This window comes from Brevundimonas sp., from assembly GCF_035627475.1.
Classification (GTDB): domain Bacteria; phylum Pseudomonadota; class Alphaproteobacteria; order Caulobacterales; family Caulobacteraceae; genus Brevundimonas.
In genome coordinates, this window is record NZ_DASPLR010000013.1 from 1 (window position 1) to 45,618 (window position 45,618).

Genomic DNA, 45,618 nt, shown 5'->3' on the forward strand with positions numbered 1-45,618 from the left:
CCCCCGCCATCGCGAGGCCATCTGACCGCACCCAAGGCGCACGGCGAGCAAGCGGAGGCCATCCATCGACCTCCTCGAGGACCCCCGGACTCTCCATCGTCCGGGCTTCATCGCTCGACCACAGCCCGCCGTCGTCGAGGAGCGTGGATCCGACGCCCTCCCCACCGACGGGATGGGAACAGTATGCGGGAGGTTTCTACCAGGGCGCGTTCGTGACGCTGGCGCGGGGAGGATGTTGAGGGAAAGCAGCTGGTTGGCTGTTCGAAGTATGGAGACAGGGGCCGGATTTGCAGCGCAGCAGTTCCCGCTTTCGTCATCCCGGGGGCGCGAAGCGAACCCCGGGACAGGGCGGCGCCGAAGGCGACCTGTTCAGGCAGGCTGTTCAGCAGAGGCGCTCCCGACAGCCTGGCTGCTACGCGCCGCCCTTTGGGTCGCGCTCGCGCGCGCCGCCTTGTCCCGGGGTCGGCGCGGCTGCGCCGCTTGCCCCGGGATGACGAAAGGGAGGGCGGGACAGCCGGCGGACGAAGGGGGCGGCGCGGGCGGGTGTATATGGTATTTTAATACCGCGCACGATTTGTAGTGCTAAATCAACGCGATATGCGTGACGGAGGGCGCGCATCCGCATTGACCTTCCCGCCCGCTTCCTCTATCAGCGCGCCTTCCGCTCTTCCCGGTCACGGGACGGGCACCCCGTTCGTCCTCCCAGGAACCCTCGTCATGCTGAAGAGCACCACGGCTTCGCTGAAGCCGGCCGAGGTCGAGAAGAAGTGGATCCACATCGACGCCGAAGGCGTCGTGGTGGGCCGTCTCGCGACCTTCATCGCCAACCGTCTGCGCGGCAAGCACCGCGGCGACTACACCCCGCACGTCGACTGCGGCGACTACGTCGTCGTCACCAACGTCGACAAGGTGGTGTTCACCGGCAAGAAGAACACCGACAAGATCTACTACCGCCACACGGGCCACCCGGGCGGCGTCAAGCAGACGACCCCGGAGAAGGTGCTGAACGGCCGCTTCCCCGAGCGCGTGCTGGAGAAGGCCGTCGAGCGCATGCTGCCCAAGGAAAGCCCGCTGGCCCGCAAGCAGATGACGCACCTGCGCCTGTTCGCCGGCCCGGCCCACACCCACGAAGCCCAGTCGCCCGAGACGATCGACTTCAAGTCGGCTTCTCCCAAGAACACCCGGAGCGTCTGAGCATGACCGACGTCACCAACGAAACCGCCGCCCCGCAGAACGACGCGCCCGCCGCCACCGGCTTCGACGCGCTGAAGAGCCTGCAGACCCCCGGCGCGGGCGAAGAGCACCCGGTCTATGTCCAGAAGCTGGACGCCCAGGGCCGCGCCTATTCGACCGGCAAGCGCAAGAACGCCATCGCCCGCGTGTGGATCAAGCCGGGCACCGGCAAGATCACCATCAACGGCAAGGATCAGATGCAGTATTTCGCCCGCGAAATCCTGCGCATGATGATCGCCCAGCCGCTGGAAGTGACCGGCCGCACGACCCAGTTCGACGTGGTCTGCACGGTCGAGGGCTCGGGCCTGTCAGGCCAGGCCGGCGCCATCCGCCACGGCCTGTCGCACGCCCTGACCCACTATGAGCCGGCGCTGCGCCCGGTCCTGAAGCCGCACGGCTTCCTGACCCGCGACGCCCGCGTCGTCGAGCGCAAGAAGTACGGCCGCGCCAAGGCCCGCAAGTCCTTCCAGTTCTCGAAGCGCTAGGCGGATCGCGAAAGCGGTTATGGATGGGGGCGCTTCGGGAAACCGGAGCGCCCTTTTTCTTTGGCTGGGGAGGTTCGTTTGGAAAAGCTGACAACCGTCACTGAGACCTTCCAGATCAGTGGTTGGGGGCTGGTGGTCGTGCCGTCGCCATTCGTCGGGAGCTATAGCGGACCGGACGAGCGCAGCGTTGTGCTTAGAAGGCCGGATGGCTCCTCGAAGGAAGCGATCGTCCATGTGCAGTACGTGTTTCCAAAGCCGACACCGAAAGTACCGACTTGGGAGTTGATGTTCAGAGACCTCGCAAAAGAGGACGTGCCGATTGGCACCGAGATTTGGGGTTGAGGCATGCCCGTCCGATGGCGAGGCCACATTCCTGTCCTTCTCCCGATGGGAGAAGGTGGCGCGCAGCGCCGGATGAGGGTCGGCTGGCGGCCGTCGGCGTAAGCCGTGGCCCGGTCGGGGCGGCGGCTGACGCCGAAGGATAGAGACGACCCTCACCCTTTCGCGCAAGGACGACGCCATCGGCGTCGTGCGCTCAAGCCCTCTCCCAGTGGGAGAGGGATCGGAGTTGAAGATGGCTTTCACGGTTTTCATCGACGGCGAGGCCGGGACCACGGGGCTGGAGATTCGCGAGCGGCTGGAGGCGCGCGGGGATCTGGAGCTGATCCTGCTCGGCGACCGGCGGCGTGATGTCGAGGCGCGGCGGGAGGCGTTGAACGCGGCGGATGCGGTGATCCTGTGCCTGCCGGACGAGGCGGCGAAGGAAGCGGTGGCGATGATCGACAACCCGGCGGTGCGGGTGATCGACGCCTCGACGGCCTATCGGGTCGATCCGGACTGGACCTATGGCTTCGCCGAGATGGCGGCCGGACAGCGGGAGAAGATCGCAGGGGCGACGCGGGTGTCGAACCCGGGCTGTTATCCGACGGGCTTCATTGGGCTGGCAAGACCGCTGGTGAGCGCCGGGATCGTGCCGGCGGGCTGGCCGGTGACGGTCAATGCGGTGTCGGGCTACTCGGGCGGCGGCAAGGCGATGATCGCGGAGTTCGAGGCGGGGGCGGAGCCGTATCGGGCCTATGGGCTGACGCTGAAGCACAAGCATGTGCCCGAGATGACGAAACACAGCGGGCTGGAGCGGCCGGTGCTGTTTGCGCCGGCGGTGGGGGCGTACCGGCAGGGGATGCTGGTCGAGGTCCCGCTGCACCTGGGGGCTTTGCCCGGGTCGCCGTCGGTGGAGGTGGTGCACGGGGCCCTGGCCGAGGCCTATGCGGGGGCGCGCTTCGTCGAGGTGGCCGAACTGGAGGCGACCGAGGCCATGACCGGGATCGATCCGGAGGGGCTGAACGGGACCAACCGGATGCGGCTGCATGTGTTCGGGGACCGCGGCGGAGAGCAGGTCCGGCTGGTGGCGCTGCTGGACAATCTCGGCAAGGGGGCGTCGGGGGCCGCGGTGCAGAACCTGAACCTGATGCTGGGGCTGGCGGAAGATACCGGGCTCAACTGACCCTTCTCTCCACCGGGGGAGAAGGTGGGCCGCGGAGCGGCCCGGATGAGGGGGATGTTTGAGGCGAACCGGCCCTCAGCCAGTCCATTGCTGACGTACCCCTCATCCGCCCCTCCGGGGCACCTTCTCCCCCAAGGGGAGAAGGGATTGAAAACCGGCTGTCCGCCTACGACGTATCACCGTCATGACCCACCTCTCCCGCCGCCATCTGCTGCTGACCGCCGGCGCGGTTGCGCTGTCGGGCTGTTCGCCGGGCAAGGCCGACGCGTCCGAGGCGCAGTATGCGAACTCGCCGTTCCGCCGGCTGACCGACGCCCAGTGGCGGGCGCGGCTGCCGGCGGCGAGCTATCAGACGCTGCGGCGCGCGGCGACGGAGAGGCCGGGGACGAGTCCGCTGAACAACGAGCACCGGCGCGGAACCTTCGTGTGCCGGGGCTGCGACCTGCCGCTGTTCCGATCGCAGTGGAAATACGACAGCGGCACCGGCTGGCCGAGCTTCTACGATGTGATCGCGGCCAACATCGGCACGAAGACTGACTTCGAGATCGGCATTCCGCGTACGGAGTATCACTGCGCCCGCTGCCTGGGGCATCAGGGGCACATCTTCGACGACGGGCCGCGGCCGACCGGCAAGCGCTATTGCAACAATGGCGTGGCGCTGAGGTTCACGCCCGCCTGACCGGTCAGCGCGAGGCCTTGATGGCCGATTCGAGGGTGACGCCGAACCAGACGGCGGCGATGATGATCAGCAGGCCGTAGTCGTGGCCGGGCCAGAAGATCGGCACGGCGGCGGCGAGAATGACGAACATCGGGAACAGGCCGGCCCAGGCCGCCGTGCCGGGGCTGTCGCGGTGGATCATCGGCGGGCGCGGCTTGAGGCGCATCATCTTCATCAGCGGCGGATTGAGCAGGACGAAGCCGATCGAACAGGCCGCGGCGAGCACCAGGTTGCGCGGGAGCAGGACCGCGGAGCCGTAGAAGCTGGTGGTGATCACCACGAGGATGAGCGCCAGACCCGTCGACAGGGCCAGCAGCAGATTGGGTTCGAACCGCTTCACGATTTCACCTTCACATAGGAGCCGGGGGCCGGTTCGATGGCCGGAAGCGGGCCCGTCCTGGGATCGCGCGCCGGGACCCAGCCGCCGGAGCGGGCGTGGAGCCAGTCGGCCCAGTGGTTCCACCAGCTGCCGGGATGCTCCTGCGCCCCCGCCTGCCATTCGGCGAGGGTGTCGGGCAGGGCGGGGTTGGTCCAGTGCTGGTATTTGTTCGCCGACGGCGGATTGACCACCCCGGCGATGTGGCCTGAACCGGCGAGGGTGAGGGTGACGTCGGCGTTCCGGAAGGCGCGGGCCGAGCGGTAGACCGAGTTCATCGGGGCGATGTGATCCTCGCGGCTGGCCTGGAAGTAGAGGGGGATGCGGACCTTCGACAGGTCGGCCCTGATGCCGCCGATCTCGAACTCGCCCTGGCTGAGGGCGTTCTTGCCGTACATGGAGCGCAGATAGTCGAGGTGCAGCTTCTTCGGCATGCGGGTCTGGTCGGCGTTCCAGAACAGCAGGTCGAAGGCGGGCGGGTCCTTGCCCATCAGGTAGTTGGACACGAAGAAGGACCAGATCAGGTCGTTGGCGCGCAGCGCGTTGAAGGTGTCGGCCATGGCCGCGCCGGGCAGAACGCCGCCGGCCGCGTCCATCTGCTGTTCGATCTCGTTGAGCCAGTGGTCGTCGGTGAACAGCAGCAGGTCGCCGGCCTCGGCGAAGTCGTGCTGGGCGGCGAAGAAGGTGTTGGCGGTGACGCGATCGTCGCCGTGCTCGGCCATGTGAGCCAGGGCCGCGCCCATGAGCGTGCCGCCGATGCAGTAGCCGACGGTGTTGATGTGCTCGGACCGCGACTGTTCGAGCGCCTTCTCGATGGCGCGGTAGATGCCCTTCTGGAGGTAGTCGTCGAAGCCGTAGTCGGCCTTGTCGACGTCCGGATTGACCCAGGAACAGACGAAGACGGTGAAGCCCTGGCTGGACAGCCAGCGGATCATCGAGTTTTCGGGCTGGAGGTCGAGGATGTAGAATTTGTTGATCCACGGCGGGAAGATCAGCAGCGGGATCTCGCGCTGCGTCTCCGTGGCCGGGTCATACTGGATCAGCTCGAACAGTTCGTCGCGCCAGACGACCTGGCCGGGCGCGGTGGCGACGTTCTTCCCGACCTCGAAGCGGCCGTAGTCCGCCTGGCTGATCTTCAGCTTGCCGTGGCCGCGCTCCAGGTCGGCGGCGAAATTCTGCATCCCCCTGACCAGCGATTCGCCGTTGGTTTCGGCCAGGGCCTTGAGGGCGGCGGGGTTGGAGGCGAGGAAGTTGGAGGGGGAGAAGGCGTCGGTCAGGAGTCTGGTGAAGAATTCGGCGCGGCGCTTGGTGCGCGGGTCGATGTCCTCGACGCTGGAGACCAGACCGTTCATCCAGTCGGCGGTGACCAGGTAGGACTGGCGCATGACGTCGAACATCGGGTTCTCGGTCCAGGCGGGATCCTTGAAGCGCTTGTCCTTGCCGGGCGCGGCGGGGGCCTCTTCGCCGGCGGCGCGGCGGGTCGTGGCGGCCCACAGGTCCATGTAGCGGTTGAACAGGTCGGCCTGGGCGGCGAACAGCTTGTCGGGGCGCGAGGCGAGGCCGCTCATCACCTGGGTCATGGCCGGGCCGACGTTGAACGGGTCCGGAGACAGGGCGGCGGGACGGTCCGCCTGGCTGAGCGCCGCCTCGGCGATGGCGGCCTGGGCGGTCATGGCGGCGCGGGCGAGGTTGAGCGACAGGGTCTCGATCATCTGCCGCTGCTCCTCGCCGGGAAGGGCGAAGGCGGGGGCGGGGGCGGGGGCGGGCGCTTCCGGGGCGGCGGCGGCGGGCGACGGCGCGGGCGCAGCGGCGGGCGCGGGCCGGTCCTTCGCCGGGGGCCTGGCGCGGGGGCGCGGGGGTTTGGCCGAGGTGGGGCGGCCGGACTTGCGGGCCGGGCGCGGAGCCGCGTCGCCGGGGGCCGAAGGCGGGGGGGTCGGACGCTTGGCCATGCGTGAGAGGCTCCGGGAGACGTCAGGATCGGTCGCAGGGGCGGCTGTCGCCCTTCCGCCCGCCGCCATCATGGCATATGACCGCCCCTGACATGAACGCGCCGATCCGGAAATTCGCAGCGGTCCTGACCGCCGCCGCCGCCACGGCCGGTCTGACGGCCTGCGTCGGGGCGTTCAATCCGGAAACGGACCCGACATCGCCCGTGGCGCCGCGGGTCCAGGCCCTGGTCGACGCGAATCGGGACTATCCCCGCTGGGCCGACTTCCCGAGATCGCTGGAGCCGGAACCGGCGCCGGCCGCGATCGCCGAGCGGGTCGCCGCGCTGGAGACCACGGGCGGGGACCTGGCCGAGGCGGCGGCGCGGATCGAATGGCTGTCGGCCGGGGACGCGGTCGCCTTCGCGGAGTCGGTGCGGGACCGGGTCGCGGCGGTGCAGGTCGCGCCGGTGACGCAGGAAACCGCCGCCGAGATCGAGGCCTTCGCCCGGCAGGCCAGGGAGCGCGGCCGGGCTCCGCCGCCGGTCGACCGCCGCTAACCCACTCTAACGGTCGCCGGGACGACAGAATCCCGGGATCATCGTCTCAGGAGAACGCCCATGGCCGGATCGGCCCCCTACGCTTCCACGCTGGCCGCTGACGCGGCGCGGGTCACCGAACTGGCGGCCATCGCCAGCTACGCCCAGATCGGCCGCGGCGACGAGAAGCAGGCCGACCAGCTGGCCGTCGACGCCATGCGCACGGCGCTGAACGCGCTCGACATCGACGGCAAGATCGTCATCGGCGAGGGCGAACGCGACGAGGCGCCGATGCTGTACATCGGCGAGAAGGTCGGCACCGGGAAGGGCCCGGCCATCGACATCGCGCTGGACCCGCTGGAAGGCACGACCCTGACGGCCAAGGCGATGGCCAACGCCCTGTGCGTGCTGTCGATGTCGGCGAGCGGCGGCATGCTGCACGCGCCCGACACCTATATGGACAAGATCGCCATCGGGCCGGGCTATGCGCCGGGCACGGTCGACCTGGACATGAAGCCGCAGGAGAATGTGCGCTCGCTGGCCTCGGCCAAGGGCGTCGATCCGCGCGACATCACCGTCTGCGTCATGGACCGGCCGCGCCACGCCGAGCTGATCGCCGCCCTGCGCGAGGTCGGCGCCAAGGTGGTGCTGATCACCGACGGCGACGTGGCGGGGGTGATCCACACCGCCGAGCCGGAGACCGGCATCGACCTGTACCTCGGCTCGGGCGGGGCGCCGGAGGGGGTGCTGGCGGCGTCTGCGCTGAAATGCGTCGGCGGCCATTTCCAGGGCCGGCTGATCTTCCGCAACGACGACGAGCGGGCCCGCGCCCAGCGCACCGGCGTGACCGATTTCGACCGCAAGTACGACCTGCACGAACTGGTGTCGAAGGACGCGGTGTTCGCGGCGACGGGCGTGACCAAGGGGGCGATGCTGGACGGCGTGCAGGTGCGCGAAGGCTTCGTCACGACGCACACGCTGGTGATGGATTCCTCGACCCGGACCATCCAGCGCATCCACACGCGACGGCCTCTCTGATGGCGGACGGGGGAAGCCTGCCTGGCTCGCATTGCGCGTTTCTGGGGGTTTCCCGCTCGCTGACCGGCCGCGCCTGGCGGCAGAGGCCGGCCGAGGCGGCGCTGATCCGCGCCCATATGCAGGCGCTGAACCTGGAGGAGCCGCTGGCGCGGGCTCTGGCGGCGCGGGGGGTTCGGGCCGATCAGGGCGCGGACTTCCTGCAGCCCACCCTGAAGGCGCTGTTCCCCGATCCGTCCAGCTTCATGGACATGGACGCGGCGGCGGAAGCGATCCTCGACGCCCTGCAGGCCGGCGCCTCGATCCACGTCTTCGCCGACTACGATGTGGACGGCGCGTCGAGCGCGGCCCTGCTGGTGCGCTGGTTCCGGGCCATGGGGGCGGACCTGCCCATCTATGTGCCCGACCGGATGACCGAGGGCTACGGACCCAGCCCGAAGGCCTTCGACACGCTGAAGGCGTCGGGCGCCGACCTGGTCATAACCGTCGACTGCGGCGCGGCGGCCAATGAGGCGGTGGCCCATGCGGCGGCGATCGGGCTGAAGGTCGTGGTCATCGACCACCACATGATGCGCGAGCATCCGCCGGTCTGCGCCGCCGTGGTCAATCCGAACCGGCCGGGCTGCAACTCGGGGCAGGGCAATCTGGCCGCCGCGGGGGTGGTGTTCGTGCTGCTGGCGGCGCTGAACCGGGAGGCGCGGCGGCGCGGGATGTTCACGCCAGAATCGGGGAGCCGGGAGCAGCCGGACATCCGGCAATGGCTGGATCTGGCGGCCATGGGGGCGATCTGCGACGTCACCGGCCTGACCGGCTTCAACCGGGCCCTGACCAGCCTGGGGCTGCGAGTCATGTCGGAGTGGAGGAATCCGGGGCTGCGGGCGCTGCTGGCCGCCGCGGGGAGCGAGCCGGGGCCGGCCAAATGCAATCACGCCGGCTTCATCCTGGGACCGCGCATCAATGCGGGCGGGCGGATCGGCAAGTCGGACCTGGGGGCGCGGCTGCTGTCGACCGACGACGCGGACGAGGCCATGGCCCTGGCGCAGGAGCTGGACGCCCTGAACATCGCCCGGCGCGAGGTCGAGCGGCAGGTGACGGAGCAGGCGACGCGGATGGTCGAGGCGACCGGCGTCCATGCCGACGGCTCGGCCGTGGTGGTCGTCGAGGGAGCCGAGTGGCACCCGGGCGTGGTCGGCATCGTCGCCGGGCGGCTGCGCGAGCGCTGGCGCAAGCCCGTGGTGGTCATCGGCGTCGACGCGGTCAACGGGGTCGGCAAGGGCTCGGGCCGGTCGCAGCCGGGGATGAACCTTGGCCGGGCGGTCCAGGCGGCCTGGGAGGCCGGGGTGCTGATGGCCGGCGGCGGCCACGCCATGGCGGCGGGACTGACGGTCCGGGCCGACGACATCGGGCGGCTGCGCGACTTTCTCAACGAGCGGATGGCCGGCGAACAGGCGGCCGCCGAAGCGCTGGACGGGGTCGAGATCGACGCCCTGATCGATCCCGGCGCGGCGACGCGGGCCCTGTTCGAGCAGTTCGAGCAGCTGGCCCCGTTCGGGCCGGCCAATCCCGAGCCGCTGTTCGCGCTGGAGCATGTCGCGGTGCGCGAGCCCGTCGCCATGAACGGCGGCCATGTGCGCTGCCGGCTGGTGGGAGCCGACGGGGCGTCGGTGAGGGCGATCGCGTGGCGCTGCGCAGACCTGCCATCGGGCAAGGCGCTGCTGGCCGGGCAGGGCGGTCTCAGCGTGGCCGGACGGCTGAAGGCGGATGACTGGAACGGCCGGCGCGGCGTGCAGTTCGAGATCGAGGACGTGGCCGATCCGCGTATGGCCTGAGGGCGAACGCGGTTCGCGCTTTTCTACGGCAAAGCCGCTTGCACGCCGCGGAATCGGCGGCTATATCGCCGCTTCCCCGCGCCGCGGTCCCTTCGTCTATCGGTTAGGACGTCAGGTTTTCAACCTGAAAAGAGGGGTTCGACTCCCCTAGGGACTGCCACGCGGGGCCTTTCCCCACATCGCCAGGATCGTCCGGCGGCCGCACCATCGGCCGTGGGCCCGCGCGCGCGCATGGCGGCACGATCCCACCCCTGCGGCGGCCATCCGCCGCCCGTGGCCCCGTCTTCGGCGGCGGTTTCAGGCGTCAGTTGAAAAAAATGTTCAGCTTGCGGCTGAAACTGGCGTTTTTGCCTTTTCCGGGCTTCGCAGAACCGTGTTAAACAAGGCGCGTTCGCACCGCGCGCGAACAGGGGGAAGGCTGTGTCCGACTACGAGGGCGTTGAGACGGTCGAGACGGTGCGCATCGCCGGCCGGGTTAAGTGGTTCGATCCCGGCAAGGGATACGGCTTCATCGTGCCTGATGATCCGTCGCTGACCGACATGAAGGATGTGCTGCTGCATGTCTCCAGCCTGCGCGACAGCGGCCGGGACACGGCCCCGGAGGGCGCGCCCATCACCTGCGACTGCGCGCGCCGCCCCAAGGGCTGGCAGGTGACCGAGGTTCACGACCTGGGCGAGGGCGATCCCGAGGCCGTGAGCGCGCCGCGCCGGGGCTATGACAGCCTGCGCCGGGAAGGCCGGCCGCCGCTGGCGCTGGACGGCGGCGGCGGCGTAATGGAAACGGCCGTGGTCAAATGGTTCAACCGCACCAAGGGCTACGGCTTCGTGGTGCGCGACGGCCAGCCCGGCGACATCTTCGTCCATGTCGAGACGCTGCGGCGTTGCGGACTGGACGACCTGCTGCCCGGCGAGGCCGTGGTCGTGCGTTTCGCCGAGGGCCCGAAGGGGCTGGTGGTCGCCGAAATCCGCCCGACCGCCTGATCGATCTCCCCGGCGGCGCGTTCCGGCGATAGACTGGAGCGCGGGCCGGGCTTGCCGCCCGCGGGCGGATGGGCGCAAATCCGCGGCGGAAGATTTCTGAGGGTGGAATGATGATGGTTCGTCGTGGCTTTCTGGCCGGCCTGGCCGGTCTGGTTCTGCTGGCGGGATGCGCGGGGGCGGGTTCGGCCCAGGGTCCGAACGGGGAGCCGCTGGAGCGGCTGACGGTGACCACCTCGACCGGGGAGCACCAGTTCATGGTCGAGATCGCCGACGACGACGCCGAGCGCCAGCGCGGGCTGATGCACCGCGAGCCGCTGGCCGACGACCGCGGCATGCTGTTCCAGTTCCCGGACGTGGCCGAACGCGGCTTCTGGATGCACAACACGCCCAGCCCGCTGGACATCATCTATATCGACCCCTACGGCCGCATCGTCTCGATCGCGAAGAATGCGACGCCCAATTCGGACGCCATCATCCCCTCGAACGGACCGGCCATGGGCGTGCTGGAACTGCGCGGCGGCCGGGCCGACGAGATCGGCGCCAGGCCGGGCGACAAGGTCCGCCATCCGTTCTTCGCCGCCGAATAGTCGCCGCACCGCGTTGCGGCGCGACCCGGCGCGTGGCAAACACCGCGCCTCTGGATCGGGGTGTAGCGCAGCCTGGTAGCGCATCTGCTTTGGGAGCAGAGGGTCGGAGGTTCGAATCCTCTCGCCCCGACCAGATGTTGAGCGCGCTATCGCTCGCGGCGCGGCCGCTGGCTGCTTGAGCGCAGGTTTGGGCGCTATCGCTCGCGGCGAGGCCGCTCGCTGCTTGAGCGCAGGTTTGGGCGCTATCGCTCGCGGCGCGGCCGCTCGCTGCTTGAGCGCGGTGTCCGGCGCGTTGTAAGGGAGGGCGTCCTCGCCCCGCCAGATGAGTCCGCCCATGCTCGCCCGCATCTACCGCCCCGCCAAGACCGCCATGCAGTCGGGCAAGGCCAAGACCAGACAGTGGCGGCTGGAGTTCGAGCCGGCGTCGGCGCGGACGATCGATCCGCTGATAGGCTGGACCAGTTCCGCGGACATGAACGGCCAGGTGCGGCTGGATTTCGACTCCAAGGAAGAGGCGATCGCCTACGCCGAGCGCTACGGCATCCCGTTCCGCCTGCACGAACCGCAGGAGCCGCCGGTGATCATCAAGGCCTATGCGGACAATTTCGCCACCAACCGCAAGGTGTCGTGGACGCACTGAAATACTGGTGCGCCTACCGCGCTTCGCGCTACTTGAGGCGCAGGCCAGGCCGACCTATGGCGCCCATAGCTCAACCGGATAGAGCACCCGCCTTCTAAGCGGACGGTTGCAGGTTCGAGTCCTGCTGGGCGCGCCATTCCGCCGACTTCGGGGCAACCGCATGACGAGCGGGGCCGTTGAGGGACGGTGAAGATCGCCACCTTCAACATCAACGGGATCAATACCCGTCTGGCCAATCTGCTGCAGTGGCTGGAGGCGGCGCGGCCCGACGTGTGCTGTCTGCAGGAGCTGAAGGCGACGGACGCGCAGTTCCCGGAGGCGGCGATCCGGGCGCTGGGGTATCAGGCGGCGTGGATGGGCGAGCACCGCTGGAACGGGGTGGCGATCCTGGCGCGGGACGCGGAGCCCGTGGTGACCCGGCGCGGGCTGCCGGGCGACCAGAAGGATGTGCAGAGCCGGTATCTGGAGGCGGCGGTGGACGGCGTGCTGGTGGCGTCGCTGTACCTGCCCAACGGCAATCCGCAGCCGGGGCCGAAGTTCGACTACAAGCTGGCCTGGATGGAGCGGCTGAACGCCCATGCGGCGGATCTGCTGGCGACGGGCGCGCCCGTGGTGCTGGCCGGGGACTACAATGTCGTGCCCACCGAGGCGGACATCTACAACAGCCGCTCGTGGAAGAAGGACGCCCTGTTGCAGCCGGAGAGCCGGGCGGCCTTCGCGCGGCTGCTGGAGCAGGGGTGGACCGACGCCCTGCGCGAGCGATTTCCGCAGGACCCGCCGCCGTGGACCTTCTGGCAGTATTTCCGGCAGGCGTGGGAGCGGGATGCGGGCTTGCGCATCGATCACCTGCTGCTCAGCCCGACGGCGGCGGGGCGGCTCAGGGACGCGGGGGTGGATCGCGAGGTGCGCGGGCGCGAGCGGGCCAGCGACCACGCGCCGGTGTGGATCGAACTGGACTGAGGCCATGGCGCGGAAGCTGAAGGTGTTCTGCTATTCCGACGGTTTCCACTCATGGACGGTGGCGGCGTCTTCGCGGGCGAAGGCGCTGGAGGCCTGGGGGGTGAAGCGGGACCTGTTCAAGGACGGGTCGGCCCGCGAGATCGATGTCGGACCCGACAAGGCGGCGGCGCTGGCGGCGCCGGGCGAGCTGATCGAGCGCGGGCTGGCGGTCGATATCGGCAGGGTCGAGCGGACCAAGCCGGTCAAGGCGAAGCCGAAGCAGGAGAAGCCGAAGTCGGACGCGAAGGCGCGGGCGCGGGTCGAGGCGCTGGAGGCCGAACTGGACGCACTGGAGGAGGCGCAGGCGAAGGAGAGCGCGGCGCTGGACGCCGAGCGGGAGGCGCTGGAACGCCGGGTGCGCGATCTGGCGAAGCGGCAGCGGAAGGCGCGTGACCAGCTGAAGGCCAGGCTGAAGGCGGCGCGGGCGAAGCTCAGCTAGTCGCGGCCCAGGCGGCGAGGCCCGCCTCGAGATCGGCGATCAGGTCGGCGGGGTCCTCGAGGCCGACGTGGAGGCGCAGCAGTTCGCCGGCGAGGGCGGGCGGCGACTGACGGAAGGCTAGCTGGCCGGTCTCATGGGTGATCAGGCTTTCGAAGCCGCCCCAGGAATAGCCGAGGCCGAACAGGTCGAGCGCCGACATCAGGGCGTGGGCGGCGGCTTCGGAACCGCCGTTCATGACGACGCCGAAGATCGAGGCGGCGCCTGAATAGTCGCGGCGCCAGAGGTCGTGACCCGGCGCGCCGGGGAGGGCGGGGTGCAGGACCTGGGCCACCTCGGGGCGGGCCTGAAGCCACTGGGCGATCGCGAGGGCGGAGCGGGCCTGTTCGGCATAGCGCAGCGGCAGGGTGCGGATGCCTCTGAGGGCCAGCCAGGCGTCATCGGGCGAGACGCGCCAGCCGAGATCCTCGATGGTCTCGGCGATCTGGCGGCCGACGGCGGGATCGGCGGCGGCGATGGCGCCCATCAGCAGGTCGGAATGGCCGCCGACGTATTTGGTCACGGCCTGGACGCTGACGTCGACGCCGTGCGCCAGGGGGCGGAAGGCGAGGCCGGCGGCCCAGGTGTTGTCCATGACGGTCAGGACGCCGCGCGATCGGCAGGCGGCGGCGAGGGCCGGCACGTCGACCAGGTCGAAGGTCAGGGAGCCGGGCGACTCGATCAGCAGCAGTCGGGTGCGGTTGGTCATGGCGGCGAGGATGTCGTCCACCGACGCGCCCGGGGCGTGGAAGGCGGCCGTGATCCCGCGCGCCTTCAGGTGCCGGTTGAGGAAGCGGCGGCTGGGGCCGTAGAGGGCGTCGGTCGTCAGAACCTCGTCGCCCGGACGCGTCAAGGCGGTCAGGGGCACGGTCACGGCGGCGAGGCCGGAGGGGACCAGCCAGACGTCGGCGGCGCCTTCCAGATCGGCGAGCGATGCGCGCAGCTCACGGGCGGCGGTCAGGTCCTCGATGCCGTAGACCGGACCGGCGGCGGCGTCCCGCATCGCGCCTGGCGAGTCGTTGAGCAGGGTCGAGCCGCGCTCGACGGGCGGGTTGACGGGGCGGCGGCCGGCCCCGCGGCGGGTGGCGGAGGCGATCAGGCGCGTGCGGTCGGAACGGTCGGACATCGGGCCCGTCGAGGGTTGCGGTTCGTGGCTCAAAAGCCTCTAAAGCAAGCGGGGGCGCAAGGTCTGGAATCGCTCGGGCGAGGAACAGGAATGCGGACAGAGGGTATCCGGAGAGCTGGTGCGGCCGGGGCGGTCATGGCCCTTGCCCTGACGGCGGCGGCCTGCGGCGGCGGCGACCGGGACGCGGAGACCGAAAAGGCGCCCGTGGTGGCGGCGACCGAGGCTCCCGAATTCGCCAGCCCGACGCTGGACGCCATCAAGCGCCGCGGCCGGCTGAATTGCGGGGTTCACGAGGGACTGGTCGGCTTCGCCTATACCGACAACCGGGGCGAATGGCGGGGGTTCGACGCGGACTTCTGCCGGGCGCTGGCGGCGGCCGTTCTGGGCGATCCGGACGCGGTGAGGTTCGTGCCCCTGACCTCGAGCCAGCGTTTCGACGCGCTTCGGGGCGGCCGCGTCGACGTGCTGTGGCGGGCCACCTCCTGGACCATGTCGCGCGAGATCGCCGAGGGCATCCGCTTCGCCGGGGTCAACTATTACGACGGGCAGGGCTTTCTGGTCCGCCGCTCGCTGGACCTGGCCAGCGCCCAGGAGCTGAACGGGGCGCGGGTCTGCGTCCAGCGCGAGACCACGTCGGAGCTGAATGTCGCCGACTTCTTCCGGGCGCGGAACATCGAATACCGGGCCGTGGTGGCCGCCAACGAGGAGGCGGCCCGCTCCGCCTACGCCCGCGAGGACTGCGACGCCTTCAGCGCCGACATCTCGGCCCTGGCCGCGGCGCGGACGCTGCTGACCAATCCCGAGCAGCATGCCATCCTGCCCGACGTCATCTCCAAGGAGCCCCTGGGGCCGGCGGTGAAGCGAGGGGACGAGTCCTGGACCTCGATCGTGCGCTGGACCCTGAACGCCCTGATCCTGGCGGAGGAGCTGGGCGTCACCGCCGGGAACGCCGATCAGCTGGCCAGGGAATCGCGCGACCCGCAGATTCGCCGGCTGCTGGGCGTCGAGGGCGACCTCGGGCGGACCATGGGACTGCCGAGAGAGTGGGCGAAGAACGCTGTAGAAGCCTCCGGCAACTATGGGGAAATTTTCGCGAGAAATCTCGGACCCGATTCATCGCTCGACCTGGCGCGCGGGCTTAACGCACAATGGAACGCTCGGCCGGGCGGCCTGATCTACGCCCTGCCGATCCGGTAACGACATCGGCCGAGGCCGGGGGGAAGCATGGAAACGACGAAACGCGGCGGGATCCCGCTCTATCTGTGGATGCTGCTCGGCTTTGCGGTCGGCCTCGGGGGCGGACTGTTCGTCAACCTGACCAATCAGGAAGTCATCCCCTGGGTGATGGATCTCATCCAGGCCGCCGGGCAGATCTTCCTGCGCCTGCTGTTCATGCTGGTCCTGCCGCTGCTGTTCGCGGCCCTGGCCGTCGGCGTCGCCGAGATGGGCGATCTGAAGTCGCTGGGCCGGGTCGGCTTGAAGACGCTGGCCTTCACCATCCTGGTGTCGGCGATCGCGGTCGCCGTCGGCCTGGGCATGGTGAACCTGTTTCAGCCCGGCGCCGGCGTGGACCGGGAACTGGCGGCGCAGCTTCTGGCCCAGGGCGCGGACGGCGCCTCGGCGATCGTGGGCAATGCCCCCAGGTCCATCGAGGCGGGCAAGTTCTTCCTCGACATGATCCCGTCGAACGTCGTCACGGCGGCGGCGGAGAACCAGATCCTCCCGGTCATGGTGTTCGCCCTGATCTTCGGCATCGGCATGGTCATGGCGAAGAGCCAGGCGACTGACCGCCTGCAGGAGACGCTGCAGGGCCTGCTGGAGGTGATGATGAAGCTCATCAACCTCGTCATCAAACTGGCCCCGATCGCCATCGCCGCCCTGATGTTCAACCTGGCCGCCGTGTTCGGATGGGATCTGCTGCTCCGGCTCGGCGCCTATGCGGCGGTCGCGGTCGGGGCGATGGCCATCCACATGTTCATCGTCTACCCGCTGCTGGTCTGGACCTTCGGCGGCATGAACCCGCTGACTTTCGCCAGGGGCGTGCGCGAACCGTTCGTGGTGGCCTTCTCGACCGCCTCGTCCAACGCCACCCTGCCGATCGCGATCAAGGCGGCCGAGGAGCAACTGAAGCTGCCGCGGCGCATATCGCGCTTCGTGCTGACCGTCGGCGCGACGGCCAACCAGAACGGCACCGCCCTGTTCGAGGGCGTGACGGTGCTGTTCCTGGCCCAGTTCTTCGGGGTCGAGCTGAGCCTCACTCAGCAGTTGGTCGTCATGCTGGTCTGCATCCTGGGCGGCATCGGCACAGCCGGCGTGCCCGCCGGTTCGCTGCCCGTCATCGCCCTGATCCTGGTCATGGTCGGGGTGCCCGCCGAGGGCATCGGCCTGATCCTGGGCGTCGACCGCTTCCTCGACATGTGCCGGACCACGCTGAACGTCACGGGCGACCTGGTGGCGGCGACCGTGGTCTCGCGCGGCGAGAGCGACGAGATCGTGCCGGCGGGGCTGGAGGAACCGGTGGCGCCGCCGGCCTAGGGCCGGTCCCGCCGAGGCCCGGTCATGCCGGCGTAGAGGTCGGCCTCGAACGCCGCGATGTCCGACCTGAGGGCCGGCAGGGCGCCGGCCTCGTAGCGGCGCATCACGCCGCCTTCGTTCAGCACCACGCCCTCGTCGCAGTTGAGCACGAAGGCGGCGGCGTCGTGCAGGGTGGTGATGACGGTGCGGCCCTGTTCCGCCGCCCGCCGCAACAGGCCCCGCAGGTCGTGGGCGGCGATCGGGTCCAGCCAGTTGAACGGCTCGTCCAGAACCAGCACCGGCCGCTCGCCGATGAAGGCGGAATGGACGGCGAGCCGCTGGCGCATGCCCGAGGACATGGCGCCGATGCGAAGATCGAGCAGGGCGCCGAGGCCGAGGGCCTCGTGGACCTCGCGCGACAGAGCGGGCTCGCCGCCGCGCGACAGGGTCAGCAGGTCGACCAGATCCGCTCCGGTCAGCAGGGCGGGGAGGTCCGCCTGATCGGGCATGAAGCCGATGCGGCGGCCCCGGGCGCGGCGGTCGCGGCCCAGCTCCTCGTCGCCTATGCGGATCGAGCCCTGCGCCTCGAGACGACCGGCGAGGCTCCTCAGCAGGGTGGTCTTGCCGCTGCCGTTAACGCCGAGGACGCCGAACCAGCCGGCGGCGGGCGCGTCGAAAGACACCCGCCGGACGATCGGCTGGCCGCCGAGCGAGACCGACAGCTCGCGGAGGGAGACGCCCGCGCTCACGCCAGGCCGATGGACTGGTCGGCGCGGCGGTAGAGCCAGGCGGAGCGCGCCACGATCCACGCCAGCGCCGCCGGCCCGGTCGCGAGGGCGATGAGGAGCGTCAGTCCGATCTCCAGCTGGGCAAGCAGGCGGGCGCCGGCGTGGCGACGGACGACGTGGAGGAATTCGAACGCCCGGAAGCCGACGCCGAGCGCCAGGCCGAACAGGGCGACGGGGGCGGAGACCAGGGCCACCAGGGTCCCGATGGCGACGACGGCCGCCAGCCGCGCACCGAACAGATCCCGGACGAGCCCGGACAGGCTGTTCGGCTCGAAGGCGAGCAGGTGCACGGTGGCGGGGTCGAAACGCAAGGTCTGGACCGTGGCGACGAAGGCGAGCACGGCCGCTGCCCCGTCCGCGACCCCTTGCAGGCGCGGGTTGCTTTCGGCGGCGCCGATCACCAGGGCCCCGAGCCAGGCCGCAGCCGCCGTAACGCCTGCCGGCAGACCGCGCTCGCGTCTCGACAGTTCGATCCAGCACAGGCGCCGCGCCCGGGAGCCGGAACGGCGCGCAGGCCGCCATCGGAGGAGGCGGATCGACGACAGCCGGATCGGGGCGGCCGGCCAGAACAGGCGGACGGCGGCGCCGAGCCCGGCCCCGATCGCCGCGGCGACGGACGCCAGCAGGGCCTCCTGTCCGGGACGCCAGCCCATCAACAAGGCCGCCGCGGCGACGGGGACCGTCAGCGCGGCGAGCCCGGCGACCGCCCGAATCCACAGCCAGAAGAAAACGGCCCCGGGGTCGTCGCCGAGCTCGCGGAGGGGACCGGCCCGAAGCGCGGTCAGCGGCTTGAGCGACAGGCCGACGAGGGCGCCTGCCGAAACGCCCAGCTGCAGGGCGAGGGCGGGCGGAGGCGCGGCGGCGTGGCGGGCGAGACCCCAGGCTCCGCCGACGATCAGCACGGCGAGCAGCCCGACGGACGCCAGGACGGCCAGGGGATCGCGGCGCAGGGCCGCCAGCAGGCCGGACAGGCGCCGCTGGTCGTAGAGAAACAGGATCCGGACCGGGTTCAGGCGAGTCTCTCCACCACGACGCAGACACCGTGGCCGGTGCGCGCTGCAGTCGCAACGGGAAGTTTCAGCCCGTCGCCACGGGCGTGTCCTGACGCCCGCCCCATTCGGCCCAGCTGCCGTCGTAGAGGCGGGAGGGGCGGCCGAGAACGGCGAGAGCGAGGCTGAGGATGGCGGCGGTGACGCCGGACCCGCAGCTGGTGACGACGGGCCTGTCCGGATCGACGCCGGCGGCGCGGAAGGCGGTGTCGAGGTCCGGGGGCGGCTTCATCGTGCCGTCTGAATCGAGCACGCCGGGAAAGGGCAGGTTCAGGGCCCCGGGCATGTGGCCGGGGCGCAGGCCGGCGCGGGGCTCGGGCGCGCGGCCGCTGAAACGGTCTGAGGCGCGGGCGTCAACCACCTGGGCCTCGCCGGCCAGGGCGGAGCGGACGGCGTCGAGATCGGCGAGGCGCTCCGGGTGGAGGCGGGCGGTGAACACGGCGGGGACGACCGGAACAGGAGGACCGGACTCCACGGGCCGTCCCTCGGCAAGCCATGTCGGCAGGCCGCCGTCGAGCACCTGCACCCGGGGCGCGCCCATGACGCGGAACATCCACCAGGCGCGGGCGGACGATCGGATGCCAACGGTGTCGTAGACGACGATGTGGTCGGTCTCGGACAGGCCCAGGCCGCCCATCCGGGCGCCGAAGGCTTCGGCGGGCGGCAGCATGTGCGGTAGATCGCTGTTCGGATCGGAACTGGCTTCCAGATCGAAGAACACGGCGCCGGGCAGCCGCGCGGCCTCGAAGTCCGGTCGTCCGTCGCGTCCGTCGAGATGCCAGCTGGCGTCAACGAGGCGGAGATCGGGTTCGCCGAGGATCGCGGCGAGTTCGGCAGCGGTGATCAGCGGCGAAAGATCGGGCATGGAACCAGTCTAGCAGAGCGGCCTCAGGGGCGCGAAAGCGCCAGCTGCACGACATTGGTCCGCCCGATGCGGAAGCCGGCTTCGCAATAGGCGAGATAGAATCGCCACAGGCGGCGGAAGCGCTCGTCGAAGCCGCAGCGGCGGCTGATGTCGTCCCAGGCCGCCTGGAAGCGCTCGTCCCACAGCCTCAGGGTCTCGGCGTAGTCCTGGCCGAAGCGCTGGACGGCGCGCCAGTCCAGGCCGGCGGCGGCGACGACGGGCTTGAGGGCGGCCTCCGACGGCAGCATGCCGCCGGGGAAGATGTATTTCTGGATGAAGTCGGTACGCCGGCGGTAGCGGTCGAAGGCCGCGTCCTCGATGGTGATGATCTGCAGGCCGGCGCGGCCGCCGGGCTCGAGCACGTCGTGAATTCTGGCGAAATAGGCGGGCCAGTATTCCTCGCCGACCGCCTCGAACATCTCGATCGAGGCGACCCGGTCGAAGCGGCCTCGGACGTCGCGGTAGTCGATCAGCTGGATGTCGGCCCGTTCGGACAGGCCGGCGTTGAACATCCGCCGGCGGGCGAATTCGTATTGTTCGCGCGAGATGGTGATGCCGGTGACGCGGGCGCCGACCTCCCTGGCGGCGAACTCGGCGAAGCCGCCCCAGCCGCAGCCTATCTCGAGCACCGACTGGCCGGACCGGAGGTCCATGGCGCGGGCCAGGGCGGCGTATTTCTGGCGCTGGGCCGCCTCCAGCCCCATGCCGCGGCGGATGAAGCGCGCCGAGGAATAGGTCATCGAGGGGTCGAGCCAGGCGGCGTAGAAGGCGTTGCCGATGTCGTAGTGGGCGTGGATGTTCTTCTTCGAACCCGAGCGGCTGTTGCGGTTCATGCGGTGCGACAGCCAGTGGACGGCCTTCATCACCGGATTGCCGCTGGTCAGGCGGCGGAAATTGTCCTGGTTGCGCGCCAGGGCCTCAAGCAGGTGGGCGAGGTGGGGCGTCTCCCACTCCCCGGCCATATAGGCCTCGGCGAATCCGATATCGCCTGACGCGAGGACCCGGCCCGCGAATCGGTAATCGCGGATTTCGAGCGTCGCCGAGGGCCCCGGCTCGCGTCCCTCGAGGATGTGGCTGGAGCCGCCGGGCAGGCGGACGGTGAGGCGGCCGAAGGTCCAGTTGGACGCCAGCAGGCGCAACAGCAGGCCGAACCCGCGCGGCGTACGGGCGGCGGCCTGCTGGAGATCGACGGTCACCGTCGTCATGCCGTCAAGGTTGGGTCGGACCGGTCGGCTCGTCAATCCCCGGCGTGCGAGCCGGGGGCCATGGAGCGAAGTGCCTCGAGGGCGCGGTCGCGGGCGGCGGCGTGGTCCACGACCGGTTTCGGATAGTCCTGGCCGAGGCGGACCCCGGCGGCCCGAAGGATCTCCGGCGGAGCCGTCCAGGGGGCGTGAAGCCAGCGGTCCGGCAGTCGGGCCAGCTCCGGAATCCAACGGCGGACGTAGCGGCCGTCAGCGTCGAACTTCTGACCCTGGGTGACCGGGTTGAAGATGCGGAACCAGGGGGAGGCGTCGGCGCCGGAGCCCGCCACCCACTGCCAGTTCTGAACATTGCTGGCGAGGTCTGCGTCGACCAGCGTGTCCCAGAACCAGGCCTCGCCGGCGCGCCAGTCGACCAGCAGATCCTTGACCAGGAAGGAGGCGACGATCATGCGGACGCGATTGTGCATCCAGCCGGTCGTCCACAGCTGGCGCATGCCGGCGTCGACGACTGGATAGCCGGTGCGGCCGCGCTTCCAGGCCTCCAGGCCGTCGGGATCGTCGCGCCACGGCATGCGGTCGTATTCGGGCCGGAAGGCCGTATCGGTCATCTGCGGGAAATGGTGCAGCAGCTGGGCCGAGAAATCGCGCCAGCCCAGTTCGGCCACGAACTTTTCGGCCTCGGCCGGGGCGACGCGGCCGTCGCTTGCGGCGCGCCGGACCGCCTCGGCCGCCCGCCACGGATGGATCTCGCCCCAGTGGAGGTGGGGCGACAACCGGCTGACCGCCGGCTCGGCCGGGTGATCGCGGCCCTTCGAGTAGGACCTCAGGCCGCGCTCGACGAAGGCCGTGAGGGCGGCCGCGGCGCCGGCCTCGCCAGGCGTCCAGTTGAATCCGCCGGCCCAGTCGGGCGCCGTCGGGCGCAGGGCCCAGGCGTCGAGGGTGTCGCCGGTCAGGCCGGAGACGGCCTCGATGGCACCCGGCGCGGGCATAGGAGGCGGCGGCGCGGCGACCTCGAGCAGCGCCCTGAAGAAGGGGGTGAAGACCCGATACGCCCCGCCCGAGCCGGTCCACACCGCGCCGGGACGGGCCAGCAGCGCGCCGTTGTAGCCGTGGCACTCGACGCCGTCGGCTTTGAGGGCGTGGGCGATGTCGGCGTCGTGCACGAAGGCGTCGGGCTCGAAGCGGCGGTTCATGAACACCGCATCGGCGCCGGTCTCGGCGATCAGGCGCCGCAGTTCGGTTTCCGAATCACCGCTGCGGAGAAGGAGGCCCGCGCCGCGCCGGTCCAGGTCGGCGGCGAGCGCGCGCAGCGAGCCCTCCAGCCACCAGCGCGAGGCCGCGCCGATGCGGCGCACGGCTGGACCGTCATCGAGGATATAGACCGGAATCAGCGGGCGGCCCGTGCGCATGGCGTGGTCGAGGGCCGGATTGTCGGCGAGGCGCAGGTCCTGACGGAACCACAGGATGACGGGCGCCGGTCTGGTGGTCATGCGGTCGGGCTCCGTGATAGCTTGCGTCTCACGCTGTCACACGCCACCTGATCGCCGCATAGGTGCGGCAAGGGCCGCGCGTCGCCAAGTCGCAATTCCGGGAAGCTCGCCGTGTCCAAGCCCAACGCCATCATTGACATCAAAGACGGCCTCAAGCGGCCGGTGAGCATCGGCGGCGGACAGCGCATCGTCTTCATCGCCGGGCCGTGCCAGCTGGAAAGCCGTCAGCACGCCCTGGAAATGGCTCATGCGCTGAAGGAGATCGGCGAGCGGCTGAACGCCGGGATCATCTACAAGACCAGTTTCGACAAGGCCAACCGGACCAGCGCCAATGCGGCGCGGGGACTGGGGCTGGCAGGCTCGCTGCCGATCTTCGCCGAGATCCGCGAAAGCGTCGGACTCCCCGTGCTGACCGACGTCCACAACGAGGCGCAGTGCGCCGAGGCGGCCCAGGCCGTCGACGTGCTGCAGATCCCCGCCTTCCTGAGCCGCCAGACCGACCTGCTGCTGGCCGCCGCGGCGACCGGAAAGGTCATCAACATCAAGAAGGGCCAGTTCCTGGCGCCCTGGGACATGAAGAACGTCATCGCCAAGGTGGTCGGGGCGGGCAATCCGAACGTCATGGCCTGCGAGCGCGGGGCCAGCTTCGGCTACAACACCCTGGTCAGCGACATGCGGGCGCTGCCGATCCTGCGCGAGATCGGCTGTCCCGTGGTGTTCGACGCGACCCATTCCGTGCAGCAGCCGGGCGGGCAGGGGACGTCTTCGGGCGGCCAGCGCGAGTTCGTGCCGGTGCTGGCCCGCGCGGCCGTGGCCGTGGGCGTCGACGCGGTGTTCATGGAAACCCACCAGGATCCGGACAACGCGCCGTCGGACGGGCCCAACATGGTGCCGCTGAACCAGTTCGAAGCGCTGTGCGCCGACCTGATCGCCTACGACGACCTGACCAAGGCGCGGATGGCGAAAGCCGCCTGAATCCGATAGGCGGGAGTCATGAGTGAACGGACTCTCGATCTTGGCGGACTGCAGGCGCTGCTTGAGCGCGTGCGCGGGCTGAGGGTGGCCTGCGTCGGCGACCTGATGCTGGACCGCTATGTCTATGGAGAGGTCGACCGGATCTCGCCCGAGGCGCCGATCCCGGTGCTGCGCATGCGGCGGACGACGGCCATGCCCGGCGGCGTCGGCAATGTGGCGCGCAACGTGGCGGCGCTCGGCGGCGTGGCGCGGCTGGGCGCCGTGGCGGGCCGGGACCCGGCGGGCGACGAGCTGGCGGCGCTGATCGCGGCCGAACCCGGCATCGAGGACGTGGTGGAGCGGCGGGCCGGGGTGGCCACCATCGTCAAGACCCGCTTCGTCGCCGCCGGCCAGCAGCTGCTGCGGCTCGACGAGGAGGCCGCCGCTCTTATGGGCGAGGAAAGCGCGGCGTTTGCAGGTGCTTCCGTCTATCTTCTGTCGGACTATGCGAAGGGCGTGGTCAGCGATCTGGTCATCGGACAGGCGCTGAAGGCAGCCCAGGACAGCGGCGCGCCGGTCGTGGTCGATCCCAAGGGCCGCGATTTCGCCCGCTATGGCGCCGTCGATCTGATCAAGCCGAACGCCAGCGAACTGGCCGGGGCCACGGGCCTGCCGGTCGGCTCCGACCAGGAGGTCGAGGCGGCGCTGGAGGCCCTGCTGCAGGCGACCGCGGCGAAGGCCGTCGTGGTGACCCGGGCAGGCAAGGGTATGAGCCTGATGCGGCGCGGCGAGGCTGTGCAGCATTTCCCCGGCCGGGCGCGGGAGGTGTTCGACGTCTCGGGGGCCGGGGACACCGGTCTGGCCGCGCTCGGGCTGGCGCTGGGCGCGGGGGCGTCGCTGGAGACGGCGGTGGAGTTCGCCATCCTCGCCTCGGGCGTGGTGGTGGGCAAGGCCGGCACCGCCGTGGTCACCCCGGCCGAGCTGATCGACGCCGAGATGAGCCAGCACGCCGCCGGCGCCCACGCCAAGGTCATGCCGCTGGAAGAGCTGGCGCATGTGGTCGAGGGCTGGAAGCGGCAGGGGCTGAAGGTCGGTTTCACCAACGGCTGTTTCGACATCCTGCACCGCGGCCACGTGGCCTATCTGGCCCAGGCGCGGAGCTGGTGCGACCGGCTGGTGGTGGCGCTGAACACCGACGATTCGGTGCGCCGGCTGAAAGGCGAGGGGCGGCCGATCAACGATCTGGACAGCCGGGCCGTGGTCATCGGCGGTCTGCAGAGCGTGGACCGGGTGACCTCGTTCGACGAGCCCACGCCGCTGGCCCTGATCGAGCGGCTGCGGCCCGACGTGCTGATCAAGGGAGCGGACTACACCCGCGAGGGCGTGGTCGGCGGCGACCTGGTCGAGAGCTGGGGCGGCGAGGTGAAGCTGGCGACCTTCGAGGACGGCTATTCCACCACGAAGACGATCGAGAAGATGAAGGACGACAGATGAGCCGGCGGATGATCGTGGTCACCGGCGGGGCCGGCTTCATCGGCTCGAACATCGTCGCCCGGCTGTGCGCCGAGGATCGGCGGGATGTCGTCGTGTGCGACCGGCTGGAAGCGGCGGCGCTGGGCAAGTGGAAGAACATCGCGAAACATCCCGTCGCCGACTTCTGGCAGCCGGAAGAGCTGTTCGAGCAGCTGGAACGGCACGCCGAGCGGATCGAGGCCGTCGTCCACATGGGGGCGATCTCGTCGACGACGGAGGCGGACGCCGACCTGATCATCCGCACCAACTTCACCCTGTCGCGGGACATCTGGGACTGGTGCGCGCTGAGGGACGCGCGGATGGTCTACGCCTCGTCGGCGGCAACCTACGGCGACGGGGAGCAGGGTTTCGAGGACGACGACAGTCTTGAGGGGCTGGCTTCGTTGAGGCCGCTAAACGCCTATGGCTATTCGAAAATGCTATTCGATCAATACGCCGCGCGGCAGTCGGATCGGGGGCAGTCGCCGAGCCAGTGGGCGGGACTGAAATTCTTTAACGTCTACGGCCCGAACGAGTACCACAAGGGTGGCATGAAGTCGGTCGTGGCGCAGATCTGGCCGAAGGTGGCGGCGGGCGAACCCGTGACCCTGTTCCGCTCGCACAATCCGGCCTACGCCGACGGCGGCCAGCTGCGCGACTTCGTCTTCGTGGACGACGTGGTCGACATCGTCGACTGGCTGCTGGAGACGCCGGCGGTGTCGGGCGTGTTCAACGCGGGCTCGGGGCAGGCGCGGTCCTTCCTCGACCTGGCCAATGCGACCTTCGCGGCGGCGGGCAAGGAGGCCCGGGTCGAGTACGTCGATACGCCCGAGAGCATTCGCGACAAGTACCAGTATTTCACCGAGGCCCGGATGGAGCGGGTCCGCGCCGCCGGCTTCGGCGGCCAGTCGACGCCTCTGGAAGAAGGCGTGCGGCGCTATGTGCAGGACTTCCTGGCCACGGCGGACCCGTATCGATGAAACGGCCGAAGCTGACCTTTCGCCAATGGGTCGGCTGGATCGGCTTCGCGCTGGTCTTCCTGCTGACCGCCGCCTCGGCGGTGTGGCGCGGCGACATCCTCAGGGCCGGGCTGAACCCGCAGGCGCCCTTCCAGACCTATGTGCCGCCGCCGGCGCCCGACTATGGACGCCCCGGCGCCTGGGCCTTGCGCGAGGCGCGGGCGCCCGATTCCGGTCCGGCGGCCGTCTTCTTTGTGCACTCGACCACCTTTGACGGCGGGCGCGACTGGAACGGCCCGATCGGCGATCCGAAAGCCGACGCCTATCTGCGTCGGGTGGTGCTGCCCAACTACGCCGGACCTTTCGCCCGTCTGGGATCGGTCAGCGCTCCAAGATACCGGCAGGGCAGCCTCTATACCCGGCTGACCCTGAGGGAGGATGCGCGCGAGGCCCGGGCCTTCGCCTACGGCGATATCGCCGCCGCCTTCGAAGCCTGGCTGGCGCGCCATCCAAGCGGTCCGATCGTGCTGGCCGGGGTCGAGCAGGGCGGCGAACTGGTCGAGCGGCTGCTGCGCGAGCGGGTGGCGGCCGATCCGGCGCTGCGCCCACGGCTGGTGGCCGCCTATCTGATGGATGTGGTGACTCCCGTGGACGGCCTGTCGTCACAGATCCCCGCGTGCGGGCAGCGGACCCAGACCGGCTGCATCGTCGGGTTCTCGCCGGTCGGCGAGGGCAATGACGGCGCGGCCCGGCGGCGGTTGCGGCGCGCCCTCGTGTGGGACGCACGCGGTCGCCTGGTCGAGCTGGGCGAGCGCGAGGCGCTGTGCGTCAATCCGGTGACCGGATCGACCTCTACCGCGCCGGTGGAGGCGCGGCTCAACCGGGGCGCAACCAACGCCACGGGCCTGGAGTGGGGCGCCCATCCGGCCCTGCTGGCCCGCGAGATCGCCACCCAGTGCCGTGACGGCCTGCTGCGCCACACGGAACCGAAGTCGGAGTCGTTCCGCCAGGCCGGCAGCTGGGCCGACCGAAGAAAGTCGCGCCCATACAACCTGTTCTATGGTGATATTGAAGCGGACGCACAGGCGCGCCTGGCGGCGTGGAGCGCGCAGCGGGCCTCCTAGTCGATGCCGGGCCGGTCGTTGCGCCAGTCGAACAGAGCTTCCAGCACCTTGACCGCCTCGCCCCGCGGGGAGGTCAGGTCCGGGTCGCGGCCCAGCACCAGCCGGGCGTCATCGGCGGCGGCGAGCAGCAGTTCGCGGTGCCGGATCGGGTCGGCGAAGCGGTAGGCGGGGAAGCCGCTCTGCTTCAGGCCCAGGGGGTCGCCGCCGCCGCGCAGGCGGAAATCCTCCTCGGCGATCTCGAAGCCGTCCTCGGTGCGACGCAGGGTCTCCAGACGGATGCGGGCCGTCTCCCCGAGCCCGTCGTCGCCGCCGCCGTACAGCAGCAGGCAGGTGCTGGCGGCCGTGCCGCGCCCGACCCGGCCGCGCAGCTGGTGCAGCTGGGCGAGGCCGAACCGGTCGGCGTGCTCGATGACCATGATCGAGGCGTTGGGCACGTCGACCCCTACCTCGACCACGGTCGTGGCGACCAGCAGGGGCGTGCGGCCATCGGCGAAGTCGGCCATCACCGCCTCGCGCTCCGCCCCTGGCATCTGGCCGTGGGCGAGGCCGACCTCGACGCCGAGGATGCGGCGCAGGTCCGCGGCGCGCGCCTCGGCGGCGGCGAGGTCGGAGGCCTCGCTCTCGGCCACCAGCGGGCAGATCCAGTAGGCCTGGGCGCCGCTGTCGAGCGCGGCCTTCAGCCGTTTCGCGACCTCGCGGATACGGGCTTGCGGCACGACCGCCGTGGTCACGGGGGTGCGGCCGGGCGGCTTTTCCGTCAGGCGCGAGACCTCGAGTTCGCCGTACTGGGTCAGCTCCAGGGTGCGGGGAATCGGGGTGGCGGACATGGTGAGCAGATGAACGCCGCCCGTGCGCGGGTCGCCCTTGGCCTGCAGCCGTTGCCGCTCGTTGACGCCGAAGCGGTGCTGTTCGTCGATCACCGCCAGGGCCAGCCGGTCGAAGCGGACGGCGTCCTGGAACAGGGCATGGGTGCCGATGGCGACCTTGGCCTCGCCCGAGGCCAGGGCGGCGAGGCGGGCGCGGCGCTCGGCGGGGGTGTCGCGGCCGGTGAGCAGGACGGTGGGCACGCCGGCGGCCTCCAGCAGCGGCGCCAGACGCTGCCAGTGCTGGCGGGCGAGGATTTCGGTCGGGGCCATCAGGGCCGACTGGAAGCCGGAAGCGGCGGCGTCGGCCAGCGCCAGGGCGGCCACCGCGGTCTTGCCGGAGCCGACGTCGCCCTGCAGCAGGCGGCCCATCTGTTCGCCCGAGGCGAGGTCGCGGCGGATTTCGGCGATGGCCTGTCGCTGGGCGCCGGTCAGCGTGAAGGGCAGGGCGTCCAGAATGCGCTGCGAAGGCCCGTCGGGCGCGATCACCGGCGCGGGGGTGATCTGGCGGGCGCGGCGGCGGCGGGCGAGGGCCAGCTGGTGGGCGAGGAGTTCGTCGTAGGCGAGACGCTGGCGCGCCGGGGCGTCGGGCAGGAGGTCGGGCTCGGCGGCCGGAGCGTGCAGGGCGGCGAGCGCGGCGCGCCAGCCGGGCCAGCGGCGTTTGGCCATCCAGGCGGGGTCCTGCCATTCCGGCAACTCCGGCGCATGCTCGAGCGCCCCCTGGACCAGCTTGCGGATGACGCGGGAGGTCAGGCCCTGAGTGGCCGGATAGACCGGCTCGACCGCGGCGATGTCGCCGGCCTGGGCGAGGGTGAAGACGTCGGGATGGACGATCTGGACCTCGTTGTTGAAGCGCTCGACCTTGCCCGAGACCAGCCGGCGCTCGCCTCTGGGCAGCAGTCGGTCGATGTGCTGGGCCGAGCCGCCGAACCAGATCAGGTGGACGAAGCCGTCGGCATCGGTGGCGCGCACCTTGATCGGGGCGCCGGGCTTGCCGGGGACGATCAGGCGGTCGACGACGACGTCGAATACGCCGACGAGGCCTTCGACCGCCGTGGTGGCGGTCATCGGGCGGCGAACGATCAGGCCCGAGGGCGACAGGAACAGCAGGTCGCGGACCAGCGGACCGGCCAGCTTCTGCACGAGCGGCAGGATTTTCGGCCCCACCCCCTTCAGGGTGGAGACCTCGGCGAACAGGGGAAAGAGACTCGGCGGCCGCATCCCTGACAGCATAGCTGGCGAAAGCCGCTCTGGAACGCTATCTCACCGCTCTTCATTGAAGTGCCCTGCGCTCGCCGCGCGGCGGCTCGCCGCCAGAGGGCGCTTCTTACGATTTCCACCGGGCAAGGAAGCTTGTGGCCGATACCGACGCGCGTCTGAAAGAGAGACTGGGCCGCATCGCCTTCAGGGCGTGGCGGCGGGGCTTCCGCGAGGCCGACCTGGTGCTGGGCCCGTTCGTGGACCAGGTAGGGCCGACCCTGGACGAGACCGAACTGGACGCTCTGGAGGCCCTGCTGGCGCAGGACGACGACCATCGTCTCTACGCCTGGATCATCGGCACGGAACCCACGCCCGAGGCTCACGACACATCGGCGATGACCAAGATCCGGGCCTTCATGCGCGATCATGTCGCCGCGGCGGTGGCGGAGGGCGCGGGCTGATGGACGCGCAGGTTTCGAGACGCAGCGACCAGGAGCTGGGCGGGGCGCCGGAGGGGCTGGACGCCCTGACCGTCGCCGAGCGGCTGCGCGCGGACGGCGGCGTGGCCGCCTTCGTGGCCCGCGACTACGCCCGCATGGGCGAGTTCGTTCAGGCATTCCGCTTCTTCGCCGACGACATTGAAGTGGTGGAGTTTCCTGCCTGGGACTGCCTGCCCTACGACCGGTTGAGCCCGACCTCGTCGGTGTCGGCCGAGCGGATGGCGGCGCTGACCCGGCTGGCCCAGCGGGCGCCCGACGACAGCAAGCCCCTGCTGGTCGTCACGACCGTCGGGGCGGCGATGCAGCGGACGCCGCCCCGCGAGGTGACCTGCGGAGCCGGGTTCGAGACCACCGTCGGCCTCGACCTCGATACGGCGGCGCTGGAACGGTATTTCGCGAGCAACGGCTATGTGCGCGCCTCGACCGTATCGGAGCGCGGCGAGTTCGCCGTGCGCGGCGGGGTCATCGACGTCTATCCGCCGGGCTTCGAGGAGCCGGTGCGGCTGGACATGTTCGGTTCGGAGCTGGAATCGATCCGCACCTTCGATCCGGCGACGCAACGGTCGACGGGTCAACTTCGCGACGTATCGCTCGCGCCGGTGTCGGAAGCCCTGCTGGACCCCGAGAGCATCTCACGGTTCCGCACCGGCTACCTCGAACTGTTCGGCGCGCCGGGCGACGACGCGCTGTATTCCGCGGTCAGCGAGGGCGCGCGGCGGCAGGGCATGGAGCACTGGCTGCCGCTGCTCTATGCGCGGCTGGAGACGCTGTTCGACTATCTGCCGGATGACGCGCGCCTGTTCCTCGACAACCAGGTCGAGGCGGCCCGGGCCGAGCGCTGGACCCTGACCAAGGACGCCTACGACGCCCGCCGCGATGCGGCCATGAGCCAGAAAGGCCGGAATGGGGGCGGGGCGGCGTACCGGGCCCTGCCGCCGGAGCGGCTGTACCTGCCGGAGAGCGACTGGAACAGCGCCCTGGCGGGGCGCTGGTTGCGGCGGCTGTCGCCCTTCCATGGGCCGGGCGAGGACGCCGGCGGCCGGCTGGGACGCAGTTTCGCGGCCGAGCGGGCGCAGGACAGCGTCAATCTGTTCGAGGCGGTCGCGCGGCATGCCGAGGCGGTCAAGGCGGCCGGAAAGCGGGTGCTGTTCGCCTCCTGGACGGAAGGCTCGTCCGAGCGGCTGGCCTCGATGCTGGCCGACCACGGGCTTGAGCATGTGGTGGCGGTGCGCGACTGGGCCGACGTCCAGAAGGCGCCGAAGGACCTGTATCTGCGCGGCGTGCTGCCCGTGGAGCACGGCTTCGAGACCGACGACATCGCCGTCATTTCCGAAACCGACATCCTCGGCGACCGGCTGGCGCGGCCCAAGAAGAAGCGGCGGGCCTCGAACTTCCTGGCCGAGGCCTCGGCCCTGACGACCGGCGACCTGGTGGTCCACCTCGACCACGGCATCGGCCGCTATGAGGGGCTGAAGACGCTGGAGATCCAGGAGGCGCCGCACGACTGCCTCGAACTGCTCTACGCCGGCGAGTCGAAGCTGTACCTGCCGGTCGAGAACATCGACCTGTTGACCCGCTACGGCAGCGAGGCGGAAGGGGTGCAGCTGGACCGGCTGGGCGGAGCCGGCTGGCAGGCGCGCAAGGCGAAGGCGAAGCAACGGCTGCGCGACATGGCCGAGGGTCTGATCGCCCTGGCGGCCAAGCGGTCGCTGAGGACCTCGGACGCGATCACGCCGCCGCACGGGCTGTTCGACGAATTCTGCGCCCGCTTCCCCTACGAGGAGACCGACGACCAGCTGAACGCCATCGGCGACGTGCTGGAGGACCTCGGCAAGGGCACGCCGATGGACCGGCTGATCTGCGGCGACGTCGGCTTCGGCAAGACCGAGGTGGCGCTGCGGGCGGCCTTCGTGGTGGCCATGAGCGGCCATCAGGTGGCGGTCGTCTGCCCGACCACCCTGCTGGCGCGGCAGCATTTCAAGACCTTCAGCGAGCGGTTCGCGGGCTGGCCGGTCAAGGTGCGCCACCTGTCCCGCATGGTCACGGCGAAGGACGCGGCGGAGACGCGGGCGGGGCTGAAGGACGGCTCGTTCGAGATCGTCGTCGGCACCCATGCGGTGCTGAGCGAGCAGGTCGGGTTCAAGGACCTCGGCCTGGTGATCGTCGACGAGGAGCAACATTTCGGGGTCAAGCACAAGGAGAAGCTGAAGTCCCTGCGCGCCGACGTCCACCTGCTGACCCTGACCGCCACGCCGATCCCGCGGACGCTGCAGATGGCGCTGTCGGGCATCCGCGAGATGTCCATCATCGCCACGCCGCCGGTCGATCGCCTGGCGGTGCGGACCTATGTGACGCCGTGGGATCCGGTGCTGGTGCGCGAGGCCCTGCTGCGCGAGAAATATCGCGGCGGGCAGGCCTATTATGTCGTGCCGCGGCTCAGCGACCTGCCCGACATCGAGAAATTCCTCCGCGAGCAGGTCCCCGAAATCAAGTTCGTGGTCGGCCACGGCCAGATGTCGCCGACCCAGCTGGAGGACGTGATGAGCGCCTTCTACGACGGCAGTTACGACCTGCTGCTGTCGACCACGATCGTTGAGTCGGGACTGGACGTTCCGACGGCCAACACATTGATCGTGCACAAGGCCGACATGTTCGGACTGGCGCAGCTGCATCAGATCCGGGGCCGGATCGGGCGGGCCAAGGCGCGGGCCTTCGCCTATCTGACCACCCCGCCAGAGAAGCCGATGAGCCTGTCGGCCGAGCGGCGGCTGCAGGTGCTGCAATCGCTGGACAATCTGGGCGCCGGCTTCCAGCTGGCCAGTCACGACCTCGATCAGCGCGGCGGCGGCAATCTGCTGGGCGACGAGCAGTCGGGGCATATCCGCGAGGTGGGGGTCGAGCTGTACCAGCAGATGCTGGAGGATGCGGTGGCCGAGCTGCGCCAGGCGGGCGAGGGCGGCGGCGTCGTCGACCGGGGCTGGTCGCCGGCGATCAACGTCGGGGCCGCCGTGCTCATTCCCGAGGACTATGTGCCGGACCTGAACGTTCGGCTGAGCCTGTACCGCCGCCTGTCGGACGCGGAGAACAACGAGAGCCGCGAGGCGCTGGCGGCCGAACTGATCGACCGGTTCGGACCTCTGCCGGACGAGGCGAAGCAGCTGTTGCGCATCGTCGGGGTCAAGGCCAACTGCAAGACGGCCTGCATCGAGCGGATCGACATCGGGCCCAAGGGCGCGGTGCTGACCCTGCGCAACAACGAATTCCCCAATCCCCAGGGGCTGGTCGGGCTGATCCAGAAGAACCACGCCTTCTGGAAGATCCGGCCGGACCAGAAGATCGTGGTCAAGGGCGACTGGGACACGCCGGAGGACCGGCTGAAGGTCGCCGAGCGGATCACCGCCGATCTGGCGCGGGTCGCGGGAGCCGCCTGAGGTGCGCATCCGGGAGGCGACAGAGGCGGACTGGCCGGCGATCTGGCCGATCGTCGAGGCGGTCGCGCGGGCCGGCGAGACCTACACCTATCCGCGCGACCTGACGGAAGCGGGCGGACGGGCGCTGTGGATGCAGGCGCCGCCCGGGGTGACGCTGGTCGCGGTCGATGACGATGATCGGGTGCTGGGCACGGCCAAGACCGGACCGAACCAGATGGGGCCGGGCTCGCACATGGCCACCGGCAGCTTCATGGTGGCGGAGGCGGCGAGGGGGCAGGGAGTCGGCCGGGCGCTGGGCGAGGCGGTGATCGCGCGCGCGGCGGCGGACGGCTATCGCGCCATGCAGTTCAACGCCGTGGTCGAGGCGAACCGGGGAGCGGTGCGTCTGTGGCGCGCGCTCGGGTTCGAAATCATCGGCACGGTCCCGGAGGCGTTCGCGCATCCGGCCGAGGGCCTGGTCGGACTGCACATCATGCACCGGCGGCTCTGACGGCGGTCAGCAGCCCGGTGCGACCGTTTCGAAGCGTTCGTCCCACCACGCCTGCCAACGGGTCTTCAGGTCGGCGAGTTGCTCTTCCGACAGGCCGTAGGTGGTCAGGGTCAGCATGGTCGAGCCGCGTGGCTTGTTGTCGGTGGGCGGCTGGTCGACCACGACCAGCAGGCCGTCGCCCCAGGCGTCGACACTGACCCCGATCTGATGGCGGGCGGTGAACCAGACATGGCCGGAGGCCTCCGTGTCGGGTCCCAGCGGCATCGACCACGGCTCGCCCGCGGCCGGGGCGGCGTCGAGACCCAGCAGGGACCGGGCCAGCCGGTCGGCGCGCGGCGGGCCGGAGAAGAACAGGGTGCGCCGGGTCTGGCCGGGATGGCGGGCGAAGGCGAAGGCCAGCTGCCAGGTGAAGGAGATCCAGCCCTCGATCATGCCGTCGAACACGTCGGTCCATGTTCCGGCCGGGGCGGAGCGGACCACCCGCACCAGGCTGGAGTCTCCGCGCGCCTCCACCTCGTAGCGGTCGTTGACGCCGACGAAGCGGACCACCCTGCTCGCCTCATCGGCTTCTGCGTGGGTGACGAAGATGAAGTCGATCTCATCCTTGAGGCCGTCGGTTTCCCAGCCGAACCAGTCCTTGATCTTCTGCGGATCGCGCAGGGCGGCCCAGACGGCGTCGGCGGGGGCGGGGACAGCGACCTCGACGAGGACGTGGTCTTCCATGGGCTTGTCGGCGGCGGCTTCGGTCATGGCCTGGTTCCTGGAAGGGTGGGTCCGGGGGTCGAGGGCCCGTGTCGGATGAGCTCCGCTCAGGTGGAGGGGCGGATGTCCCTGGAAGCCCGCTCGAGCACGGCGGCGGGGGATTCGTCAGGCCCGACCTCGGCGACGCCGACCTCGAACTCGACCACGAACGGCGAGCGGTCCGGCCCGGCGTCGAAGGCGGTGCACCCGATCACCGCCGCGATCCGGTCGGCGGCGACCCGGCCGGACGGACCGCGGGTGGCGGGAAGGGCGAGGGCGAAGACGTCGGGCGACAGGCGGGCGGCCGTGTCCTCGGTGCGGATCAGGCGCGAGACCATGGCCCCGATCTGGGGCAGGGCGCGATCGAGCCAGCCGCCCTTGCGGGCCTCGGCCACGGCCGGGGTTTCGGACACCCGAAGCACGACGACAGAGAGGGGGCGGCGGCGCAGGCGCGCGCCCTCGGCCACCCGGGCGAGATGGCTGGCGAACAGTTCCGGTGTGAACAGGCCGGTCGTGGGATCGGTCAGACCCGAACCCCGGGCGCTTTCCAGCGCCTTGCGGATGGCCACATGACGACGGTGGTGCCGCGCCAGGGCGACGATCCGTTCGGCGGTCTCTTCCTCGGGGGTGTCGGCGGCGGCGACGTCGGCGAAGCCGCGATTGTAGAGCTCCGACAGGTTTATCTCGCCCGAGCCGCGCAGATAGAGCACGGCCGGTATGTGGTAGAGGCGGGTGTTCCGCTTCATGCCCGAGGCGATCGAAAGGGCGGGGGCGTGGTCCTCGGCGCCCCAGAGCACGGCGGCGTCGAACGGGCGCTCGTGCAGATAATCAAAGGCGGTGTAGGGGGTCGGGGCGGCGACGACGTCGCAGCCGCGCGCGACGAGGGCGTTGGACAGGGCCAGGAAGTGGCGGTCGGGCTTGCCGGCGGCCAGCACCCGCAATGGGCTGGCGTCCTCCCCGGCTGGCGGCAACGGCTCGCCCCGGGCGGCGAAGGTCGCCTCGCGGAGGGAGACCTCCTCCTCGGCGATGGCGGAGCGGACGAGATTCTCGAGGCGAAGGGCGGCCTGGGCGGCGTGGGGCGGTCCGGACATGGCGATGTCGGCGACGCCGGGCTCCCAGCCGACCGCCTCCGGGCCGATCGCCATCACCGGCAGGCGGCGCGGCGAGACGGTCTGGCGCAGGGCGGCGACGCCGGCGGCGGCGTCGGGGAGGCGGGCGTCGAGAACCACCGTCTCGAGCGGCCAGTCGATCAGGACCTGAACGGCCCCGGCCAGCGAGCGGGCCGTGACGGTGCGCCAGCCCAGCGCGTCCAGTCCCTGGCACAGGGACCCGATCAGGTCGTCATCAGGAGCGACGACCAGAATGCGCGGATCGGAAGTCACGGCGATGTCTCCAGCAGCCCTCCCACCCGGGCCGCGCTCTCAAGCGGGCGGACCATAGCGAGGGTCGCCGTGGCGAGGCAACCGGCGCGGCCATCCTTTCCCCAGCCGCGAATTGCGTTAAAGGGAGCAACATCGGGGGCGGGACAGGATACCGGTTTGCAGGCCAGGACGGATATGGAGGAGGCCGTGCGCTGGGCGACGCCCTTGCTGTGGGGTCGTCTGGCGGTCAGGGCGTTCACGCGGAGCTGGGGACGGGACGTCATGCTCTACACGGGCGGCGTGTCCTTCTTCGCCCTGCTGGCCGTGTTCCCCGCCATCGCCATCCTGATCGGCTTCTACAAGGCCGTGCTGTCGATCGGCCAGGTCAGCGAGCAGGCCGCGGCCCTGGCCGACGTCATGCCGCACGCGGCGCGGGCCATCTTCATGACCGAGATCGAACGGCTGGCCAACGCCTCGGCCCGCACCGTCTCGGCCCAGAGCCTGTTCGCCCTGATCATCGGCGGATACGCGGCGCACCGTGGGTTCAAGGCCTTGCTGGCCGGACTTAACCTGATCCACGACGAGACGGAGCCGCACGGCTTCCTGAAGTTCAATCTGCTGGCCTTCTTCGTGGCCCTGTTCGCCTTCGCTCTGTTCACGGTCGTGTCCGGCGCCGTGGTGACGTCGCGCCTGCTGGAACACACCGGCCCCGGCGCGCTGGCCGAGCCCGGCGGGATGGGCGCGGCCTTCGTCGACCTGTGGCCGGCGCTCGGCCTCGCGGTGGGCCTGACCATGCTCTACCGCTACGCCATGTCGCACCGCACGCCGGTGGCCTGGTTCCCGGCCATAGTGGGCGGCGTGGTGGCGACGGTGATGTCGACCATCTCGTCCTGGCTGTGCGCCATCTATGTCGAGCAGATCGCCCCCCTCGGCGCGACCTATGGCTCGGTCGGCGCGATCGTCGTGCTGCTGATCTGGCTGTCGTGGAACGTCAACGCCATCTTCTACGGCGGGGCGTTCGCGACCGAGATGGAGATCGTCCAGCGCTCGATGGGCGCGCCCGAACTGGAGCCGGCCGACCCGCTGCCGGACTCCGTCGTCAGCCTGTCGGAACGTCGGGCGTCTCGACCTCGATAGCCAGGACCCCGTCGGCCTCGCTGATCGAGACCACGCGTCCGCCCAGACCCGCCATCAGGTGCGGCACGTCGATCCGGGCCATCGGATCCGTCGCCAGAAGGGTCAGGCGCGCGCCCGGGCCCGCGCCGCGCATGGCCTTCTGCAGCCGCAGGCTCGGCGTTGGGCAGCGGTGGCCGCGGGCGTCGACGATCATGCGCCGATCCGGTCCAGCAACAGTTCGAGCGCCGTGCGGACGCTGTCCAGCCTGACCCGCTCCCGGCCGATGTCGCCGAAACGGCGCTCGACATGGACCAGGCCGGAGGGCCCGGCCGCGGCGAAATGGACCAGGCCGACGGGCTTGTCGGCTGACCCTCCGCCCGGCCCGGCGACGCCGGTCACCGAGACGGATACCTGCCCCCCGGATCGGGCCAGGGCCCCCTCGGCCATGGCCCGGGCCACGGGTTCGGAGACCGCCCCATGATGCTCGATCATGGTCGCCGGGACGCCGAGCAGATCGCTCTTGGCGGCGTTGCTGTAGGTGACGAAGCCCCGCTCAACGACGGCCGAGGATCCCGCCACGGCGGTCAGGGCCCCGGTGACGAGGCCGCCGGTGCAGCTCTCGGCGGCGGCGACCATCAGGCCGCGCGCCCTGGCGGCTTCGACGACCTTGCGGGCCAGCAGTTCGATATCGGCGGGAAACATGCGGCGGGGCCTTCCGAAGCGTCGGCGAGTCGGTCCAGTGTGGGGGCTGTGCGCCCGGGGCGGCGCCAGCATACGGGGCGGGCATGAGCGACACCACTGGCGATACCGGGGTTTCCGCGCCGCTGCGGCCGACGGACCGGCTGACCCCGCTGCTGTTCGCCCTGGCCATCTTCACCTCCGCCTCGCTGGTCTTCGTGGTCCAGCCGATGGTCACCAAGCTGGTTCTGCCCATGCTGGGCGGGTCCCCGGCGGTGTGGAACACGGCGATGGTGTTCTTCCAGGGCGCCTTGCTGGGCGGCTACCTCTACGCCCACCTGCTGCAGCGGGTCGCCTCGATCAAGATGCAGGTGGCGGTTCACCTGATCCTGCTGCTGCTCGCCGCCCTGTTCCTGCCGCTGCACATCAACGGCTGGCTGGGCGACCCGAACCCCTCGGCCCCGATCGGGTGGCTGCTGGCGACGCTGACCCTGTCGGTCGGCGCGCCCTTCGCCGTGCTGTCCGCGACCGCCCCCCTGCTGCAGGCCTGGTTCGCCCGCGTCCGGGCCGGCTATCCGGACGGCAAGAACCCCTACGTTCTCTACGCCGCCTCCAACCTGGGCAGCTTCCTGGCGCTGCTGTCCTATCCGTTCGTGATCGAGCCGCTGACCAATCTGTTGGGCCAGAGAATGGGATGGAGCGGCGGCTACGCCGCCTTCGTGCTGATGGTCGCCGCCCTCGCCCTGGTGGTGTGGCGGCGCCGGCTCGACCGGGGCGCGGAACCGGCCCCACTGGCCGCGACGCCGGTGATCCCGTGGCGCGAGAAGGGCATCCTGATCCTGCTCGCCGCCGCCCCGTCCAGCCTGATGCTGGGCGTGACGGCCCATCTTTCGACCGACGTCGCCTCGGCTCCCTTCCTGTGGGTCATCCCGCTGGCGCTGTATCTGCTGACCTTCGTCATCGCCTTCCAGGCCCGGCCATGGATTCCGCTGCCGATCACCCTGGTCGTGCAGGGGGCGCTCGGAGCGGCCGTGGTCCTGATCGTGGCCTTCCGGACGCTCGACATCCGGATCGCCTTCGTCCTCCACATCCTCGCCTTCTTCTTCGCGGCCCTGATGTGCCACCAGATGCTGGCCGCGCGACGGCCGCCGCCGGACCGGCTGACGGAATTCTACCTGCTGCTGTCAGTCGGCGGCGTGGTCGGCGGCGCCTTCACGGCCCTGCTGGCGCCGGTGATCTTCAACATGGTCTGGGAGTATCCGCTGGTGCTGGTGCTCGTCGGCCTGGCCCGGCCCTGGGACCGGCGGCGGCTGCGCGGCGAGGAGATCGGCGCCCTGGTGGCGGTGGCCGTGCTCTCGTTGGCGGCGGCCGGGATATCGGCCTGGATGTCCAGCGACCTGGACGCCTGGGCGGCGCTGTGGCGGATCATGCCGCTGTTCGAGCTGCAGACCCTGGGCATGCTGATCCTCGGCCCCGCCGTGGTCTGCGCCTTCCTGCTGCGCGACCGGGCCCAGGCCTTCGCCGCCGCCCTGCTGATGCTCGGCCTTTCGGCCCAGTTCGTAACCCGCGGGTATGACTACAGCTATTCGGAACGCAGCTTCTTCGGCGTCATGCGGGTGGCCAGCCAGGTCGACGACGGGCTGGGCGGCGAGGTCCACGTGCTGACGCACGGCACCACCTGGCACGGCTCGCAGGCGCGCGATCCGCGCTTCGCCTGCCAGCCCACCCTCTATTATCACCCCCTGACCCCGATCGGTCAGTCGGCGCAGATCGTCCAGGCGCGCGGACCGGCCAGGATCGGCGTGGTGGGGCAGGGGTCCGGGACCATGGCGGCCTACAAGCGGGCCGAGGACTCCCTGACCTTCTTCGAGATCGATCCCATGGTCGACCGGATGTCGCGCGATCCGCGCTGGTTCACCTACATCTCGGACTGCGCGCAGGGCGAGGTGCGGACGGTGCTGGGCGACGCGCGGCTGACGCTCGGGGACGAGCAGGCCGGTTCGTACGACCTGCTGATCATCGACGCCTTCTCGTCCGACGCCGTCCCCACCCACCTGCTGACTGTCGAGGCCATCGACGGCTATCTGCGGCTGCTGAAGCCCGACGGCGTGGTCCTGTTGCACCTGTCGAACCGCAACCTCGAGATCGTGCTGCCGACCGTCGCCGCCGCGCGGGTTCTGGGCCGGCCGGCCCTGCACGGGCTCTACGTCGACAATGGTTCGCTGCCCCAGATGGCGATCGCCTCGACAGAGGCGATCGTGCTCTCACCCACCGATCGGGGCCTGGCCGACTTCCGCGGCAAGCCGATCTGGCGCGAGGTTCCCGAGACCGCCGTGCGTCCGTGGACCGACGACTACGTCAACCTGTTCGGGGCCCTGTGGCGATCGTTCCGGCCGCCGCCCGAACGGCCCTAGGCCGGCAGGTCGATGGTCGCGATGGCCTGGGCCGCGAGGCCTTCGCCGCGGCCGGTGAAGCCCATGGCCTCGGTCGTGGTCGCCTTGACGCTGACCGCATCGAGCGGGAGCGAGAGCAGGGCGGCGAGCCGTTCGCGCATGGCCTGGCGATGGGGCTTAACCTTCGGCCGCTCGCAGATCAGGGTGACGTCGACATTGACCAGACCTCCGCCGCGGGCCTGCAGCCGCTCGACGGCGTGGACGAGAAACTGGTCGGACGAGGCGCCCTTCCACTGCGGATCGGTGGGCGGGAAATGGTCGCCGATGTCGCCGTCGCCCATGGCGCCGAGGATGGCGTCGGTCAGGGCGTGCAGGCCTGCGTCGGCGTCGGAGTGGCCGATCAGGGTCTGATCGTGGGCGATCTCGACCCCGCAAAGCCAGACCGAGGTTCCGGGCCCCCAGCGATGGGCGTCGAAGCCCTGACCGACGCGGGTCCGGCGGGGAATCAGGGCCTCGGCCATGGCGAAATCCTCGGGGAAGGTGAGTTTCATCAGACGAGGGTCGCCTTCGACGACCCGAACGCGGCCGCCTGCGCGCTGAACGACGGCGGCCTCGTCGGTGGCCGGTTCGCCGGCGGGCCAGGCGGCGTAGGCGTCCGTGATCGTTCCGCGGCGGAAGGCCTGCGGCGTCTGGGCGCGCCACAGGCCGTCGCGTTGCACAGCCTCCTCGATGAACCCGGCCGAGGCTTTCCGCAGACTGTCGGCGACAGGCAGGGCGGGGAGGGCGCCGTCCGCGTCCGCCAGCGCCTCCAGCGTGCGGCGGATCACGGCGACGTCCAGCAGGGGCCTCGCCGCGTCGTGGATCAGCACAGGCCGGCCGGAGGGGCCGCCCAGCGCCGACAGACCATTGCAGACCGACTCCGCGCGGCTTGAGCCGCCCGGCGCCAGACGCCATCCCGACAGACCCTTGAGCGCCTCGGCCGCCTCGTCTCCGGCCGCCGCGGGGATCACCACCACCAGATCCTCGGCGCCGGCGTCCAGCAGCGCCTCGACCGACCAGCGGATCACGGGCCTGCCGCCGAGCCGGCGCCACTGCTTGGCGCCGCCGGCGCGCGAGCCGGAGCCGGCAGCGACCACCACGGCGGCGAAGGCGGGGAGGGAAGAGGTCATCCCGGCCTTCTAATCGCCGCTGTCATACTTGACGAGGGCGGTTCGAGCGGCGGTAAGGAGCCGATGAAGAACGGCCTGCAGATCGGCGACGTGTGGGTGCCCGGGCGGGTGCTGACCGCGCCCATGACCGGGATCACGGACCTGCCGTTCCGGCGGCTGGCCAGCCGGCTGGGCGCCGCCTATGTCGCCACCGAAATGGTTGCGGCCGCCGAACTGGCCCGGGCGCGGCCGGACGTGGTGCGGCGCGCCGCCGTCGGCGAGGGCCTGCCGCTGACCGTGATCCAGCTGGTCGGGCGCGATCCCGCCGCCATGGCCGAGGGAGCCCGGATGGCCGAGCGGGCCGGGGCGGACATCGTCGATCTGAATTTCGGCTGCCCGGCCAAGGAGGTGACAGGCTCGGCCTGCGGCTCGGCGCTGATGCGGACGCCCGACCTGGCCTGCCGGCTGATGGAGGCGGCGGTCGAGGCCACCTCGCGGCCGGTCACGGTGAAGATGCGGCTGGGCTGGGACGACGCCAGCCGCAATGCGCCGGAACTGGCCCGTGCAGCCGAGGCCATCGGCGTCCGTGCGGTCACCGTGCACGGCCGGACCCGACAACAATTCTACACCGGCGTCGCCGACTGGAGCGCGGTGGGCGAGGTCAAGGCGGCCGTTTCCGTGCCGGTGATCGTCAATGGGGACATCGTCACCGCCGAGGACGCCCGGGCGGCGCTGGCGCAGTCGGGCGCCGACGCCCTGATGTTGGGCCGGGGCGTCTACGGGCGGCCGTGGCTGGCGGCCCATCTGGAGCGGGCGCTCGCCGACGGGAGGGCGCCTGAGGAGCCCGACGCGGAGACGCGGCTGGCCATCGTCGTCGAGCACCTGCGGGCGTCGGTCGCCTTCTATGGCATGCCTCTGGGTCTGAAGATGTTTCGCAAACACCTCGGCTGGTACGTCGAGCAGGCGCCGTGGCCGGCCGATCCGGCCGAACGCCGGGCCGCCAAGGCCCGTCTGTGCCGCCTCGAGACCCCGGAGCAGGTGGAGACCGCCCTCGCCCTGCTGTGGCGACCGGTGACGCTTTCCGGCAACTCAGCTGTTGATATTGAGCCACAGTTCGCCGAAGCTGGAGCGGCATGACGGACACGCCCTCCACGGCAGCCGAACCTGACGCCGCCCCGGTCCGGGGACCGGGGCGCTGGTTCGCCGACTGGTCCGAAGAGCGCCGGCGCAACGTCTTTCTGACAGCCTACACCATCGCCTTTCTGATCACCGTGGCGGCGATCTGGCTGGTCGCCGTGGCCCCGGGGGCGAGCGGCGAGGGCGCGCGGGCGATGGCCAGCCAGGCCGTGCTCATCATTCTGGCGGTCAATCTGCTGCTGATCGGCGGGCTGGCGATCGTCGTCGGCAGGCGCGTCCTCCGGCTGTTCCAGCAGCGGACCCACGCCGGCGCGAGGCTGCACCTGAGATTCGTGACGCTGTTTTCGCTGGTCGCCCTGGCGCCCGCGGTGCTGATCGCCCTGGTGTTCGGCGTGCTGGTCAACCGGGGCGTCGACCAGTGGTTCAGCGGCAACGTCAAGGCGGCCGTCGACAACAGCGCCGAGATCGGCCGCGCCTATGTCCGCGATGTCAGCCTGCAGGTCGAATCCGATCTCGAGACCATCTCGAACGAACTCGCCGCCCCGGAAGCCCGCTCCCGCTTCGCCTCGCGGATCGAGTTCTCGGAACTTCTGGCCCAGGTGGCCGACCTGTTCGGCTATCCCGCGCTCTACATCGTCGACGGCGAGGGGCAGGTGCTGGCGCGGGGCGAACTGGCGAACGCCCCGCCTTACTTCGCCCCGTCACGGCACGACCTCGAAGAGGCCGCGCAGGGAGAAACCGCGCCCATCGACGTGACGGAAAACCCGGACACGATACGAACGCTGTATCCGCTGTCGGGCTATGGAGACGCCTACCTCTATCTGGTTCGGCCGCTGCAACCCGGGCTCGTCGCCCAGATGCGCCAGGGCGAGGCGGCGATCGTCGCCTACCGAGAAGCCCGCGAGAGCCGCGACCGCATCCAGGCCGCCTTCGCCCTCAGCTACATCGAGACCGCCCTGCTGGTGCTGGTCGGGGCCATCTGGCTGGGCATGTCCGCGGCCAGCGCGATCTCCGCGCCGATCGGGCGGCTGGTCGAGGCGGCCGATCGGGTGGCCGGCGGCGACCTGACGGCGCGGGTCGAGGGCGGCGAGGGGCCGGGGGAAATCAAGAATCTGACCGTCGCCTTCAACCGCATGACCGACGACCTGGAGACCCAGCAGGCGGCGCTGCGAGCGGCGAGCGAGGAGGCCACCGAACGCAGCCGCTTCATCGAGACCGTGCTGTCGGGCGTGTCCGCGGGCGTCATCGGCGTCGACCGGCGCCGCCGGGTGTCGGCCATCAACGACAGCGCCGTCGAGCTGTTGGCCCTGTCGGACGCCGAGATAATCGGGCGGCCGCTGGGAGAGGCGGCGCCGGAACTGAGCGAACTGGCCGGACGCGCCGAGGCCCATATCGAGGAAGAGATCGACGTCAGCCGAGGCGGCGAGACCCGCCGCCTGCGGGTGCGCATCGAGGGCGGCGTCGGCGGGGAGATGGTGCTGACCTTCGACGACATCACCCGTCTGGTCACCGCCCAGCGCAATGCGGCCTGGCGCGATGTGGCGCGACGCATCGCCCACGAGATCAAGAACCCCCTGACTCCGATCCAGTTGTCGGCCGAGCGGCTGCGCCGACGCTACCGCAAACAGGTCGGCGACGACGTCGAGGTGTTCGACCGCTGCACCGAGACCATCATCCGCCAGGTCGGGGACATCGGCCGGATGGTCGACGAGTTCTCGTCCTTCGCCCGCATGCCTGCACCGCGCTTCACGGCCGAGAATCCCGCTGAATTGCTGCGCGAGGCGGTCTTCGCCCAGCGGGTGGCCGCGCCCGGCATCGGCGTCGACCTCGTCGAACCCCTGCCAGCTGTCGTGATGCACGCTGACGGCCGCATGGTCGGCCAGGCCCTGACCAACATCCTGAAGAACGCCGGCGAGGCGGTGGCGGCGCGGCGGGCGATCGCACCCAGACCCGAGGACGGGAAACGTCCGGGCGTATCAGCGCGCCTCGAGGTTGCGGACGGCCTCGCCACCTTCATCATCGAGGACGATGGCGTCGGGCTGCCGGCGAAAGACCGCGACCGGCTGACCGAGCCCTATGTCACCACCCGGGAGAAGGGCACCGGCCTGGGCCTCGCCATCGTCAAGCGCATTTGCGAGGAACACGGCGGCGAGCTGAAGCTGGCCGACGCCGAGCATCTGACCGGCGCCCGGGTGTGCCTGGTCTTCCCCCTGAAATCTCCACTGCAAGCGGCCACGGCCGGGAGCAAGGACGCCAAGGCGTCCCGGCCTTCCACCGTCGTGGCCGGCGAATAGCGAGGCGACATGCGATCCACGGGAGCCGATATTCTGGTCGTCGACGACGAGGCGGACATCCGCGAGCTGGTCTCCGGCCTGCTCGAGGACGAAGGTCACGCCGTGCGGGTGGCGTCCAACTCCGACGAGGCCCTGGCCGCGATCCGGGCGCGCAAGCCGTCGCTGGCCCTGCTCGACATCTGGATGCAGGGCGGGGGACTGGACGGGCTGGAGCTGCTGGACGTCATCAAGGGCCTGGACCCGGACCTGCCCGTGGTGATGATCTCAGGCCACGGCAATATCGAGACGGCGGTCACGGCGCTGCAGCGCGGAGCCTATGACTTCATCGAAAAGCCGTTCAAGTCCGATCGGTTGGTGGTCGTAGTTCAGCGGGCGCTGGAGGCGTCCTCGCTGAAGCGCGAGAACCGGCGGCTGCGCGCCCAGGTGGCGGCGCCGACAGGATTCATCGGCCGGTCGGCGGCGGCGCAGGCGCTGCGCAGCACCATCGCCAAGGTGGCCCCGGCCAACAGCCGGGTGCTGATCTCCGGACCGCCCGGAAGTGGCAAGGAGCTGGTGGCGCGCCAGATTCACGAGGCGAGCGCGCGTTCGCGCGGCGAGTTCGTGGCCATCGCAGCAGCCGGCATGACGCCCGAGCGGCTCGATCTGGAACTGTTCGGCGAGGAGGGGCACGACGGCCGCCCGAGCAAGATCGGCGTGTTCGAACGGGCCCACAACGGCACCCTCTATCTGGACGACGTCGGCGACATGCCGCGCGAGAGCCAGAGCCGCATCCTGCGGGTTCTGGTGGAGCAGCGGTTCCGCCGTGTGGGGGGCGAGCAGGACGTGCAGGTCGACGTCCGCGTGATCACCTCCACCTCGCGCGACCTGAAGCAGGAGATCGCCGAGGGGCGCTTCCGTGAGGACCTTTTCCACCGTCTGAACGTGGTGCCCATCCGCGTTCCGGCCCTGGCGGAGCGGCGCGAGGACATCCAGGACCTGGTCGACTATTTCATCGAGACCCTCGCGACGTCCCAGGGCCTGCCGCGGCGACGGCTGGGCGACGACGCCATAGCGGTGCTGCAGGTCCATCCCTGGCCCGGCAACGTGCGCCAGCTGCTGAACGTGGTCCGCAACGTGGTGGTGCTGAACGACGGCGAGGTCATCCAGCCCTTCATGCTGCCGCCGCCGCTGAACAAGCCGACCCTGATCGTGCCGCCGCTGCTGGCCGACCCGCGCTGGGCCGCCATGGCGGGGCCTCTGCCCTTCCCCTTCGGCCAGGCGATGCCTGCAGCGGCGCCGCAGCCTGGACCCACGGCCGGCCAGCCCGGCGCCGCCGACC

The 45,618-nt window shown here is 70.5% G+C and carries 41 protein-coding genes and 3 tRNA genes; 30 read left to right on the top strand and 14 right to left on the bottom strand.

The annotated features are described in order from the left end of the window. The first annotated feature begins 717 nt into the window (after positions 1–717). The 5 genes from rplM to msrB all read left to right on the top strand — a co-directional run bounded on the left by rplM (position 718) and on the right by msrB (position 3,901). Complete coding sequence (gene rplM, locus VEA62_RS03000; protein WP_324814706.1) at positions 718–1,194, top strand: 50S ribosomal protein L13; 477 nt, start codon at positions 718–720, stop codon at positions 1,192–1,194. Positions 1,195–1,196: 2 nt separating this feature from the next. After that, positions 1,197–1,718: a 30S ribosomal protein S9 gene (gene rpsI, locus VEA62_RS03005; RefSeq protein ID WP_324818212.1), complete on the top strand. Its 522-nt coding sequence runs from the start codon at positions 1,197–1,199 to the stop codon at positions 1,716–1,718. Between the two features lie 78 nt (positions 1,719–1,796). Continuing rightward, positions 1,797–2,060, top strand: coding sequence for a hypothetical protein (locus VEA62_RS03010; protein ID WP_324818214.1), 264 nt, complete (start codon positions 1,797–1,799; stop codon positions 2,058–2,060). 226 nt (positions 2,061–2,286) lie between these two features. Next, on the top strand, positions 2,287–3,222 hold the full coding sequence (gene argC / locus VEA62_RS03015) for an N-acetyl-gamma-glutamyl-phosphate reductase (RefSeq protein WP_414641803.1): 936 nt from the start codon (positions 2,287–2,289) through the stop codon (positions 3,220–3,222). A 184-nt stretch (positions 3,223–3,406) separates the two neighbouring features. Beyond that, positions 3,407–3,901 (top strand): peptide-methionine (R)-S-oxide reductase MsrB, encoded by a 495-nt coding sequence (gene msrB / locus VEA62_RS03020; protein ID WP_324818219.1) that lies wholly within the window; start codon positions 3,407–3,409, stop codon positions 3,899–3,901. 4 nt (positions 3,902–3,905) lie between these two features. Here msrB and VEA62_RS03025 read toward each other — a convergent pair whose 3' ends face one another. Continuing rightward, the gene (locus VEA62_RS03025) at positions 3,906–4,280 is read right to left on the bottom strand and encodes a hypothetical protein (protein ID WP_324818221.1); all 375 of its coding nucleotides are present in this window, start codon (positions 4,278–4,280) and stop codon (positions 3,906–3,908) included. Beyond that, positions 4,277–6,265, bottom strand: a complete 1,989-nt coding sequence (gene phaC / locus VEA62_RS03030) for a class I poly(R)-hydroxyalkanoic acid synthase (protein WP_324818224.1) — start codon at positions 6,263–6,265, stop codon at positions 4,277–4,279. The genes VEA62_RS03025 and phaC overlap by 4 nt, the downstream gene beginning before the upstream one ends. Before the next feature lie 77 nt (positions 6,266–6,342). Between phaC and VEA62_RS03035 the strand changes: the two genes are divergently transcribed. From VEA62_RS03035 to VEA62_RS03085, 11 genes are all read left to right on the top strand, one after another. Continuing rightward, on the top strand, positions 6,343–6,801 hold the full coding sequence (locus VEA62_RS03035; RefSeq protein WP_324818227.1) for a hypothetical protein: 459 nt from the start codon (positions 6,343–6,345) through the stop codon (positions 6,799–6,801). 60 nt (positions 6,802–6,861) lie between these two features. Further along, positions 6,862–7,818, top strand: coding sequence for a class II fructose-bisphosphatase (gene glpX / locus VEA62_RS03040; protein WP_324818230.1), 957 nt, complete (start codon positions 6,862–6,864; stop codon positions 7,816–7,818). Continuing rightward, entirely contained in the window at positions 7,818–9,644 is a 1,827-nt protein-coding gene (gene recJ / locus VEA62_RS03045; protein ID WP_324818233.1) for a single-stranded-DNA-specific exonuclease RecJ, read from the top strand. The genes glpX and recJ overlap by 1 nt, the downstream gene beginning before the upstream one ends. A gap of 85 nt (positions 9,645–9,729) precedes the next feature. Beyond that, a tRNA-Glu gene (locus tag VEA62_RS03050) sits at positions 9,730–9,804 on the top strand. A gap of 260 nt (positions 9,805–10,064) precedes the next feature. Then, a complete protein-coding gene (locus VEA62_RS03055) occupies positions 10,065–10,625 on the top strand; it encodes a cold-shock protein (protein WP_324818236.1) in 561 nt (186 codons plus the stop codon). 110 nt (positions 10,626–10,735) lie between these two features. Then, complete coding sequence (locus tag VEA62_RS03060; protein ID WP_324818239.1) at positions 10,736–11,212, top strand: DUF192 domain-containing protein; 477 nt, start codon at positions 10,736–10,738, stop codon at positions 11,210–11,212. Between the two features lie 56 nt (positions 11,213–11,268). Beyond that, a tRNA-Pro gene (locus VEA62_RS03065) sits at positions 11,269–11,345 on the top strand. Positions 11,346–11,546: 201 nt separating this feature from the next. Continuing rightward, positions 11,547–11,852 (top strand): ETC complex I subunit, encoded by a 306-nt coding sequence (locus tag VEA62_RS03070; RefSeq protein WP_324818242.1) that lies wholly within the window; start codon positions 11,547–11,549, stop codon positions 11,850–11,852. Between the two features lie 59 nt (positions 11,853–11,911). Then, positions 11,912–11,988: transfer RNA gene (locus tag VEA62_RS03075), tRNA-Arg, on the top strand. A gap of 50 nt (positions 11,989–12,038) precedes the next feature. Then, positions 12,039–12,812: an exodeoxyribonuclease III gene (locus VEA62_RS03080; RefSeq protein ID WP_324818245.1), complete on the top strand. Its 774-nt coding sequence runs from the start codon at positions 12,039–12,041 to the stop codon at positions 12,810–12,812. 4 nt (positions 12,813–12,816) lie between these two features. Beyond that, positions 12,817–13,290, top strand: coding sequence for a hypothetical protein (locus tag VEA62_RS03085; RefSeq protein ID WP_324818248.1), 474 nt, complete (start codon positions 12,817–12,819; stop codon positions 13,288–13,290). On the opposite strand, the gene metC is transcribed toward VEA62_RS03085, so the two are convergent. Continuing rightward, positions 13,283–14,452: a cystathionine beta-lyase gene (gene metC / locus VEA62_RS03090; protein WP_324818250.1), complete on the bottom strand. Its 1,170-nt coding sequence runs from the start codon at positions 14,450–14,452 to the stop codon at positions 13,283–13,285. The genes VEA62_RS03085 and metC overlap by 8 nt on opposite strands. Before the next feature lie 135 nt (positions 14,453–14,587). Between metC and VEA62_RS03095 the strand changes: the two genes are divergently transcribed. Together VEA62_RS03095 and VEA62_RS03100 are read left to right on the top strand one after the other, a co-directional pair. After that, the gene (locus VEA62_RS03095; protein WP_324818252.1) at positions 14,588–15,649 is read left to right on the top strand and encodes an amino acid ABC transporter substrate-binding protein; all 1,062 of its coding nucleotides are present in this window, start codon (positions 14,588–14,590) and stop codon (positions 15,647–15,649) included. Positions 15,650–15,676: 27 nt separating this feature from the next. After that, positions 15,677–16,987, top strand: a complete 1,311-nt coding sequence (locus tag VEA62_RS03100) for a dicarboxylate/amino acid:cation symporter (RefSeq protein WP_324818254.1) — start codon at positions 15,677–15,679, stop codon at positions 16,985–16,987. On the opposite strand, the gene VEA62_RS03105 is transcribed toward VEA62_RS03100, so the two are convergent. The 5 genes from VEA62_RS03105 to VEA62_RS03125 all read right to left on the bottom strand — a co-directional run bounded on the left by VEA62_RS03105 (position 16,984) and on the right by VEA62_RS03125 (position 22,399). Then, the gene (locus VEA62_RS03105) at positions 16,984–17,715 is read right to left on the bottom strand and encodes an ATP-binding cassette domain-containing protein (RefSeq protein WP_324818256.1); all 732 of its coding nucleotides are present in this window, start codon (positions 17,713–17,715) and stop codon (positions 16,984–16,986) included. The two genes, VEA62_RS03100 and VEA62_RS03105, sit on opposite strands and share 4 nt — an antisense overlap. Continuing rightward, positions 17,712–18,656 carry a hypothetical protein gene (locus tag VEA62_RS03110; protein WP_324818259.1) on the bottom strand — a complete coding sequence of 315 codons (945 nt, stop codon included), beginning with the start codon at positions 18,654–18,656 and terminating at the stop codon, positions 17,712–17,714. Before VEA62_RS03110 ends, VEA62_RS03105 begins: the two co-directional genes overlap by 4 nt. Positions 18,657–18,831: 175 nt before the next feature. Then, the gene (sseA, locus tag VEA62_RS03115) at positions 18,832–19,668 is read right to left on the bottom strand and encodes a 3-mercaptopyruvate sulfurtransferase (RefSeq protein WP_324818262.1); all 837 of its coding nucleotides are present in this window, start codon (positions 19,666–19,668) and stop codon (positions 18,832–18,834) included. A 23-nt stretch (positions 19,669–19,691) separates the two neighbouring features. Beyond that, on the bottom strand, positions 19,692–20,912 hold the full coding sequence (locus VEA62_RS03120) for a cyclopropane-fatty-acyl-phospholipid synthase family protein (protein WP_324818265.1): 1,221 nt from the start codon (positions 20,910–20,912) through the stop codon (positions 19,692–19,694). 32 nt (positions 20,913–20,944) lie between these two features. Next, complete coding sequence (locus tag VEA62_RS03125; RefSeq protein ID WP_324818267.1) at positions 20,945–22,399, bottom strand: deoxyribodipyrimidine photo-lyase; 1,455 nt, start codon at positions 22,397–22,399, stop codon at positions 20,945–20,947. A gap of 111 nt (positions 22,400–22,510) precedes the next feature. On the opposite strand from VEA62_RS03125, the gene kdsA reads away from it, so the two are divergent. From kdsA to VEA62_RS03145, 4 genes are read left to right on the top strand one after another with little or no spacing between them, the layout of a single operon-like run. Then, the gene (gene kdsA / locus VEA62_RS03130) at positions 22,511–23,374 is read left to right on the top strand and encodes a 3-deoxy-8-phosphooctulonate synthase (protein WP_324818269.1); all 864 of its coding nucleotides are present in this window, start codon (positions 22,511–22,513) and stop codon (positions 23,372–23,374) included. An 18-nt stretch (positions 23,375–23,392) separates the two neighbouring features. Then, positions 23,393–24,847, top strand: a complete 1,455-nt coding sequence (rfaE2, locus tag VEA62_RS03135; protein ID WP_324818271.1) for a D-glycero-beta-D-manno-heptose 1-phosphate adenylyltransferase — start codon at positions 23,393–23,395, stop codon at positions 24,845–24,847. Further along, entirely contained in the window at positions 24,844–25,845 is a 1,002-nt protein-coding gene (gene rfaD / locus VEA62_RS03140) for an ADP-glyceromanno-heptose 6-epimerase (RefSeq protein WP_324818274.1), read from the top strand. Before rfaE2 ends, rfaD begins: the two co-directional genes overlap by 4 nt. Further along, positions 25,842–26,948 (top strand): DUF3089 domain-containing protein, encoded by a 1,107-nt coding sequence (locus VEA62_RS03145; RefSeq protein WP_324818277.1) that lies wholly within the window; start codon positions 25,842–25,844, stop codon positions 26,946–26,948. The genes rfaD and VEA62_RS03145 overlap by 4 nt, the downstream gene beginning before the upstream one ends. Here the strand turns inward: VEA62_RS03145 and recG are convergent. Further along, the gene (recG, locus tag VEA62_RS03150; protein WP_324818280.1) at positions 26,945–29,032 is read right to left on the bottom strand and encodes an ATP-dependent DNA helicase RecG; all 2,088 of its coding nucleotides are present in this window, start codon (positions 29,030–29,032) and stop codon (positions 26,945–26,947) included. The genes VEA62_RS03145 and recG overlap by 4 nt on opposite strands. 134 nt (positions 29,033–29,166) lie before the next feature. On the opposite strand from recG, the gene VEA62_RS03155 reads away from it, so the two are divergent. The 3 genes from VEA62_RS03155 to VEA62_RS03165 are packed head-to-tail and all read left to right on the top strand — an operon-like array spanning position 29,167 to position 33,432. Beyond that, positions 29,167–29,472 (top strand): succinate dehydrogenase assembly factor 2, encoded by a 306-nt coding sequence (locus VEA62_RS03155; RefSeq protein WP_324818283.1) that lies wholly within the window; start codon positions 29,167–29,169, stop codon positions 29,470–29,472. Continuing rightward, positions 29,472–32,942, top strand: a complete 3,471-nt coding sequence (gene mfd, locus VEA62_RS03160) for a transcription-repair coupling factor (protein ID WP_324818286.1) — start codon at positions 29,472–29,474, stop codon at positions 32,940–32,942. The genes VEA62_RS03155 and mfd overlap by 1 nt, the downstream gene beginning before the upstream one ends. 1 nt (position 32,943) lies before the next feature. Continuing rightward, positions 32,944–33,432, top strand: a complete 489-nt coding sequence (locus VEA62_RS03165) for a GNAT family N-acetyltransferase (protein WP_324818289.1) — start codon at positions 32,944–32,946, stop codon at positions 33,430–33,432. A 6-nt stretch (positions 33,433–33,438) separates the two neighbouring features. On the opposite strand, the gene VEA62_RS03170 is transcribed toward VEA62_RS03165, so the two are convergent. After that, positions 33,439–34,182: a hypothetical protein gene (locus VEA62_RS03170; protein ID WP_324818292.1), complete on the bottom strand. Its 744-nt coding sequence runs from the start codon at positions 34,180–34,182 to the stop codon at positions 33,439–33,441. Between the two features lie 59 nt (positions 34,183–34,241). Next, complete coding sequence (locus VEA62_RS03175; protein WP_324818295.1) at positions 34,242–35,555, bottom strand: diguanylate cyclase domain-containing protein; 1,314 nt, start codon at positions 35,553–35,555, stop codon at positions 34,242–34,244. 174 nt (positions 35,556–35,729) lie between these two features. On the opposite strand from VEA62_RS03175, the gene VEA62_RS03180 reads away from it, so the two are divergent. Beyond that, positions 35,730–36,671, top strand: coding sequence for a YihY/virulence factor BrkB family protein (locus tag VEA62_RS03180; RefSeq protein ID WP_414641805.1), 942 nt, complete (start codon positions 35,730–35,732; stop codon positions 36,669–36,671). Here the strand turns inward: VEA62_RS03180 and VEA62_RS03185 are convergent. Both VEA62_RS03185 and VEA62_RS03190 read right to left on the bottom strand, forming a co-directional pair. Next, positions 36,634–36,864, bottom strand: a complete 231-nt coding sequence (locus VEA62_RS03185) for a sulfurtransferase TusA family protein (RefSeq protein WP_324818300.1) — start codon at positions 36,862–36,864, stop codon at positions 36,634–36,636. The two genes, VEA62_RS03180 and VEA62_RS03185, sit on opposite strands and share 38 nt — an antisense overlap. Beyond that, entirely contained in the window at positions 36,861–37,352 is a 492-nt protein-coding gene (locus VEA62_RS03190; protein ID WP_324818303.1) for a CinA family protein, read from the bottom strand. Before VEA62_RS03190 ends, VEA62_RS03185 begins: the two co-directional genes overlap by 4 nt. 83 nt (positions 37,353–37,435) lie before the next feature. Between VEA62_RS03190 and VEA62_RS03195 the strand changes: the two genes are divergently transcribed. Further along, the gene (locus VEA62_RS03195; RefSeq protein ID WP_324818306.1) at positions 37,436–39,742 is read left to right on the top strand and encodes a fused MFS/spermidine synthase; all 2,307 of its coding nucleotides are present in this window, start codon (positions 37,436–37,438) and stop codon (positions 39,740–39,742) included. Here the strand turns inward: VEA62_RS03195 and VEA62_RS03200 are convergent. Beyond that, on the bottom strand, positions 39,739–40,890 hold the full coding sequence (locus tag VEA62_RS03200; RefSeq protein WP_324818309.1) for a bifunctional 2-C-methyl-D-erythritol 4-phosphate cytidylyltransferase/2-C-methyl-D-erythritol 2,4-cyclodiphosphate synthase: 1,152 nt from the start codon (positions 40,888–40,890) through the stop codon (positions 39,739–39,741). The two genes, VEA62_RS03195 and VEA62_RS03200, sit on opposite strands and share 4 nt — an antisense overlap. A gap of 63 nt (positions 40,891–40,953) precedes the next feature. Here VEA62_RS03200 and dusB point away from each other — a divergent pair, with 63 nt between their 5' ends. The 3 genes from dusB to VEA62_RS03215 form a co-directional block, all read left to right on the top strand. Further along, positions 40,954–42,006 carry a tRNA dihydrouridine synthase DusB gene (gene dusB, locus VEA62_RS03205; RefSeq protein WP_324818311.1) on the top strand — a complete coding sequence of 351 codons (1,053 nt, stop codon included), beginning with the start codon at positions 40,954–40,956 and terminating at the stop codon, positions 42,004–42,006. Beyond that, on the top strand, positions 42,003–44,300 hold the full coding sequence (locus VEA62_RS03210; RefSeq protein WP_324818314.1) for a PAS domain-containing sensor histidine kinase: 2,298 nt from the start codon (positions 42,003–42,005) through the stop codon (positions 44,298–44,300). Before dusB ends, VEA62_RS03210 begins: the two co-directional genes overlap by 4 nt. Positions 44,301–44,309: 9 nt before the next feature. Continuing rightward, positions 44,310–45,618, top strand: a 1,309-nt coding sequence (locus tag VEA62_RS03215; protein WP_324818317.1) for a sigma-54 dependent transcriptional regulator, incomplete at its 3' end; no start/stop codon positions are given.

Excerpts from the sequence above, each read along its gene's own strand:
- rplM (WP_324814706.1), top strand. The coding sequence starts at position 718 with ATGCTGAAGAGCACCACGGCTTCGCTGAAGCCGGCCGAGGTCGAGAAG.
- rpsI (WP_324818212.1), top strand. The coding sequence starts at position 1,197 with ATGACCGACGTCACCAACGAAACCGCCGCCCCGCAGAACGACGCGCCC.
- msrB (WP_324818219.1), top strand. The coding sequence starts at position 3,407 with ATGACCCACCTCTCCCGCCGCCATCTGCTGCTGACCGCCGGCGCGGTT.
- phaC (WP_324818224.1), bottom strand. The coding sequence starts at position 6,265 with ATGGCCAAGCGTCCGACCCCCCCGCCTTCGGCCCCCGGCGACGCGGCT.
- VEA62_RS03035 (WP_324818227.1), top strand. The coding sequence starts at position 6,343 with ATGACCGCCCCTGACATGAACGCGCCGATCCGGAAATTCGCAGCGGTC.
- glpX (WP_324818230.1), top strand. The coding sequence starts at position 6,862 with ATGGCCGGATCGGCCCCCTACGCTTCCACGCTGGCCGCTGACGCGGCG.
- recJ (WP_324818233.1), top strand. The coding sequence starts at position 7,818 with ATGGCGGACGGGGGAAGCCTGCCTGGCTCGCATTGCGCGTTTCTGGGG.
- VEA62_RS03060 (WP_324818239.1), top strand. The coding sequence starts at position 10,736 with ATGATGGTTCGTCGTGGCTTTCTGGCCGGCCTGGCCGGTCTGGTTCTG.
- VEA62_RS03070 (WP_324818242.1), top strand. The coding sequence starts at position 11,547 with ATGCTCGCCCGCATCTACCGCCCCGCCAAGACCGCCATGCAGTCGGGC.
- VEA62_RS03085 (WP_324818248.1), top strand. The coding sequence starts at position 12,817 with ATGGCGCGGAAGCTGAAGGTGTTCTGCTATTCCGACGGTTTCCACTCA.
- metC (WP_324818250.1), bottom strand. The coding sequence starts at position 14,452 with ATGTCCGACCGTTCCGACCGCACGCGCCTGATCGCCTCCGCCACCCGC.
- VEA62_RS03095 (WP_324818252.1), top strand. The coding sequence starts at position 14,588 with ATGGCCCTTGCCCTGACGGCGGCGGCCTGCGGCGGCGGCGACCGGGAC.
- VEA62_RS03100 (WP_324818254.1), top strand. The coding sequence starts at position 15,677 with ATGGAAACGACGAAACGCGGCGGGATCCCGCTCTATCTGTGGATGCTG.
- sseA (WP_324818262.1), bottom strand. The coding sequence starts at position 19,668 with ATGCCCGATCTTTCGCCGCTGATCACCGCTGCCGAACTCGCCGCGATC.
- VEA62_RS03120 (WP_324818265.1), bottom strand. The coding sequence starts at position 20,912 with ATGACGACGGTGACCGTCGATCTCCAGCAGGCCGCCGCCCGTACGCCG.
- VEA62_RS03125 (WP_324818267.1), bottom strand. The coding sequence starts at position 22,399 with ATGACCACCAGACCGGCGCCCGTCATCCTGTGGTTCCGTCAGGACCTG.
- rfaE2 (WP_324818271.1), top strand. The coding sequence starts at position 23,393 with ATGAGTGAACGGACTCTCGATCTTGGCGGACTGCAGGCGCTGCTTGAG.
- rfaD (WP_324818274.1), top strand. The coding sequence starts at position 24,844 with ATGAGCCGGCGGATGATCGTGGTCACCGGCGGGGCCGGCTTCATCGGC.
- VEA62_RS03145 (WP_324818277.1), top strand. The coding sequence starts at position 25,842 with ATGAAACGGCCGAAGCTGACCTTTCGCCAATGGGTCGGCTGGATCGGC.
- recG (WP_324818280.1), bottom strand. The coding sequence starts at position 29,032 with ATGCGGCCGCCGAGTCTCTTTCCCCTGTTCGCCGAGGTCTCCACCCTG.
- mfd (WP_324818286.1), top strand. The coding sequence starts at position 29,472 with ATGGACGCGCAGGTTTCGAGACGCAGCGACCAGGAGCTGGGCGGGGCG.
- VEA62_RS03170 (WP_324818292.1), bottom strand. The coding sequence starts at position 34,182 with ATGACCGAAGCCGCCGCCGACAAGCCCATGGAAGACCACGTCCTCGTC.
- VEA62_RS03180 (WP_414641805.1), top strand. The coding sequence starts at position 35,730 with ATGGAGGAGGCCGTGCGCTGGGCGACGCCCTTGCTGTGGGGTCGTCTG.
- VEA62_RS03185 (WP_324818300.1), bottom strand. The coding sequence starts at position 36,864 with ATGATCGTCGACGCCCGCGGCCACCGCTGCCCAACGCCGAGCCTGCGG.
- VEA62_RS03190 (WP_324818303.1), bottom strand. The coding sequence starts at position 37,352 with ATGTTTCCCGCCGATATCGAACTGCTGGCCCGCAAGGTCGTCGAAGCC.
- VEA62_RS03195 (WP_324818306.1), top strand. The coding sequence starts at position 37,436 with ATGAGCGACACCACTGGCGATACCGGGGTTTCCGCGCCGCTGCGGCCG.
- VEA62_RS03200 (WP_324818309.1), bottom strand. The coding sequence starts at position 40,890 with ATGACCTCTTCCCTCCCCGCCTTCGCCGCCGTGGTGGTCGCTGCCGGC.
- dusB (WP_324818311.1), top strand. The coding sequence starts at position 40,954 with ATGAAGAACGGCCTGCAGATCGGCGACGTGTGGGTGCCCGGGCGGGTG.
- VEA62_RS03210 (WP_324818314.1), top strand. The coding sequence starts at position 42,003 with ATGACGGACACGCCCTCCACGGCAGCCGAACCTGACGCCGCCCCGGTC.